We start from the raw sequence: 57,671 nt of genomic DNA, 5'->3' as shown, positions 1-57,671 counted from the left end.
GTTGGCGATGCCGTGCGTGTCGTTGCGCGCGACATAGCGGCCGACCTGCCGCTCCAGCGCGCGCTGCAGGCCGAGATCGAGCGTCGTGACGAGCCGCGCGTCGTCACTGTCGCCGTCGCCGTCGCCGTCGCCGCCGCGGTTGCGCCATGCGGCGCGCGCGGCGAGCGCCTGGTCGACCGCATGCGGCGCGTCGAACGGCAGCGCGGCGAGCGGGCGCATCGCGAGCGGCAGCGCGAACAGCGGCTTGAGCGCCGCATCGCGCGGGTGGCGTTCGAGCCAGCGCGCGTACAGCCGGTTGCGCGACACCGTGAGCGCGCGATTGATCTCGTCCTGCCCCGCGCCGCCGCGCACGCGCCGCGCAGGGTCCTGCGGAATCACCGCGAGCGCGAGCGCCTCGGGCAGCGTCAGCGCGTCGGGCTGGCGATCGAAATACGCGACGCTCGCCGTGCCCGCGCCTTCGACGTTGCGGCCATACGGCGCGTCGTTCAGGTAGGCCTCGAGGATCTGCCGCTTCGAATAGAACAGTTCGAGCTGCAGCGCGCGCCCGACCTGCTCGAGCTTGCCGAGCGGCGTGCGCGTGTTGAGCCGCCACAGCGAGCGCGCGAGCTGCATCGTCAGCGTCGAGCCGCCCTGCGGATTGCGGCCGCGCACGTAGGTGACCCACGCGCCGCGCGCCAGGCCGTACGGGTTGAAGCCGGGGTGCCACCAGAACCAGCGGTCCTCGTGCAGCATCACGGCCTCGACGAGCTGCGGCGACATCCGTTCGAGCGGCACCCACAGCCGGTAGCGGTCGTCCTTCGCGAGCGTGAGCCGCAGCAGCCGGCCGTTCGCGTCGAATACCGCGGTCGACGACGGCTTCCAGTCGCGCAGCGCCGGATGCGGCCACAACCGGAAGCCGGCCAGCACCGCCGCCGCCAGCAGCACGCCGGCGATCACGTTCTGCCAGCGGTGCAGCCAGCGCGCGGCGCCGTGCAGGCGCCGGCGGATTGCCGAGCCGTCAGCCATGCGCCGGGCCGCCTGCCGCAGACGCCGGCGCCGGCGTGCGCGCCGCCGCCGTCATCGCGCGCGCCCGACCGTCAGCGTCGCGCCGCCCGGCGACTGCGCCTGCACGCGCCGGTCGTACATCGATTCGCCGTACGCAGGCGGCACGACGAAGCGGCCCGCGTTGCTCGCCTTGATCCGGTATACGAACTCGCGCACGTCGGTGGTCGCGGTGCCGTAGATCACCACGCGATCCTCGCGCACGTCCGCGTACTCCGGTTTCCAGCTCGACCCCGCGACGCCGATCGGCGAACGCCACGGCGCATTCGCGGCGGCGGCCGCGTCCGCGTTCTCGCCGCCGTCCTGCGCGTCGGTTGCCGGCGGCGGCGCGATCACCGGATCGAAGCCGCCCGGCAGCAGGTCGACGATCGCAACGTTGCCGACGTTCGCGGCGCCCGTCGCGCGGATCTTCAGGTGCACGTCGATTTCCTGGCCGAGCGTCGCCTTGTCGAGCGGCTTGCCGTTCGTATCGGTGTACTCGCGCACGATCTCGAGGCCGTCCTTGATCGCCTTCGTCGACGTGCCGCGGTCGTAGCCCGACTGGCTCGCGATCCACCATGCGGGCAGTGCGCTGCCGTTCACGATGTCGACGCGCGTCGCACCGGCCCCCCATGTGCCGGAGCGCACGAGGTTCGCCTGGATCGACGACACGTCCTTCGGCGCGCCGCCCGCGCGCACCTCGTCGATCGCGAGCGTGTCGAGGCCGGTCGCGGTCGCCCCCGCATACGCATCGAGCGCGAGGATCGTCATCGACGACGACAGCGTGTTGTAGCGGTTGCGCGCGAGCGGCGCCGCGATGTTCTCCATCACGCGCGGCGACAGCTTGCGCACGCGCTCGGGGAAGTGCTTCGCGAGCAGATACAGCACGCTCGCGTCGCGCGTCAGCGGATCGATGTAGTAGCCGGCCTCGTACGGTTCGCTGCGCGCCGCCTTGCGTTCGAGCAGCGCCTGCGGGCCCGCGATCAGCGCGGCCGCCTCCTTGTCCTGCTTCAACAGCTGGTACGACGCGGCGAGCCACCCGGCCGCGAGATCGTTCTTCCAGTCGTTCGGATACGCGTCCTGCAGCCGCTTCTGCACGGCCGCGAGGCTGTTGGTCGTCACGTTGCCCTCGCGCGTCAGCAGGTACACCGCGTACGCGCGCTGCCGCAGCAGGTCGAGCGAGCCGAGCCGGTCGTTCGCCGCGAGCTGCTGCAGATACTGGTTGCCCGCGTCGAGCATGTCCTTCGGCACCGCCGCGCCGCGCTCGCGCGCGTCGATCAGCACGTGCATCGCATACGCGGACACGAACGGATCGGCATCGGGCGTCGCGCTCCACAGCCCGAAGCCGCCCTGCGCGTTCTGCCGCGTGCGCAGCGCGCCGAAGAACTGCGCGGCCGCGTCCACGGCGGCTTTCCCGGCCGATGCCGACGAATCGGCCTGCGGCTGGCGCGGGCTCGTCAGCGCGCGCACCGACAGCCACTTCGACGCGAACAGCCACGGCACGACCGCGCTCACCATCTGCTCGCTGCAGTAATGATCGAAGTTGACGAGATACGACGCGAGCCCCTCCGACAGCACGAGCGGCGCGGTCGAGACGCTCGCGTCGCGTGCCGCGTAGGCGTCGTACATCGCGCGCAGGTTCGGCACGCTCGCCTTCTTGCCCGCGTCGAGCCGCGCGAAGTCGAGCTGCGTGCGGAACGCGGCGGCCGGCCGCACCGCGACGTCGACGCTTTGCTGCGCGGCCTTCGCGCCGTAGCGCGCACCGAACGACAGCGTGCCGGAGCCGAGCGTGTCGGTCGCCTTCACGCGGAACAGCACGACGCCTTCGCGCATCGGCGCGAGCGCGACGTTCTGCGTCGCGGGGCCGACCACCTGCAGTTGCGGGCCCGTCTTCAGCGTGACCGCGACCGGCACCGGCGCGTTGCCGGCGCCGGTCAGGTTGTTCGCGACGCCGACGCTCACTTCCGCCTCGTCGCCCGGCGCGAGCGTGGTCGGCACGTTCGGCGACAGCACGAAATCGCCGCGCACCGTCGTCGCGCCTTCGTAGGTGCCGATCAGGTCCGGCGACACCGACACGGCCATCACGCGCAGCCGGCCGTTGAAGTAATCGGGCACGGTGTAGCTCACGCGCGTGTCGCCGTTCACGTCGACGATCCCCGACCAGTAGACCACCGGCTTGTCGCGCTTGCGCTTGAACGGGTTGAGCTGGCGGCCGGGCGCGTCGTCGGCGTCGCCGCCCGGCGCGGCCATCGACATCAGCTTCTCGAAGTCCGGCAGGATCAGGTCGAGAATCTGCGACGTGCCGACTTCCAGCATCCGCTTGCGGAAGAAGAACTTCAGCGGATCGCCGAGCTTGTAGCGCGCGACCTGCAGGATCCCCTCGTCGACGGCGAACACCACGACCTTCGCGGGCTTCGCCGAATGCACGGTGAAGGTGGCGGTGTCGCCCGGCTTCACGAGCGCGGGCGCGTCGACCGTGAGCGCGTTGCGGCGCGCGTCGAGGTTCACCGAGAACGGCACGACGCCGTAGCTCAGCGGGCTCATGAAAATCTCGTCCGACGACGGGTCGCGAATGTACTGCACGTTGATGTAGCCGTTGCCCTCGAAGCCGGCCGGCACCGTGATGTGCTGGATCGAGCTCGTCGTATCGGCATGGAACCACGCATGCGCGTACACCTTGTCGCGCTCGATCGTGATCAGGCCGCTGCCCGCGTACGGCGCGCGGATCGCGATCTCGACCTGCTCGCCCGGCTTGTAGTCGTGCTTGCCGAGGCTCACCTGCAGCTCCGCGTTGCGGTCGAGGGAGCGCGACACGTTCGCGTCGCCTGCGACCGCGTACTCGATGCGGTTCACCGCAGTGCCGTCCGCGCGGCGGATCACCAGCGCGTAGCTGCCCGGCTTGTCGGTGCGCAGCGCGTAGTCGAGGCCCGCGGCCGGAATCGTCAGCGGCTTCTCGTCGACCGGCACTTCCTTGAGCCGCGAGTCGTACTTGTAGGCACCGGAATCCTGCTTGGTCAGCACCGACACGTAGCGCTGCTCGACAAGCTGCGCGCGCAGGTCCTTCACGTCGAGCGCCTTCGCGCGCGGATCGATCGCGGCGAGCCGCACCGTGCGCGGGCTGCCGCGCTTCACGTAGCCGAGATCGTCGACCGACTTGTAGCCGACCAGCCAGTCGTTGTTCGACACGAGCGTCTGCGCGTTCGCGGCGACGCTGCGCCCGCCTTCCGCCTCGAACGCCTTCGCCTGGAAGTAGAGCTGGTAGGTCGCGTCCGCGTACTTGTTCAGGTCGAGGTCGAATTCCGCATGACCCTTGTCGTCGGTCTGGCCGTCCTGCAGCGTGGTCGTATAGCCCTCCTTCGCGCGCCGCGCGTCGAAGAACTGATAGCCCTGCCAGCTGCGGAACGACGGCCACACCGGGCGCAGCGTCAGCGTCGCGGCGACGCGGCGCTTCTCGGCCGGCGTGCCGAACAGGTTCTGCGCATCGACGAGCCCCTTCAGCCCGTCCGGCTTCACCCAGCCTTCGACGACCTGCTGCGACAGCTTCGCGTCGACCTTCATCCGGTCGGGCAGGAATTCCTTCACCTGCACCGTCGTGCTGCCGATCGGCTGGTCGCCCGGCTGGCCGTCCTTGACGATGTACAGGTTGACCGTCCATGCGCCGGTCGGCGCGGTCTCGGCCGTCGTGTAGCCGACTTCGGTGAAGCCGGTCGCGTCCACCGTCACCGGCTTGCGCTCGACCGTGATCCCGCGCGGGTCGACGATCTCCGCCTGCAGCGGCACGCCGGCCGGGCTGCGCGCCCAGCTCGCGGCGCGCACGATCAGGCCGATGTGGAACGGGTCGCCCGGCCGGTACAGCCCGCGATCCGAGAACAGGTACGCGGACAGCTGCCCCTGGCCGGTCGCGTTGCGCTCGCCGTCCACGTCGAAGCGCGAGAAATCGAGCTGGCGGTCGCGGCCGCCCACCGGCAGGAACGACAGGTCGCCGTCCTTCTTCACGACATAGAGCTGCGGACGCCTCTCGCGCTCGAGCCCCTTGAATGCCGGGAAATGCACGACACCGTCGGCGGCCGTGGTCTGCGTGAACAGCGCCTGGCCGTTGACCGCGAGCACCGACACCGTCGCGCCCGCCACCGGCCGGCCCGACCGGATCGACTGGATGAACACGTCCTGGCTGCCGTCGAGCGCGCGCTTGACGAGCATCCCGAGATCGGTGACGACGATCAGCCGCGTGTCGCCGAGCGCGCTGTCGCCGTCGCCGCTGTCACCGTCGCTCGATTCCGCGCTGTCCGACTGGCCCGCATCGCCGTCGCCGCCGGCCGAGCCGTCGTCGCCCTTCGCGGCGTCGGCCTTTTTCTTCTCCGCGGCCGGGTCGTATTTCGACAGGTGCAGCAGGAACACGCCGCGCTTGCCGCCCTTCAGGTACTGGCCGAGATCGACGCCCTCGTAGTGCGCCTTGCCCGGTTCGCCGGCCGGGAACGCGCGCGTCTGCACGAAGCGCTCGACGATGTGATCCTCGCTGAACGAATACGACAGCTCCGGGCGCGCGTACGAGCCGTGGTTGAAGCTGACGAGGTGCTGCAGCTGGTCGGGCACGACGCGGCCGATCTCGACCTTCATCCCAGGCAGGTTGCGCGACACGACCGACAGCCGCTTGCTGCCGCTCATCGACAGCAGCGAGCCGTCCGCCATGAAGCGCAGCAGCTTCGGATAGTCGGGCACCGTGAACGCGCGCGCGACGGGCTTGCCCAGCAGGTAGCCGCCGGCGGATTTCAGGCCGTCGTCGATCCGCACGACCACGCGATCGCCGGGGGTCGCGTGGTACTTGAAGCTCTGCAGCGTCGCGTAGTCGCCCTCGGTCGGCACCGGTTCGAGCGGCAGCGGCTTCGACTGCTTCAGCACCGCGTCGCCGATGTCCTCGACATTCCATTCGTACGGCGGCGCGTCGTCCGACTGCTCGACGCCCGGCTTGCGCTTGGGCAGCACCCACGCCTTCGCGCGCGCAGCGAGCTCCGCGCTGCGCACGCCGTCGGACGCTTCCGCGACGATCACCTGCTCGGGCTCGTAGCGGTCGTTGTCGACGAGCGTCGGCGACACGTCGCCGATCGACAGGCTGTACAGCCCCGGCACGCCGACCGATGCGTGCAGCGCGTCCTTGGTGCCGTCGCCGCCGCGCGCGCTCTTCACGCCCTTGTCGACGTCGAGCCGCACCGACAGCGGGTCGCGCGGGATCTCGAGCGGCTGCGAATGCACCCACGCACGCAGCTTGTGGTCGTCGTAGGACACCGAATAGCGCAGCGGCGTCGTGCTCTTGCCGTCGCGGCCGACCAGCACGAGCCCGATGCGCTTCTCGAATTCGGCCGGATCGACCGGGTAGTTGAACTGCAGCGCGAGGATCGCCTGCTTCTGCGCGGGGTTTTCCGGGTCCTGGTAGAACTGGTTCTCGCCGAACTGTGCGGCGAATGCCGCGACGTCGAACGCGAAGCGGTCGTCGGCCATCGTCACCTGCGGCGCGAACGCCTCGCGCACCGCGAACCGCCCCTCGACATGCGCGCCGACCGGCCAGTCGGTGAGCGGCGTGAAGCGCAGCGTCTTGTCGTCGACCCATTGCCACCCGCCCTTCAGCGCGGGCGTCAGCGCGATGCCGCGCTCGACCGGCTTGCCGACGAGCTCGAGCGGCGCGGCCGAATGCGAAAACACGATGTCGAGCGGATGGATGGTGACCTTCGGGCGGCCGTTCTCGTCGGTGTCGTAGGTCGTCGCGGCAGGCGGCTTCACGGTGAAGCTCACCGTCTCGGGCTCGGGCGGCTTCGGGCGATGCTGGTACCCGTGCCAGCCGCCGGCGAGCGCGGCGCCGAGCACGACCGCGCCGGCCGCGTGCCACGGGCGGCGGCGCACCGTCGCGACCGCGAAGCCGGCCCATGCGGGCGCAGTCCACGACACGTTGCCGACGATCGGCCGCAGCAGGCGGCCAAGCAGGCGCCCGACGAAGCCGATCGCGCGAATCGGCAGGAGCAGCAGGAAGCGCAGCAAGTCCATCTTGTTCTTTTCCTTGTCAGGGACGTGCTGCCGGCCGTGGCGACGTTCCCCGGAATAGTTGTCTGACGGCGCGGCCCGGTTGCGCCGTGGATGCTTCGTTCTGTGAAACAGTGCGACGAAAAAAACCGCCGTATTATCGGCCAGGCCGGAGTCGATGGAAACTGCGTCCGCGGTTTCGGGGCGATGCGTCGGATCGGCGCGACACGCTCGCGTGTCGCGCGATGGCCAGGCGGAGGAAAGGGCCGGCTGCATGCCGGGCAGGCCGGCCGTGCAAAGTGACGCGGTGCGTCAGCAGCTCACACGTCGAAGGCGGAACGCGCCGTCACGCACCAGCCGGCTCCCCGGATATTCTCGAATCGTTTCCGAATCGATGCGGGAGACGAACCTTCTGCGCGTCAACGGCGCGTGCGGGCCCGTTCCGTCCTTCGAACGCCGGCGCAACGCGCTTACGCTGGCGCCACGATCGACACTGTCTGCCGCAACGAATTCGTGCAGCGCTGCGCATCGTCGAGGAAGCGGCCGAACGCATCGCTGTTCAGGTCGTCGTGGCTCAACCAGCGCGCTTTCTGCACCACGCGCTGGCGGAACGCGATACCTGTCGCGCCCGGCTGCGGCGTCACGTCGACGTCGAACCACGGCGAATGCGCGGCGCAGGCGGCAAGCGGCCGGGCCGCCTCGACGCCGTCGAGCCGCACGTCGGTGAGCGTTTCCTCCTGGTCGCCCACGTACAGGTCGCCCACGTCGCCGTTGCGCCGGTAGTTCGCGAGCCGCTCCCACTTGTCGCGCCAGCCGGCGCCACCGTTGTACACGTAGCCGCTCGACGTGCGGTCGAGCGCGCGCCGGTCGACGCCCTGCGCGCGGATCCGGTAGCCGCCGAGCCCCGCCTCGCTCGAGGCCGGCCGCTCGATGCGGCATTCGACCGGCTCGTTGAGCCAGCCATTGCACAGGTGCTGGTCGACGGCGGTCGCGCCCTGTGCGTAGTCGGCGTCCATCAGCGACCACAGCAGGTTCCCGTTCTTGACGACGCTCACGTCGACGCGCGCGCTGCCGTCGGCCAGCACGCGCGCACGGTACCTGCCGTCGAAGGTCGCCAGCGGCGCTTCGGCCGCGACGCGGTCCTCGCTCACCGTGCCGTCGCGCTCGAACACGAACGCCCAGCGGTCCTGCAGATCGGACGGCGTGCGGCCCGGCAGGTGCACGTTGTTGGTCGGATCGAGCCACCAGGTCTTGCCGTCGACCACCGCCCGCACGATCGCATGGTTCGGCGCGCCGATGCCGGGCACCAGCAGCGGCCGCGCATCGGCGCCGCGGAACACGAGCGCGGGACGCGCGTCGATGCCGCTCGCGTCGAGCATCGCGGCGAGCAGCACCGCGAGATCCTTGCAATCGCCATAGCCGTTCGACTCGATCTGCGCGAGGTCGAACGGAATGAGGCCGCGCTCGCTCGCGCGCCAGTCGCCCATGTAGCGATAGTGCGCGCTGATGAATTTCATCAACGCGGCAACGCGCTCGGGCGCGGGCTTGCTGCGCGCCGCCGCGACGGCTGCCGCGGCGCCAGGCGGCAGCGGCGCCGCGAGAATCGCGTTGTAGCGCGCGGCGAACACGCCGAAATGCGCCTGCCGGTCGAGGCTGCTGGCGAGTTCGATGCGCGGCACCCGGCGCACGAGCGTGCCGTCCTCGTTGATCAGGTTGACGAAGCGCGGCGCCTTCAGCTCGACGACGAGCCGTTTGCCCTGCCGCGACGTATCGACCCGGAATGCATCGAGCTGCTCGCCGCGCCACAGGATCGGCCGGTCGGCCGTGAACGTGGCCCGATACGCGTCGAGCCGCACGGGCGTCGGATCGAACACCGCGCGCTCGTGGAATTCGGTGGCGTTCGGCGTGGCGGCGATGTGCTCGACGAGCGTGTACGTGATGGTGCTGCCCACCACCAGGCCCGGAAACGCGACGGACGTCTGCTTGTTGCGGTGAAAGCCGGCTTCCGGGTTCGGCGCGGTGCGCGTGTCGATCTGCCTGCCCGACAGGGCGACGCGCCGGCCGTCCGGCTGGATCACGGCGGCGTCCTTGATCTCGAGGCGGTCGTTGTCGCGGAAATCGAAGTCGAGCCGCGACAGTTGCGCACGCCCGGCCGCGCGCAGGATCGTCAGGTGCTCGACGGTCGTGCAGTCCTTGCTGGTGTCCGGATGGATCCGGCAGGCGAGCTCGGTGCGCCGCGCGACAGGCGCCTCGTCGATCGGCTGCAACGCGGCGTTCGTGCCGGCGGCGGCGACGCACAGCAGCGCCGCGATACCGGTGCGCGTGCGCATCGGGCGGGATCGGTAGGTCATCGGGAGGGCTCCTCGTTTGGGTGGTGGCGAGTTGGATACGGTCGTCGCATCGCATAGGCCTACTGATTTCGCTCGAGCGAAATGCGGACGCACGCGTGCGCAACGGATGGAGACGCGCCGGAATCGACGCTGACGACATGGCTAAAGAGAGGCGCGCCGCACGACGATGTGTGCGGGCTTCGTGGCGAGTGTCGCTGACCGATGGCGATTGCATCCGGGGCCGGCGCCTCGAACGCGCCAGTGCAGGCGCAGGTGGATGCAATCACGCTGAATCCCGATCGCCTGTCTGATGAAGGACGAGCGATCCGTTGATTCATTAGAACTGCTTTGGTATTCGCGCTATCGAATGATATGACGATTTAAACCGGGCCGATCGTATCAAAATCTTTCGAAGCCTGTCAAACCTGCCGGTTATTCATTTGACTTGAATTCACCTCGTTGCTTTGCAATTCGAATGAATAAACCCAATGCCGGCGGCGGCCGGATGTTCGCCTCTCATCCGGCCCGATCAAGATCGCCCAACCCGTCACGATCCACGCATTTCCATTGCCTAGAATCAAAGTTGTGTGCACGCCCATCGTGGCGTGCGGCACGGCCGGGTCGGTCATATCGCCCGCCCGCGAACCCGCCGCGCGTCAATCCTGCGTGGAATGCCGCGGGCACCCGGGCGTTGCGGCAAGTCTGACCGATCGAACCGCCCCTTTTTCCCTGGAGATCGTCATGAATACGGAAACCAGCGCCAACGTGCGCGCGTTCGTGCAGACCGCCGAGCAGGCCGGCTCGTATGTGTGGGTCATCGCGCTCGTCGACTTCGACGCGCAGACCGTCAAGCGCGCGCTCGTCTCCGAGGAGTCGTTCGGCACGGCAGCCGCCGCGAGGGATGCCGGCGAAGCTCGCCTGACAGGCATGCGGCAGGATCACTGACGCAACGCACTCGCCTGCGGACCCGTCCGGCTTTCGCGCGCGGACGGCCTGAAGTCGAACGATAGGAAGAAATGGCCGGAAGCGGAGAACGATCATGTCCAAGACGCAAGCGCCGCCCGGGCCGACGCCCGCGGTATCCGTCGACGCAGGCAGCTACCGCGTCGTGCGCCCCCAGAACGCGAGCGACGTCATCGCGCTGCTGCGCCGGCACGATATCCGGATCGTCGACCTGAAGTTCACCGACCTGCCCGGCCTCTGGCAGCACCTGTCGATTACGCGCCCCGAAGTGCACGAAGGCCTGTTCGACGCCGGCATCGGCTTCGACGGCTCGTCGATTCGCGGCTTCCAGGAGATCCACGAATCGGACATGCTGCTGCGGCCGGACCCCGCCAGCGCGTTCGTCGATCCGGTGTGCGGCACGCCGACGCTGTCGCTGATCTGCGACGTCATCGATCCGGTGCTGCGGCAACCGTACTCGCGCGACCCGCGCTACATCGCGCAAAAGGCCGAGGCCTACCTGAAGCAGACCGGCATCGCGACGGCGTGCTATTTCGGCCCCGAGCTCGAGTTCTTCATCTTCGATTCGATCCGCTTCGGCCAGGACCAGCACAGCGGCTACTACTACGTCGAATCGGCCGAAGGCGACTGGGCCACGGGCCGCGACGAAGGCGCATACGGCGGCGGCAATCTCGGCTACAAGGCGCGCTACAAGGAAGGCTATTTCCCGGTGCCGCCGCAGGACACGCTGCAGGAGATCCGTTCGGAAATCGCGCTGACGCTCGAGCAGGCCGGCGTGCAGGTCGAGGTGCATCACCACGAGGTCGCGACCGCCGGCCAGAACGAGATCGACATCCGCTTCGCGACGCTCACGCAGATGGCGGACAACGTGATGATCTACAAGTACATCTGCAAGAACGTCGCGCGCCGGCACGGCAAGGTCGCCACCTTCATGCCCAAGCCGCTGTTCGCCGACAACGCGAGCGGCATGCACTGCCACCAGAGCCTGTGGAACGACGATCGCAATCTCTTCTACGACGCGAACGGCTGGGCGCTGACCTCCGACCTGTGCCGCTGGTACATCGGCGGCCTGCTGCACCACGCGCCCGCGTTGATGGCGCTGTGCGCACCCACCACGAATTCGTACAAGCGGCTCGTGCCGGGCTACGAAGCGCCGGTGAATCTCGCGATGTCGCAGCGCAACCGCTCCGCCGCCGCGCGCATTCCGATGTACTCCGATTCGCCTGCTGCGCGCCGCGTCGAGTTTCGCTGCCCCGACCCGTCCGCGAACGCGTACCTCGCGTTTGCGGCGATGCTGATGGCCGGCCTCGACGGCATCGAGAACCGGATCGATCCCGGCGAGCCGCTCGACCGGAACATCTACGACCTGCCGCCCGAGGAAGCGTGCAACATCCGGCAGGTGCCGGGCTCGCTCGACGCGGCGCTGCTGGCGCTCGAAGCCGACCACGCATTCCTGCTCAAGGGCGGCGTGTTCAGCGACGACCTGATCCGCACGTGGATCGATTACAAGCGCAGGCGGGAAATCGACGCGATCCGCCTGCGCCCGCATCCTTGGGAGTTCTACCTGTACTTCGACATCTGAACGCACGCCATGCCGGCGAACGGCTCAACGTGCGCCGGCATGCGACCACGTCCCTTCGATATCGATCACCGTGCGCACGGAGTTCGCGAGGAAGCATGCGTCGTGCGCTTCGTGATGCAGCGCCGCCACCTCCGCGTCGGTCGGCGCGCGCTCGCCGGCGAACGTCACCGCCGGCTTCAGCACGACGCGCGTCACCACTTCCTTGCCCGCGTCGTTCTTCTCCATCGTGCCCTGCGCCGCATCGCGATAGCGCGTGACGACGAAGCGCTTCTGCGCGGCGATCGACAGGAACCACAGCATGTGGCAGCTCGACAGCGCCGCGACGTACGCCTCCTCCGGGTCGACCGCGGCCGGATCCGAGAACGGCGCGCGCACCACGTGCGGCGAGCTCGACGCGGGCACCGTGACGCCGCCGTCGAAGCGCCATTCGTGCCTGCGGCTGTAGCGGTTGTCGGTGAACTTCTCGTCCGGTGCGCCCTGCCATTCGACTTCAGCGGTATACGTCGACATCCTGGCTCCTTCGTTGACAAAAATCCTGTGTGCGCGCGCCGCGCCGGCTCAGATCGGCGTCAGCAGCGGCTCGCCCGCGAAATGCCGCGCGGCGTTGTCGAGGAACTGCTGCACCGAGCGGTCCAGCGCCTCGGGCGACCAGCCGCCCATGTGCGGCGTCAGCACGACGTTGTCGAGATCGAGCAGCGCGTGCGGCGGCGCCGGCTCGCCCTCGTACACGTCGAGCCCCGCGCCGCCGAGGCGGCCTTCGCGCAACGCGTCTGCCAACGCAGCGGTATCGACAACGCTGCCGCGCGCGATATTGACGAGAAATCCGTTCGGGCCGAGCGCATCGAGCACCGTGCGGTCGATCAGGTGACGGGTGCCCGCGCCGCCCGGCGTCGCGACGAGCAGGAAGTCGGCCCACTGCGCGAGCGCGTCGAGCCGGTCGAAATGGCGATAGGTAACGCCGGCCCTCGGCGTGCGGTTGTGATAGCCGATCTCGAGATCGAAGCCGGCCGCGCGGCGCGCGAATTTCTCGCCGATCTTGCCGAGACCGACGATGCCGAGCTTCTTGCCGGACACGTTCGGCGGCAGCGGCAACGCATCGCGCCAGATGCCCGCGCGGGTCTGGCCGTCCAGCCGCACGACGCCGCGCACCGTGGCAAGCAGCAGCGCGAATGCATGATCGGCGACGCAGTCGTCGTTGGTGCCCGTGCCGGCCGCGACGGCCACGCCGCGCGTGCGCGCATGCGCGACGTCGATGTGCTCGAAGCCCGCGCCGAGCGCGCTGACGAAGGTCAGGCGCGGCAGCCGATCGATCTCGGCGGCGGTGAGGCCCGTGCTGCCGTTGGTCAGCACCGCGCGGATCGTGCCGCCGTGCTCGGCGATGGCCTGTGCGCGTGCGTCGGGGGTGAGGGCGTAGCGCACGTCGAACGACGCGGCGATCTGGCGATGCGCGTCGTCGCGCATCGGGATGAGGACCAGCAGCTCGGGCTTCATGATGGAATTCGGCTTCGCGGCGATGCACGGCAGTGTATCGGAAGACGCCGGTTCGCGTACGGGAGAACCGGCCCAAAACGGCGCACGCGGTTTGCCAAAGCAGGCCCGCTCAAGTAAGTTTCGGCGTACGCTCCTTTTCTCACAATGCTGGAGGTCGGCCCGATGAAACTTGCCCTGCCCGCCCGGATGCTGGGCCTCGCGTTCGCCGCCGCCGTCGCGGCGCCCGGCGCGCATGCCGCCGACGCCGTCGTGGTGTCGTCGAAGATCGATACCGAAGGCAACCTGCTCGGCAACGTGATCGCGCAGGTGCTGAAGGCGCACGGCATTCCGGTCACCCAGAAGATCGCGCTCGGCACGACGCCGATCGTGCGCAAGGCGCTCGTCAGCGGCGAGATCGACATCTATCCCGAGTACACGGGCAACGCCGCCTTCTTCTTCAACAAGGCCGACGATCCCGTGTGGAAGGACGCGGCGCAAGGCTACGACACCGCGAAGAAGCTCGACTACGCGGCCAATCGCCTCGTGTGGCTCACGCCGTCGCCCGCGAACAATACGTGGGGCGTCGCGGTGCTCGCGCCGCTCGCACAGGCGCAGCGCCTGAAAAGCTTTTCCGATTTCGGCAAATGGGTGGCCGGCGGCGGCAAGCTGAAGCTCGCGGCGTCCGCCGAGTTCGTCAACAGCGCGTCCGCGCTGCCGTCGTTCGAGAAGGCGTATGGCTTCAAGCTGAAGCCCGACCAGCTCGTCGTGCTGTCCGGCGGCGACACGGCGGCCACCATCAAGGCCGCCGCGAACCAGACCGACGGCGTGAACGCGGCGATGGTCTACGGCACCGACGGCGGGATCGCGGCCAGCGGCCTCGCGGTGCTCGACGACGACAAGCACGTGCAGCCCGTCTATGCGCCGACGCCGGTGATTCGCGAAGCGGTGCTGAAAGCGCATCCGCAGATCGCCGACTACCTGAAGCCGGTGTTCGCGAGCCTCGACCTGAAGACGCTGCAGACGCTCAACAGCCGCATCCAGATCAACGGCGAGCCGGCCGCGGGCGTCGCCGCGCAGTACCTGAAGGCGAAGGGCTTCGTGAAATGACGGCGCGCGCGGCCGCCTCCGCGCGACGCCTCGCGGCCGACCGGGTCGGCATCCTGATCGGCGTGCTGACGATCGGCGCGGTGCTGTTCGCGCCGTTCGTCGTGCTGCGGCCGAACCGGATCGCGGCAGGCGCCCGGCTCCCGCTGCTCCATGCCTTGCCGGGCGCGCAAGCCAGCGCGCTCGCTGCGCTGTGGATCGCCGCCGCGCTGTGGACGATGACGGCGAGCCGGCCCGCGTGGCGCCTCGCCGTCGGTTGCGGGCTGCTCGCGACGCTCGGCTACGCGGCCGGCGCCGCCGCGACGCATCTCGTCGCGGCCGACGACGCGCTCGCGCGCGTGTCGCCCGCCGCCGGCGTCTGGCTGCTGCTGTTCGCGTGGGCCGTGCTGGTCGCCGATGCGCTCGCGCGGCTCGCGTTCGGCCCGTGGCGGCGGCTCGCCGCGCTCGCGCTCGCCGTCGCGGCGCTCGCCGTGCCGCTCGCGACCGGCTGGTGGGACGGGCTCTCCGTGATGCGCGAATACGCGGTGCGCGGCGACGACTTCTGGCGCGAGGCCGCGCGGCACGTCGCGCTCGCGGGCGGCTCGGTCGCGGCCGCGCTGGTCGCGGGCCTGCCGCTCGGCATCGCGTGCGCGCGCGTCGACGCGGTGCGCGCGGCGGTGATGCCGGTGCTCAATGTCGTGCAGACGATCCCGAGCATCGCGATGTACGGGCTGATGATGGCGCCGCTCGGCATGCTCGCCGCGCACGTGCCGCTCGCGGCCTCACTCGGCGTGCGCGGGATTGGCGTCGCGCCGGCCGTGCTCGCGCTGTTCCTGTATTCGCTGCTGCCGATCGCCTCGAGCGTCGCGGTTGGCCTGCAGCAGGTGCCGCCGCAAGTAACCGAAGCCGCGCGCGCGATGGGCATGACGGGCGCGCAGCGCCTGCTGCGGGTCGACCTCGTGCTCGCGCTGCCGGTGATCCTGAGCGGCGTGCGCATCGTGCTCGTGCAGAACATCGGCCTGACCGCGGTGGCCGCGCTGATCGGCGGCGGCGGTTTCGGCACCTTCATCTTCCAGGGGATCGGGCAATCCGCCGCCGATCTCGTGCTGCTCGGCGCGATCCCGACGATCGCGCTCGCGCTGATGGCCGCCGTCGTGTTCGAAGCCGCGACCGCACTCGCGAAAGGACCTTCCGCATGATCGAAATCGAACGGCTCGGCAAGCGCTTCGGCGATCTCGTCGCGGTCGACGACGTGTCGCTGACGATGCGGCGCGGCACGATCACCGCGCTGGTCGGCGCGTCGGGCAGCGGCAAGTCGACGCTGCTGCGGATGATCAACCGGCTGATCGCGCCGAGCGCGGGCACCGTGCGCATCGACGGCGCCGACACCGCGAGCGTGCCGCCCGAGCAGCTGCGGCGCGGCATCGGCTACGTGATCCAGGGCCACGGCCTGTTTCCGCACTGGAACGTCGCGCGCAACATCGCGACCGTGCCGCGCCTGCTCGGCTGGCCGGCGGCGCGCATCGACGCGCGCGTGCGCGAGCTGCTCGCGCTTTTCAATCTCGCGCCGGACGAGTTCGCGGGCAAGCTGCCGCACGAGCTGTCCGGCGGCCAGCAGCAGCGCGTCGGCGTCGCGCGCGCGCTCGCCGCGGAGCCCGCGATGCTGCTGATGGACGAGCCGTTCGGCGCGCTCGATCCGATCATCCGCGGCAAGGCGCAGGACGAGCTGCTCGCGCTGCAGCGGCGGCTCGGCATTACGGTCGTGCTCGTCACGCACGACATCGAGGAAGCGCTGAAGCTCGGCGACACGATCGCGGTGATGGACGGCGGCCGGCTGCTGCAGGTCGCGCCGCCCGCCGAGATCCTCGGCCAGCCGGCGGCGGGCGTCGTCGAGCAACTGGTGGCCGGCGTCGACCGGCCGCTGCGCCTGCTCGCGCTGACGCCGGTCGGCGACGTGGCCGAGCCCGGCCGCGCCGACGGCGAGCCGATCGCCGCGACGCGCACGCTGCGCGACGCGATCTCCGAGCTGCTGTGGCGCGGCGTCGACGTGCTGCCGGTCGAGGACGCCGATGGCCGCATCACGCGCCGCATCGCGCTCGACGCGATTCGCGCGCATGCGCGACGGCCCGCATGACGACGCGGCCCACCGCGCATCGCCGGCGCGGCTTCGCTTCGCTCGCCGCGCGCGTGGCCGCGCTGGCGCTGCTGCTCGTGCTGCTGCTGCGTCCGGCATGGCTGCAAGGGCTGTTCGCGCCGTTCGCGGACAACGGCGCGCCCGTCATCTACGACCGCGCGAGCCTGCTCGACCTCACGCTCGCGCATCTCGGCACGGTCGCGCTGTCGAGCCTGATCGGCACGCTGCTCGCGATCGCGGCCGGCATCGCGGTGACGCGGCCGTCCGGCGCGGATTTCCTGCCGGTGGCGCGCAGCATCGTCAATATCGGCCAGACGTTTCCGCCGGTGGCCGTGCTCGCGCTCGCGGTGCCGGCGGTCGGCTTCGGCCTGCAGCCGGTGCTGATCGCGCTGGTGCTGTACGGGCTGCTGCCGGTCTTCGAAAGCACGATCGCGGGCATCGAGGACGTGCCGCGCGACGTCGTCGACGCCGCGCGCGGGATGGGCATGAGCGGCTGGCAGCAACTGGCCACGGTGGAGCTGCCGCTCGCGCTTCCGGTGATCGTCAACGGCATCCGCCTCGCGGTCGTGATCAATCTCGGCACCGCGACGATCGGCTCGACGGTCGCCGCGCGCGGGCTCGGCGACGTGATCATCGCGGGCCTGCAGACCGCGAACACGGCATTCGTGCTGCAGGGCGGGATGATCGTCGGGTTGCTGGCGGTGCTGGTGAGCGATGCGATCGGGGCGCTTGCGCGGCTGGTCGAGAGGCGTGCATAGCGCTCTCCCTGCCAGCCCTTGTCATCCGGCCTGCGTTCCATATTCAGTCACCGCAGCCGGCCTGGACTTCGGTGGGTTTGGTACGCTCTGCAGCGGCGAACGGCGCCTGGGCTCATCCGCCGCCCCCACAACGTTCAACGTGTTGCCGCGCGCCTCGATCTTCACCGGATCGGTTTTCTTCCATTGCTGCTTCGGAATCGTCAGCTTCCACATCGAATTCCTGCCCGGATCGCGGAAAAACGCAACCACGCCAACATGTTCCGTATCGCTGTGCATGGGTTCACTTATGCTCGCACTCGCATCCGGACGCAGCACGACGTCCGTGGTCGCAAGCACATCGGCTTTCAACACGTCGCGATCGTCCGCCTGCATCTGCGCGTAATCGAGCTGACGGAACGTCTGCAATGCTTTCAGCTGATAAATCCGCACGACCGTAGACAACGATTGCTCGGCGTCATTCGGATTGAGCGACGCTCGGCTGACGAGATCGATGTTCATCGTCTTCACCTGCGTCGTGAACGCCCACTTCGCCGCGCCCACCGTGCCATCCTTCACCGCCTGCCCCACTCCGCATCCCGCGACGGCAAGCATGGTCAGCACGACTGTGCCGGTTCTAAACGGTCGCATCATTCAATCGGTCCCTTGTTGTGTTGCCATTTCGATTTCGTCGCGTAGCGCGCGTGCTCGCTGCCTCCGGTCCACTCGCCAAGCTGCACACGGGTCATCCCGGTTGCCGCGGCAGGCGAGCCGGGCGGCGGCAGCAAAGTCGTGTACCCCAGACTGACCTGATTCGAATTCAGTTGCTGAGCCGGCATCAGCTCCGGTGACACATGCATTTCCAGATGCGCGCTGGCTTCGTAACCCAGATAAAAGCGCAAGAGCGCCATGAGTTCCCGGTGGTGGCCGCGCCCCGGCAACAGATCGACAACCGCCTTGCGCGTGTATGGCGTGATGATCACGCGCACCGTGTTTGCCCGATCATGGAATCCGCGCCCAAGCAGACACCCTTCACCGAGCGCGCCGGGTGTGGCCGTGCCCACGTGTATCCATACCGGATGACACTCCTCGACCGTCACCCGCGCGTCGGCCACTGCATGCCAAAGCACGCCGGCCAGCCCTTCGGCCGTACGCGTCTTCTGCCCCGCGAGTCCGAGCATCGACAGCAATTTTCGGGCGCCGACGGCCTGCGCGATCTCCGATTCACCCATGCCAAGCCCTGCGAAGCTCAACAAGCAACGCGAAACGGTATCGGTGCCTCCACGCCTGAATCCGGCTGGATAGCGGTATTTGCGCCACACCCGGTAGTACTGCGTGACGATGCGATGATGGAACAGATCGAGAAACCCCGACATCGGCTCGGCGCCGTCGCGATTCTGTGCAATTTCGTCGACGAAATACGACGGCATGCGCGCGTCGACGCCATAGAGCCCGAGAAACGTCGTGCGAACCGCAGGTGGTGCCGCCGGATCATCGAGGTCATATTCGATCGCGTCGATTTCACGGCTCGGAAACCCGATCCGCGCCCTCGAACGGAAGCGGACCGGCTCGGCCGCCGCCGAATCAGTTGCACCGAGCGGCGCTCTGTCAGGTGCGGCCAGCTCGATCAATTCGCAGAAGCGAAAGAAATTCATCCTTACTGCGTTGTCGAGCAACTCCGGCAAGAGCGGACGATCTGCCCATGAAGGAGAGGTTCTTCGAGACGTACTCAAAACGGCGCTCCGTCACCCTTCGTATCGGGCCATGTGATGCGACGGCCAGTCGGCTGCGTCACGATCACGAGCTTCGTGAACAGGTTCAACGTCGCATAAAGTCCAAGAAAGCGATTGAGCATCCCCCCAAACAGTTCGATATCGCCTTCGCCGGCGAACGGGCTGCTGTCGAGCGTCACTTCGATCTCGACGCCCCGCTGCAGCCCCCCTTTCACGAGCTTCTGCAGCAGCCGATGCTTCACGTCGATGATCGCTTCGATGCGGCGCTTGTTCAGTTCGCCGTCGGTCCAGTCATACAGCGCCAGCGATCCGCGCAGGATCTCCGGGTTCAGCAGCGACAGGTAATTCGGCGAGAGATGCGACAGCACACGCCACTGAAAGCGGTCGCCGGTCGGCGGGTAGACGGGAAGCGTCGGCGCCGTCAGGTTGCGCACCGAGCCGACATTCGTGAAGCCGCTTCGCATCCGCGTAATGCTCGCTTCGCGCAGGGCTTTGCGGGGCAGCATCCCGTTCGTGCCGGTGACCGATAGCGACAACGTTTCCTTCGGGAGCGTCGCCTGCTGCTCCCACGCGTGGCCGCCGAGCACGACCCATGTATCGAACCGGCCTGACGGCCCGCGTCGCATGCGGCTGTGAAAGTACCGTTCGGGCATCTCGTGACGCAGCATGCCGCCACGGTGCCGGAACGATGCGAACGGTGCGTATTCGAAGCGCCGACCCGATCCCGCCTCGAAACCCTGCACGGTGTCGACCGAATACACGTCGACATGATCGCCTTGCTGCTCGATCGCATGGACGCGATACTCGGTTTCGAATTGCGTGGCGACGATCGGGTCGGCCTCCATCGGGAACAGGTTGATGATCGGCGTGCAGAAAAGGCGCACGTTCTCGGCGGAAAAGCGCATGTCGTCCGGATAGGGCCGGCTCGGCACGACCTCAACGTCGAAATACGGCGCGTCCTGTGGGATGGCCTGCATGTCCAGGCCAAGCAGGTCCACGAACATGAACTTTTCCGGGAACGTGAAGTACTCGAGCAGCAGTTGATACCCTCCGAATGCGTTGTCCGCCTTCGGCCACAGCCGTTCGCCGGCCGCGAACCCCGCGGGCTCGATGCGCAAGCCATGCATCGGCTGCGATGCGCCGGGACGGTCGGCGGGATAGCCCGGAACGCGTATGTGAATCGCGGCAGGCTCGTTCACGAGCGCCGCGTAGAGCGCCAGCGCGACAGGCCGGTCGGCGTTCAGGAACAGGCGCAGGCGCGGCACGGTCAGTTGCGCGCGCTGGACCTGAGGCTGCGTCTCGAACCGGAACCGCAGAACCGAGCGGCCATCGTCGCGTGTGTACGCATTCGCCTCGGAAAGCCGCAGTGGATACAAATCCACTTCCTGCGTGGTTCGATAGACGCATCGGACGCCATTGCCGCCCGCGCTGGACGGCGTTTCGACCGGAATCGGATCGGACATGACCTCCAGCCCCGCCGCAAGCGTTTCGTGCTTCTGCAACGCGCCGTTGGCCGGGCTCAGTTCGAGAATCGACAGCGACGGGATCATCCGCAAATAATGTGGCCACAGCATGCTGACGAGCCCCTCGGTCAATTCCGGCAGTTCGTCGTCGAGTTTGTGGCGCAGGCGTCCCATCAGAAAAGCGAAGCCTTCGAACAATCGTTCGACGTGCGGATCCCTGTCGCCGATGCGATCGATGTTCAGCATGCGTGCGCGGTCGGGGAACGCGTGTGCAAACTCCTTGCCCGCATCACGCAGGTAGCGCATCTCGGCTTCGTAGTAGCGGAGAATTTCGTTGTCTTTGGTCGCGTCGCTCATGGGTTCAGTCTCTCGTGGTTTGGCCCAGCCGGACGTCGACAGCCGCTCACGCCGGTATCGCGACGCGATTGCCGCGCCGGCCCGTCGAGGTCACGCACAAGCGAACGCCGCGTCGATGTTCGGTGGATGGCGTTCATAGCGGCCTCAGGTCTCCAGGCAACGGCGTATCCGCATGCTTCGCCGCGTCGAGCATTGCCCTCGGCAATGGCGGCGGACCATCGGTCCGCGCGGATTTTCTGACGGATTTGCCCGCATACGGCGCATTGACGGCGAAGATGCGTGGCGGTAATACGAATTGCCGCAACGCCAGCAATTCCAGCGGCCCCTTGCCCACTTCCGTGCGCAACATGAAGCTCAGCGGGTACGTGAGAGTCATCGAAGCAGGCGTAAGCGGGCCTTGCGCCGTCAGACTATCGGCAGGATCGGCAGCGGCCGTCGCCTCGTCGCCTTCTTCGTCATCGGCGTTCGAGACCTTCGTTGCGCTCGCTGCGGAAACCGCCGACGCGGGTCGCACTGCCCCGGGCGCGCGCGTATCGGGCGCCGCTTGCCATGTCAGCAGAAACGTGGCGCTGTCGACCGGTTGCACACGGGCCCGTTCGAGCATGCGCACCAGTCCCCAGCGACCTCCGAACTCGAATTGCTTGTTCGTCCCCGCCGTATCCGTCTGCCATTGCAGACGCGTGCCGAGCCCCTGCGTCCGGTTGGACGGCCATGTCAGCGGCTGCCACGTTTCCTGCTGGTTGTAGTAGTGCAGACTCTGACCGTCGAGCGTGAAGATCGTGTCGGTCACGCCCGCCGTGGGCACGGGCCGGAGATCGAACCGGTATTGCGGTTCGCCCTGCGCAAGGAGATGGCCCGCAATGCGCTGCAGCAGGTTCATTGCCCTCAGGAAATCGGGATCGAAAGTGACCGCGGTGCTGCCGGCCGCCGCCGGTTCCCACTGGTCACCTTGCAGTTCAAGCACGCCGGCAAGCTGCGAGCCGAGAAACGCGCCGATCAGTCCGCCTTGCGGCCGCAGAAAGCGTGCGAGTTCGGGAATCGACGCATCGTTGCCCGTATCGGCGAACGGATAGCGACCGGCGAACGATCGATTCCACGTTGCAACGATCGTCCGGCGCCACGCGGCGTTCAGGCTGGCCTGGGCCGGCTGCAGCACCGTTTGCGTCGCCTGGGCGACGGGCCGCACGAAGAGTGCGTCGCCCAGGCCGGCCCACTGCGCGCCGAGACTGGCGGCGATCAGCTGTGCATATGCCTGCGTATCGGCCAGTTCCGAGCCTTTGCCCTGAAACAAGGCCTGCGCGACCTGGCGAGCCCGGGCGTCGGCATCGGGGCTGTCGCTGATCTGCTGCAACTTCAGGCGCAACGTGGTGACGCGCTCCATGAATCGCTGCAAACTCAGGTCGCTGCTTCCACCACGGTTGACATCCCCCTGCGCGACAATGCGCAGCACGGGCCCGAACGACGCGCCGAGCGGCCCGGCAGGGTCGGGTTTCGCCGCTTGCGGCCCGTCGGCCTTGCCGCCGAATACCTGCTGCGCTTTGTCCACCAGCGTGTCGGACAACGACGTCTTCAGCGCCCCCGCCCCCCCTTGGTATTCGATCGATTTCATCAGCGCGATCACCGGCGACTGCCGCGCGTCGGCCATCAGCTTGAGCTGCTGGATCGCGGACGGCAGCGTGGGCGCCGGCTCCCATTGCAACGCGTTCATGAAACCCTGCCAGTGATCCGCGTAGTCGGCGAAATATCGGCTCGTGAGCGATGCCTTCATGCTCGCGGCCGAATGTTCCGGCGCCTGCCGCTGCGAACTGCCGCCCAGCACCCAATCGTTCGCGATTCCGTTGCGTTTGGCGGCTTCGTCGATCGCCGCCTCGATGGCGCCTTCGTAGGCTTGCCGCGTGAACACACCCGGCACCGATGCCGATGCCTTCAGCAGTCCACGCGCGTCGGTTCCGGCCGCGAGGGACGCGAGCGTCTGATCCGGGTAGCGATTGCCCACCGCGTCGATGACACCCTTGTAGACCGTATCTTCGGAGTTCTTCACGCCGATCACCGAGAGCAAGGTCTGACGTGCGGCATTGACCAGATCCTGACGCGGCTGGATGCGCCAGTCGGGGTGCGACTTCAGGTGACGGGCATAAAATCCGAGCAAGCGTTCGGACAGGTCAAGTTTCTCCCCGGCTCGCAGGTTCGCGCTCGTGCTCCAGTAATGGCCGAGCTGCGGCGTCATGAACGCCGCGTCGGCCCGATCCGGCTCGGCCAGCATCAGGTAGGTCTTGAGCGCCTCGTGACCGGCAAGCGCGATCCGGCTGGTCTGGTCATCGACCTGTTCGGTCTGCATCTGGCCGAGATCGACCAGGGTGGCTTCGAGGTTCTGCCGGATCGGCGTGACGAGGGCACCCAGGCTGGTCCGGGAATACGGATGCCACAGCGCCGCAAGCGTCTCCCGGTCGCGATTCATGCCGAAGCGGCTCAGCAGCGGCGAGTGTTGCCGCGCGCGGCTCTCGTAGAAGTCGATGCGCTGCTGCAGCGCCAGCAGCGCGCGCAGGCGCGCCGCCGAATCGGGAGCCGCATCCAGCGTGTGGAGCGCCTGCTTCGTGCGCTGCACTTCGCTCGCGTTCGACAACGCGGAGATCAGCATGCCGGCGGTCCAAAGCCCCAATGCGATAAAGGCGACGACCGAGCAGACGGTGGCCGGATGCCAGCCGACACGACGACCGGCGACGGTTCGCGCAACGCCGCCCAGATGCCGCCACAACGACAGCTCCGCCCCGCTCGGGGTGTCTTTTTCGCGTCCCTCGACCGGCGCTGGATAAGGGGCGAAAAACGCGCCGCCGACATGCTGCCTGCGATACCGTTTCCCGAATGCCGGATCAGCATCTCCGCCGAACATGCCGGCAATCCAGCCGGCAAGCGGCGCGGTGCGCGTGTCGAGTCGCGACGACAATTTTGCCGCGTAGAGATTGCGAGCATTCCGGCTCAGTTGCGCGATGCCGCGATTCGCAAGCTGAAGGCGCACGGCATGAAGGGCGGCCTCGATCGTCTCCCTCTCTGCATGGCGCGGAAACTCGCACCCCGTCAGCGGCGTCTCGACGCCTTCGACAGGATCGCTATCCGCCACGTCGAGCACGAACACCGGAGCGGCCCAGCGCAACGTGTCGGTGATACGTGCGAGGCGCACGTCAAGCGCGCCGATGCCACGTCGTGGCGCCGGCAGTTCGGCCGTGCCATCGACGGTCAATACGACTGCATCCACCGGCCTGCGGCGACGCAACCGGTACAGACGTTTCAGCCATGCTTCGTCGGGCAGATCGCCGTCGCCGGCCTTGCTCCAGAGCAGGACAGCGTCGTCGGTCACCAGCCAGCCGGTTTCCGTCAGCTCGGGCAGCAATCGTGCAATCGCCGAATCATGCCCCGTCAGCAGCAACCACGGCTGGCGATAACGCCAGCGCATGCCGTATCGGCCGCGCAGAATATGACGCAGTCCGGCAAAAGGATCGGATGGCGCGGCCGGCTGGCTTGTCGGCGCGACATCGACGATTTCAGCCGAGCCGACCTCGTGCGCCGCCGCCTTCCGGTCGGCACGTCGCACCAGCAGCGCGTAGACGATGACGACGACGAGGAACAGCATGACCACCGCGCACACGGCGAGCAGCCGTTCTCTCATCGCGGGCAACCCGATCAAATCGCCCTTGCCGAGTACGAAGAGCGCGGCGCCGATCAGCGCCATGAAAAAAGCGGCCAGTTTGAAATTCAAACGCATCGTGGCATCCAGGTCAGTGTTGCGGCGCGACTGCCGCCACCGTCAGCCGTTCCGCCTCGGAAATGCTGATCAGCTGCGTTCGCGCTGAAATCTTCGCGTGCTCCAGCGCAAGGGCCAGACATAGCCATGGCGCGGCGATGCCGGACACGCCGAGCCGCAAGTCGATGTCGTGTTGGCCAGCAAGGTTCGGTGTCTTCATCGCGCCCACGCCGACGGCGTCGAGATGACCGGCCAGCGCCCGGTTCAGCGGCGATTCCGCGCCGCCGGTCATCCAGTGATCGGTCAGTTCCGGGCCCTGCACGCGGCCCCATAGCAGCGCCTGCGTCACGCCCTGCCCAAGCCCCTTTTCATCACGTTGTTCAGGGCGAAAGATCAGCGCCTGGCTGGCAAGCCGCTTGCGCGCGGTCAGCGAAGCAGGCGCCAGCATCAGGATGACACCCGCCTCGGCCGCGCCGTCCGCCGGGGGCGTGTTCAGCAACGCGTTGAGTTGCACGACGCAAAGCAGGACCACAGCATCCGCGATTTCGGCTTCCTTTCCGTCGATCCAGCGGTCCGCCGAGATCAGTTCGGGGGCCGTCGTCGCGATTTCCGGCTTGAGCGCCGGGCCCAATTGACAGGCGGACCAGCACGCGCTCCAGATCGTTTCGATCTCAGGCGCAGAAAGCTGCGTGGCGATGCTCAACCGGACCACCAGCTTCGTCCGTTCGGGTATCGCGCGCAGTGCCGGCGCAACCTGACGCAGCAGTGCGTCGAACAGGAATTTCAAGAGCGCTCGGTGTCGTTCGTCATCCGTGTTGTCGCCGGCGGGCAACCAGACACCGCCCTCCGGCTCGATCCAGCGCGCGCTGACGACTTCCTGGTCGCCAGGAAAGCGGCTTCGCGGCGCCAACGCCAGCCGCTTTTGCACGACGGCATCGGCTGTGTTGTCGATCGGCTCTACGGAAAAGACGAAACCTGAACCGAGCACATGCAGCGGAACGCGGGCCCGGCGGTGGACGCGTTCGAGATAGTCGCGCCGCGCGGTGTTGTAGTCGATCGCACGTTGCCGAGGAACCTGCAATACGCCGAGATAGGCGAGGAACGGAATCAGCCAGCCGAGGATCGGAAAGACGACGGCACAGGTCCAGAACCAGGGCGTATTCGTCGGTTCGCCGGCTGGCCAGAAGCGAACGACGCACAATGCGCCGCCACCGGTCAGGATGACGAACAAGAACGCCCATGCCAGCCACGCCGGCTTGATCGTCGGAACGTCCCGGGCAGGGCCGATCCGGAGCAGGTCGTAAGCCATCACGTGCTGCTCGTCACCTTGCTGGACGCGATCAGGACGGCTCCGCAGCGGGTCTTGTAGCCGTGGAATGCAAGCGGCAGATTGCCGTCGAGCATCCTGTCGTTGCCCTCGGCGATTTCGTTGTCGCCGCACATCGGACACGACACCTTGTCGGTCTTGCGTGCTGCGCCGCGGCCGTTCAGCTTCACGCGTGACGAACCCGTCAGTACCTTGCCGCCGTGGCTCGTTTCGTCGCCGATGTAAATGACGTTTGGCATAGATATGCTTCTTGAAGTTTGAATGGGAAAGCGACTGTTGAAGGTCATGGCTCGGCACGAGCCATTAGTCGCTCGATTTCTCGCATACGATGCGTTGCTCGTCCTCGGTTTTGCAAACGATGGAAACGCCGTAATACGTGATCGGAAGGCCTTCTTGCTCGAGCGAAGCAGTCGTTGAAAAACCAGCACCATCTATTTTCAGATTCGCCAGACCTTTGCACTCACTCCGCGACGCGGCCATCCCAAACCAAAGCTCATAATTCGTGTTTTTATTAAAATATTTCTTATTGATTTCGTCGATAAGAATAAGCATGGACTCCTTCGCCATGCGATCACCTGTGCTTTTAGACGCACATTCGGTGAGATCCCAACTTGCCATAAGGGCTGCCTGGTCGCTGACTTCCGCGCCCGCCTTCAGCAACAGATCACGCGCCTCCGGGGTGGCCTTCACCAATGCCGACCGACCTTCGTGATCCTTGAGATTGACGTTTGCACGAGCCGACAGCAGTACCTTCATCAATTCGAGCTTGCCCTTGTTGGCAGCGAGCGCCAGTATCGCGCTACCATCCAGATCGACCGCATCGACGCTCGCTCCGGCAGCCAGCAATTCCTTCGCTATCCCTACATCCAGGGCGGGCCCATCGATGTTGTAGCCGACGTATTCCAATGCTGCCGAGCCGAAACGATTACGCGCATTGACGTCGAGCCCTTTTTTCAAAAGGAAACGCACCACATCGATATCGTTCGCCCGGACGGCACGCATCAGCAACGAGTCACGATCATGGTTCAAAACCCGCAGATCCGCGCCGGCGTCGGCCAGTGTCGTGAGAAGGGACAAACGTGTCGCGACTACACGATCGACGGTCGACAGGTCCTCGCGCGGCCTCGGAAGATGGCGATGTCTCAGCCTTTCATCCTCGCGAAAATACAACTCGGGAGCGCTGATTTCGCCGTCTGGCGCATGTGGTGGACGGATTTCCCGAATCAGATCGTCATCGTCGTCTGATTCGTACGGTTGCCACAGCGCATACCAGGCTACGGAATTGCCTTCGCTGTCCGTCGCGTTGACATCCGCGCCGGCGCGCATGAGCGCATTGACCACATCCAGGCTCCTCGCCTGCCGCAGTGCGAACATCAGTGCCGTGCTGCCCTTCCCTGCCACGCTGGCGGGCTTGGCTCCCGCAGCGATCAGCCTCTCGACAATATCGGCCCGCCCACGGGCGGCCGCGACCATCAAGCCGTCAATGCCGTCCGCGTTGGCGCGATTCACACCCTTGTACCGGCTGCTGATTTTCTTTATCGCGGCGTCGACCTGTGGGAGTTCGTCGTACTTCACCGCGGACAGGAATGCGTCCGTGTCGCTTGCCGAGCCGCAACCGACGAGAAGGCTCGACAGAAGCAGGATCAATCCGCACGAGTACCGATTGCTGACTTGCCTGACACCGCGCCAATCCAAAAACATTGTGCTTGCCCTCGTTGATTCATTTGTGTCGCGCTGGTAAGCGGTGCGTGAAGCTTTTCGGATGACTGGATGCCGATGCCTCATATCGCGCTGTGGCTTACCGCAGCGACTGTCGATCGGCGAAGTACCGCAGCAGCGTTCTTCTGTCGGCTGGAAATGTCGGCTCGTGGAACGGTCCAATCTCATGCCAATCACAGCGGTTCCGCCTACCGATAGCCCGGGGGATTCAGACTGGAATCCCGCAAATATGGGTCGCCCGGCTCGATTCGGCACGCCGCTTCCACATCCGCCGGCCACATCGGCACCTTGCTCGTTACTCGGTTCACCAGACGACCGATGAAGAACGCCACGTGAAACGGAAACATCAGCCATTTGAAGACCGGATTCCATGCGTCGTTCGACACGAGCGCGATCCAGCCCTGGTACAGCGTTTCGCGTTTGTCCGCGATCGGCAGATACAAGCCAAGCCCGGGCGCGTTGAGCACCGCGCGCGGGCCCGCTTCCATGTATCGGCGGATGAACTCCCAGTGGCGCAGGCAGTTTTCCCGGCTGGTTGATGCGTAACCGAAGACGAACATCTCTTCGACTGTCTTCGGATCCTTGAGCACAAGGCCGCATATGCCGAGCGTGTGGACGCCCGCCGCCTGCATGTTGACCCGCAAGGCGAAGTACACGTCATCCCATGACGCCTTCAACACCGTGCCGTCACCACGAAAGACGTAAACCATGCGTGTTCGGCGGTTAAGGCGAATGGGGTAGTGCGTGTATCCGAACCATTCGCCAATTTTTCGATAAAACATCACGAAACCCGTTAAAACGAATACCTGAATTACCGTTAGCCCAATAGACGTGGCCAACATTTCAAATTCATCAGATCTATCCCAATTTGGATCAAAATATGACCCGCATACCACCAGACTCCATATTGTCATGGTGAACCACGCAATTATCGAAAACACAAATACTCCAATAAAACTCATCAATCCGCGATTTGAGTAATAGCCATCCACAAGTTCGAGGTACGTTGAATTCATCCTGATCACCATTGCGGAAGCATGGGGATCTCCAGCTCGCCGATTGATCGGAAGACGCCATTCACGGTCCTGCTCAGTCAGCGGTCGTTGTTTTTTGCTTGTCGTAAACATCATGCTCCTGCCATCGCCTTGCTGAAGTCCGACTGTTCGACTTTTGGTTCACCGTAGCGACTCGGCACAGGCAAGACACCCCAATAGGTTCTCTCCAACCATTGAGAAAAAATGTCGCCTTTGACGTAATCAATTGCTAGGCCTATCGCCACCAGGACAATTGCAAGCACCACCCCCCATCCAGTCAGAGTCAAGCCGAATAGCATCGTGGCTCCGCCAGCAGTACTAAAAGCAGCCCAGCCAGCAAGCCCAGCCGCAATCAAACCAGTTATTCCCGACAGCCCTTGCAGAGCAATCAATCCCCACTTCTTCTGCGGCCACGTTTCGATGGCGTCAACAAGGTCCATTACCGCCGACACCCCCCACACCACCGCATTCACCACCCCCACCACCCGCAACGCGATATCCGCTCGCGCTGCCAACCGCTCGCCTGCCGCCCGCTCCGCCATCCCCGTCGCATACAGGTTCCGCCACGTCCCATACGCCTTCACCACCGTACCGACCCCCACCGCAATCGAACCCAAGAACATCGCGCCCCCCAGCGTCTCCCGCAAATCCTGCTGCTCCGTCTTCTGGAACGACAGCGCCTTCTTCTCGCTTTCCAGCAGCGCCTTCCACCCCGCGAACTTGAACATCCCGTCGATCATCGCCAGCGCCCCCGCCGACACCGTCCCAACCATCGGCGCACTCAGCCTCGCCCTCATCAACCTGTACTCCCGTACGCTCCCCGGCGACGTCACCTTCTCCGCCAGCAACTTCACCTTCTTCGTCGGATCGCTGATCGCCTTCAGTTCGTTCTCGAGGTCATCGGTGATGAACACCACCATCCTCGACTTCGCCTGCCCCGCCGCCGCCACCCTCTTCTCGAACGACGCAAGATTCCCGCTCGCAAAGCTCCCCACCACCTGACGCTCCGCGTGCGTCGTCAACTGCCTCACCTGCTGCGCCGACAGCGGCTTGCCCTCCGCCTTGCCGGCATCCGCGACGTTGTCCACGAACATCTGCGACAGCGTCTTGATCGTCTCCCGCGCCGAACCACTGATTTCCACCGTTCCCGCCGGCATCTTCAATGCCACACCCACCACCGCCATCCACCGCGAGAGCGTCTTCTCCATCGCATTGCCGTTGTATTCACGCAAGGCTGTCGACACCTGCGCCCCGATCTGCGTCAGCACGTTCGCCACCGAATCCGGCACCAGCTTCGGACCGACCAGGTAGTTGTCGGGGATTTGCCCAGTCGCGAGGTTCATCAGCGAAGCTCGGTTCTTCAATTCACCGATATCCCGGCGGATTCAGGCTGGAATCCCGCACATACGGATCGCCCGGCTCGATTCGGCATGCTGCTTCTACATCTGCCGGCCACATCGGCACCTTGCTCGTTACTCGGTTCACCAGACGACCGATGAAGAACGCCACATGAAACGGCAACATCAGCCATTTGAAGACCGGGTTCCACGCATCGTTCGATACGAGCTCGATCCAGCCCTGGTACAGCGTTTCGCGTTTGTCCGCGATCGGCAGATACAACCCAAGCCCGGGCGCGTTGAGCACTGCGCGCGGCCCCTCCTCCATGTATCGGCGGATGAACTCCCAGTGACGCAGGCAGTTTTCCCGGCTGCTCGATGCGTAACCGAAGACGAACATCTCTTCGACTGTCTTCGGATCCTTGAGAACAAGGCCACATATGCCGAGCGTGCGGACGCCCGCCGCCTGCATGTTGACCCGCAAGGCGAAGTACACGTCATCCCAGGGTGCCTTCAGTACCGTTCCATCACCTCGAAACACGTAAACCATGCGCGTCCGACGGTCGAGACGAATTGGATAATGTGTATAGCCAAACCACTCGCCAGTCCATCTATGCAGCGCAACAAAAGCCCATATACTTAACGCCGCAACAATAGTGATAAACATCACAGCCGACATCATTTCAAATTCACCATTACGATCCCAAGTTTCCATTAAATAATAATCAAATATCACGGAGCACCAGATCCAAACTGCCATCCCAAACATTCCACAAACAGCCGATGCTCCAATAAACCCCATCAGACCTCTATTCGAGTAATATCCATCCACCAACTCCAGATACGTCGAGTTCATCCGAATCACCCTCATCGACGCATGCGGATCGGCAACGCGTTGCTTAATAGATAAGTGCCATTCACGATCTTGCTCGGTAAGCGACCGTTGTTTCTTGCTTGTCGTAAACATCGCGTGGCCGCCCTTCAATTCACCGATATCCCGGGGGATTCAGGCTGGAGTCCCGCACATAGGGATCGCCCGGCTCGATTCGGCACGCAGCTTCCACATCCGCCGGCCACATCGGCACCTTGCTCGTTACTCGGTTCACCAAACGACCGATGAAGAACAGAACATGGAACGGGAACATCAGCCATTTGAAGACCGGATTCCATGCGTCGTTCGACACGAGCTCGATCCAGCCCTCGTACAGGGTTTCGCGTTTGTCCGCGATCGGCAGATACAACCCAAGCCCGGGCACGTTGAGCACTGCGCGCGGCCCCTCTTCCATGTATCGGCGAATAAACTCCCAGTGACGCAAGCAATTTTCCCGACTGGTTGATGCGTAACCGAAGACGAACATTTCTTCGACCGTTTTCGAGTCCTTGAGCACAAGGCCACATATGCCCACCGTGCAAAATCCTGCTGCCCGACTGTTGACCCGTAACGCAAAATACAGATCATCCCACCGCGCACTTAGAATCGTTCCATCCCTGCGGAATACGTAAACCGTGCGATTTATACGATTTAATCTGATTGGATAGTGAGTAAACCCAAACCATTCTCCAATTTTCCACATGCAGAACAACGCAAATGAAACCATCAAACCAGAAAATACAGCGGAAATTAAAAGATTCCACCAAGGCGAATTCCCCGCAAAATCAGACACCAGCATCGACAACATAGCAAATATAAAAATCAATCCGATCTGACTCATTGCCCCGCGGTTTGAATAGACCCCATCAACCAACTCAAGATAAGTTGAATTTAGCCTAATCACCATTGCAGATGCATGTGGCTCCGCGACCCGCTTTGATATCGATAGATGCCACTCAATATCCTGCGCAGAAATTGGACGCTCCTTCTTGAGGGTGGTAACCATCACGAGGTCGCCATGATCATTTCGAAATCAGCCTGCTCCGCCCTCGATTCCGTATAACGACTCGCCGCCGGCAATCCCCCCCAATATGTTCTCTCCAGCCAACCTGAAATTTGATCACCTTTTATTTTTTCAACCAGCATATTAAGCGCCATCAGCATGACTGCGATTATCAAACCCCATCCAGTCAAGCTAAGTCCTGCAAATATTGTTGTGCCACCATAAATAGCAGCCCAAATCCCAAGTCCCGCTCCAATAAGACCAAGCGTACCGGAAATGCGTTGGAGCCATTGCAGTTGATACTTCCCTTGCCGTTCGCTCTCATGTGCATCCGCAAAATCCATCGCCGCCGACACCCCCCACACCACCGCATTCACCACCCCCACCGCCCGCAACGCAATATCCGCTCGCGCTGCCAGCTTTTCACCTGCCCGCCGCTCCGCCATCCCCGTCGCATACAGGTTCCGCCACGTCCCATACGCCTTCACCACCGTACCGACCCCCACCGCAATCGAACCCACGAACATCGCGCCACCCAGCGTCTCCCGCAAATCCTGCTGCCCCGTCTTCTGGAACGACAACGCCTTCTCCTCGCTTTCCAGCAGCGCCTTCCACCCCGCGAACTTGCACATCCCGTCGATCATCGCCAGCGCCCCCGCCGACACCGTCCCAACCATCGGCGCACTCAGCCTCGCCCTCATCAACCTGTACTCCCGTACGCTCCCCGGCGACGTCACCTTCTCCGCCAGCAACTTCACCTTCTTCGTCGGATCGCTGATCGCCTTCAGTTCGTTCTCGAGGTCATCGGTGATGAACACCACCATCCTCGACTTCGCCTGCCCCGCCGCCGCCACCCTCTTCTCGAACGACGCAAGATTCCCGCTCGCAAAGCTCCCCACCACCTGACGCTCCGCGTGCGTCGTCAACTGCCTCACCTGCTGCGCCGACAGCGGCTTGCCCTCCGCCTTGCCGGCATCCGCGACGTTGTCCACGAACATCTGCGATAGCGTCTTGATCGTCTCCCGCGCCCCACCACTGATTTCAACCGTTCCCGCCGGCATCTTCAATGCCACACCCACCACCGCCATCCACCGCGAGAGCGTCTTCTCCATCGCATTGCCGTTGTATTCGCGCAAGGCCGTCGACACCTGCGCCCCGATCTGCGTCAGCACGTTCGCCACCGAATCCGGCAACAGCTTCGGCCGCGCATCCTGCTTCGCCTGCGCGGCCTCGGCCTGACTGGCCTTCGCCGCCGCCTCGGCCTGCTCGGCCGCTCGCTTCAGCGGGTTATCGAAGAGCGCCACGCCCGCCGACATCGCAGCCCCCAGCGCGAACTCCCGGGACGCGGCTTCCGCTTTCGCCTTGGCCCGCTCCGCCGCCGCCTGTGCTTGTCGAGCCTTTGCCTGAGTCGCCGGATCCACCTTGAGCAGCGCCTGAACGTGGCGCGTGTACTGATCCATGAGCGCCTTCCACGGCACCGCATCCGGCTCCAGCGGCGCGGCCGCTATCGCCTTGATCAGGTCGTCCTGACGCAACATCAGCGCACGCAGCAGCAGATTGGTTTTCTCGGTGATGTCGCCCTTGAGCCAGCGCAGGTAAATCTCGCCGCAGCCACCGATCTGCTGGGTGGCCGCCATGCAGCGCTGCAGCGTCTCCGCGTAGACATCGCCGGACAACGGATCCGAGCCGTCATGCGTGCAATCGAGCTTGTTGGCGAGCAGATTGCTTTGCATCCATGCGGCATGCGCCTTTGCAAGCGACTCGATGTGCTGCCTCTGCAACGCATCGGATGCCTTCTTGTATTCCTCGACCCATCCGTCGTAGGCGGCGACGTTCAGCTTGGCGCGGTACGCTTGCCAGGATTTCTCCTGCGCCTCCTTCCACTTCGTGGGCGACGGATTCCGGATCAGCGCATCCAACTCGTTTTGCCTGGCGAGTGCCTCTGCCGTCGTCCCAACTGCCGGTCGACCCGACGCCGGACGATTGGCCGTCGATGGCGTGGTCGCCATCGCCTCGCTATGTTCACGCGCCACTTCGTAGCTCAGCTTCAGATAGTCCGCGAGGTCGTTTGCCTTGCGAAACACTTCGAGCTTGACCTTCTCGTCGTTGGTCGCGCGCAGCGTCTTGATCGCCCCGTCGAGCGCGACCAGGTTCCGGTAGGTCGTCGGATACGGCCCATACCCTGCGCCATACTTTTCCTTCTCGACGCGCGTATCGAGCAGTCGTTCCGAATGCCAGTTGATCAGCGCCACCAGGTCCTGCGTCACGCCCGCCGGGTCGTCCACCGCGACGATCGCGCCCGCCAGCTCCGGGCTGCGTCGGCGGCACGCGGCCTGCACGCCGTCCGCCTTGCCCGCATGCAAATGGAATCGAGGCGCCGACGACGGCGCGAAACCATTGGGTACCGGCTTGGCCGGCGCGTATTCAGCGACCGTCTTCGCCAGTTCACTCATCGGCACGGCGTGCGGGACGCTGCCACGCCCGTGGGCCGTGGCCGCTTTCGCCGAAGCCTGATGCGATTGCGCCCACGCACCCGCATCGAACGCGCGCATGTGCAACTCGCGCAGCCGCTTTCCGCGTGGCCCGCGATGCGCGTCGATGACCGCCGACGTCCATTGCACGTCCGAATACCCGAGCCAGACGATGCCGGCGTTGCGCGCGTCTGCGATCGAAATGCATCCCGCCAATTCCTGATGTCCGGTGTAGTTGCAGGGCTTCGCCGATTTCGCTTCGGCCGGCACCGCCGCTTCCGGCGCGAATCGCATGTAGTAGCCGTCTTCCGTGATCCAGTACGCGTCCATCCGGTCGCGTTTCTCGTCGTAGACGTACAGGTAGCCGCTTCGCAGCAACCGCGCCGTGTACTGCGCGCTGCCGCCCTCCATGGTCAGATTCTGCTTCTTCCCTTTGCCGACGCTGTGCGCTGCATCCTCGACCTTCAACGGCTCGTTCACCGCCGGCAGCCCAATGCTGGCGGGCGCGATCGCATAGCGCACCGGCATCAGCAGCAAACCATGCTTGTTGCAAAGATCGCACTTCGGTTCTGTACCAGCAGCCATCGATGTCATGTCCTACGGGTTGGGGGTTTGATTCGGAACGGGTCGGCCGCCTTGGGTGCAGTCTTGGTCAACTGCGTGCGACGCGAGCGCCTGATGCTCTTCCGGCGTGAGCAACGCGATCAGTTCGGCCCAGTTCATGGAGACGGTTCGCGCGTCGAGTTGCGCCCAGCTGTCGCTCAATTTCGGGTGCGCCAGGAACGCCGGCCCATAGCGCACTGCGTATTCCGCGTACCGCACGCGGTCTTCGCGCTGATCCCAGTGCAACCGATGTTCGGCCGCCACCAGCGCCGATTCGACGCGTGCCGCCAGAGCGGCTTGCTGCTCCCAGGACAGCTCCGCCGGCAAATCGATGCGGGCAAGCACCTGATTGATGCTCGAGATTCGCTGCGCGCGGTCCCATACATCGATGTCGATCCGCGTGAACTCGTCGAAACGCTCCTGTAGCAGCGCAAGCGGTTCCATGTCGGCCACGGACGAATGCCCGGTAACCGCGTCGAATCGGAACCAGCCGTTCAGCCACGGAAACGACCAGCCGGACACGTGCTCCGTCAGCGCGGTCAACATGCCGGGGGCGAGCATCCAGCACAGATTGGCGAACACGCGCGGATCGAAGAAGCGCCACAACGCGCCGCCTGGAGAACGGTTGCCGCTTTTATGGATCGGCAACACCAGCAGACGGTTCGCAAGATGCCCGGCCAGCTCATCGAGCGAAACAGGCGCTTCGATATACGCCCCGATACTGGTGCGCGTCAGCGGCTTGCTTTGCCGAATCACATGCTCCGCATCCAGCACGGATGCCAACCATTCCTTCTGCCACGCGTCGCACCGGGCAAGATCGACGAGCGCCGGCAGACCGGCAAGATCCTTGCCCCAATTGGTCGGGCTGCACCAAGTCAGGTTCAGCGTGGCCACCAGGCCGCCGTCATCGAACGCAGCGGGATCGAGCAACAGATAGCCTCCGCCCGTCAGCGTTGGCGGCAGACAACGCGAAATCGGAGCGGCAGGTTGCAGGTTCGCCGTCATCCCAGCGCCACGCTGTTTTCGCCCGACATCGAAGCGAGCCCCTGCGATCCTTTGCACGCGGCGAACGCCGGCAGCTTGCCTGCCGCGCTATCCGGGTCTTCCCACGCGAAGTTCGCCATCCGGATCGCCACCTTGTTCGGCGACGCGATCGTCACGTTTCCGTTTTCAAGCTTGATGTATGCGCCGCCGCCATCCGTGAGCATGACGGACTTGCCCGCCTGAACGACCACATGCCCCCCGCTGCTGGTCACGGTCATGTTCTGCTGCGACGTCAGCTCCATCTCGTCGTTCTGCGCCTGGATCCGCACTTTCCCGTGGCTGGCGAACAGCTTGATGCCCATTTTTTGCGCGAACAGGCTGATTGCCTCGCCCGCCGCCACCGTGAACCTGCGCAACACGCCGATATCCGCGCTGGCCCCCGCGGTCATCGTCAGATTGCTGCCGGCGCTGTGGACGAGCGCATCGGGCGTCACGACGGCGACGGACGCGTTCGACGACAGCAGCATGACCGCCTGTTGCAGATCCCGAATCTGCTCCTGGAGCACCTGCTGCATTGCTTTCGCATCGGCCGCGTCGGCCCGTGCGATGCTCGCGGCCTGCGCCAGCCCCTCCATGCGGGCCTGCGCGTCGCCGAGCCGCGTCATCGCCTCCTGCATGTCGAGTTGCTCACCGGCCGCATTCGGCCTGTCGTCCGTGGAAACGAACAGCCCCTTTCCGCCTCGGACCGCACCATGACCCGACGTGCGCAGCTCGAAGCCCTCGCCGCGCCGCTGCTTTTTTGAATCGACCAGATAGCCGAGATTCAGCTGACTCTTGCCCGAATGATCGGTCGACAGCTTGATGCCTTCGCAGCCTCGCCAATCCTCCATCCGCAGCTTGTTGTTGCTCTGCGTGCGAATCACGTTGCGCGACAGCCACCGGTCCTGATTCGTGATCAGGTCGACCGCCTGGCTGTGGTGGTGAAACTGGGAGATGTACGGCTTGTCCGGGTTGCCGTCGCGAAATTCCACCACGGCTTCGTCGCCGTGCAGCGCAGGAAAATGAAAGCCGGTCTGGAGGCCGCCTGCAAACGGCTTCGCGAGGCGCAGCGGCACACTCTCGCCGCCCGGATTCCATTCGTCGAAATCCAGGTCGAAGCGCACGGTGTAATAGCCCTGCTGCGTCAGATATGCGTATTCGTAGTCGCGTGGAGACGTCACGCGCGCACTCAGGGTGCCGCTGATCTTCGCCCAGCTTTCCACGTCAAGTTTCAGGCGGAAGCGGCGGTCTGCGGGAATGGCCTTGTAGCTGTTGCGGTACGCCTGGTCCCGTGCTCCCGAGTGAATCGTCTCGATGATCACCTGGCCATTCGGCGCGTCCGGCAGTTCCTCGTCGACACGGAGCACGCGCGCCGGACGCAGCTCGAGGACGTTGCTTTCGCCCTCGTAGAGCACCTGCCATGCAATCTCCGCTTCGTGACGCAGTTGCGCCTCCCAGCGCGCGCCATCCTGATCCAGATGATGCGTACCGTAGACATAGGACTGCCCGTATGTCGTGGTGTCCTTCTTTGCGACGTTGGCGTCAGCTTTGAACCGCTCCCAGGCCTGATCGGGGTTGTAGTCCGCCACCAGGATCGATTGCGGGACCGTTTCCGCATGCATCTCGAGCGCGAACACCGCCTCGACGCCCGCCTCCAGCCCGGCAGTCTCCCGGTATGCCGCCTTCAGTTCCGGCGTATAGACGTAATGGTCGATGTCGTCGGCAAACACGATCACATCGCCGTGCTTGCCCTGCGTGAAGTAACTGTAGATCCCTTCCTTCTGCATCAGCATCCGGATATAGGCCAAGTCCGAAACCTGATACTGGAAACGAAACGCATGTTGCGGGTACTGGCGGCGCAGGTCGAATGTGAACTGGTGGCCCTTGAAACCATGGCGGCGCAGGATCGCCTCGATAATCTGCGGTGCGCTCTGCTGCTGATAGATACGGCTCGTGCGCGTCAACCGCAGGCGCGCGATATGCGCCTCGACGACGATCCGGTAGCGGCTGAAGTCCCTCGTCGTCTTCGTTTTCGCGAAACGCGTGATGCAGCCGGCGAACACCCGGGGCCGAGCGCCGTTTGCCGGCTCGATCGTGAAGCTTGCGTCGCGTCCGAGATAGTCGCCGCGTGCAAGATGATTCGGGTGCGTCACTTCGATGACGATCCGGTATGGATCGCCCATGCGCTCGGTTGCCGTGAACGACACCACCGACAATTCCCGGCTTGTGGATTCTCCCAACACTTCCAGGAAATACGATTGCCGGCCCGTCATCGCCCCCGGGTTCGTCGCATACTCGTCCAACCTCTCAAGCAGATCCGTCATCGTCCCTCTTCCCTCAATTGCAGAACGGCTGCCTCCAATGTTGCGTGTACTGCCATTGCAACCCGGCATGAATTTTTGCGGGCCATGGTAAACACATTGTCATCTCATGTGAATGGACGTTTGCGTATTTTTCGCAGTCCACGAAATATTTCATGCACACATATTTCAAGATGGAATTTGTGTGCTATTTATTCGCGCCATCAATTTTCATCCCTATCTTTATCTTGAAATTGTTGTGAGCGCGACGTGGATTGGCCGCTTCCTGAATTCGATGCCCCAAGCAGCATTCGGTCTCGATTCAGAATCACGTATCGGCCATGCGCCCAACGGACTCATGTACCGGGCGTCGACCGCACGGCATCGAAAAATATTGCGAAATGTCAGAACGCGAAACGAGACCACATCATTCTGCGGGGGAGAGCACGGCGGTCATCACCCCACATGTGAAAGGTGCCTATGAAACACTGTGCGAAAGCATCAACCTGAAGCCAGTCGGGTTTCTGCGGCCTCTTCGCGCCTTCGAGCGTGCGGATAGGCTGCTGGAAGCGCCGCTCGCCGAACGCATGACGCATGCAATCGCCGTGCTCCTCGCCATGATTGACGACGGGTCATGCGAGGTCGACGAGCTCGACAAGAGCCTGCTCGATTTCCATATCGCCCGACTCGATCTCCAGATCGGCGATCAGATCGACGAGATCCTGCACAACGCAGCATTCCAGCAAATCGAGTCGACATGGCGCGGCCTGAAATATCTCGTCGATCACACTGACTTTCGTCGCAACGTGCGCATTGAAGTGCTCGACGTGTCGAAGGAGCAGTTGCGCCAGGATTTCGAGGATGCGCCCGAGATCATTCAAAGCGGCCTCTATCTGCACACATACGCCCACGAATACGACACGCCCGGCGGCGAGCCGATCGGGGCCATCATCTCCAACTACGCTTTCGATCGCAGCGCGCAGGACATTGCACTGCTGCGCGATATTTCGAAGGTGTCGGCGGCGGCACACATGCCGTTCATCGGATCGGTGTCGCCGATGTTCTTCGGCAAGGAATCGATGGAGGAAGTCGTCGGCATCCGCGACATCGGCAACTATTTCGATCGCTCCGAATATCAGAAATGGAAGAGCTTCCGGGAGACCGACGATGCCCGCTACATCGGTCTCACGCTTCCGCGCTTTCTGGCCCGCCTGCCATATGGCCCGAACACCTTTCCCGTGCGCGCATTCAACTACCGGGAGGCGGTCAGCGCGCCCGGCTCGGCGCGTTATCTCTGGGCAAATGCATCGTTCGCGTTCGGCGCGAACATGGTGAAAAGCTTCATCAGGAATGGCTGGTGCGTGCAGATTCGCGGGCCGCAGGCGGGCGGCCTGGTTGAAGACCTGCCCACTCACCTGTATGACCTGGGCACCGGCAACCCGGCGAAAATTCCAACCGAGGCGCTCATTCCGGAGGCGCGCGAATTCGAGTTCGCCAATCTCGGCCTCATTCCATTGTCGTTCTACCGGAACCACGACTTTGCCTGCTTCTTCTCGGCCAACTCGGCACAACGGCCGGCGCAGTACGAGACGAGGGAGGCGGCCGCAAACAGCCGCATCAACGCGCGCCTGCCATATATCTTCCTGCTGTCCCGCATCGCCCACTATCTGAAGCTGATCCAGCGCGAGAACATCGGGACGACGAAAGACAGACGCCTGCTCGAGCTTGAATTGAACGCATGGATCAAATCGCTCGTCACGGAGATGACCGATCCCAGTGACGATCTCCAGACGTCGCACCCGCTGCGAGAAGCGCGCGTGAGCGTAGAGGACATCGAGGACAACCCAGGGTTTTTCCGCGTCAAGCTCTTCATCGTTCCGCACTTCCAGATCGAAGGGATGGATATCAACCTGTCACTGGTCTCGCAAATGCCGAAGGCGAAGAATTGATGCCGCTTGCCGGCACCCGACCCTGAACCCTATTTCCAATACCGAACACTATCGATGAAAATAACGAGACCACTTTGGGCAAAAGGCATTTTCATGACGCCCCAGCACTTCCAGCAACAGGCGTTGTGGGAACGAACATGCGACGAACGTATTGCACGCATTGCCAGCCCCGACCCTTGGGGAGTGCGCCGGGTTGCGTTCGATATTCAGGCGCTGGCCATCGATCGTCTGCAGCTGTCTGCCCTCGATATGCGCCTGCCCGACGGAACCTTGATCGACACCGAGTCGGCCGACTGCCTGCCTCCGGCGCGCGATCTGAACGACGTGCCGGCTCGAACCGAGTCGGTCGTCGTGCTCGTCGGGCTGCCGCTGATCGACCCTCAGGGTGGAAACTGCATTGAAGCGGATGACAAGCCGGCTCGTCCGCGACGCTTCCGGCGGGAATACCTTCAGGTTGCCGACATGAACGGTGACGAAAAAGAGGAAATCAGCGTCGAACGCCATGCGCTGGCGCTGATGTTCGATTTCGAGGAGGCGGGCGACTACGTGACCTGCCCGATCGGAAAATTCGTACGCAGCGCACAGGGACGCTTCGAGATGGACGTCGCCTTCGTACCTCCGTGCCTCGTTCTGTCTGCCAGCGACCAATTGGTCGGCCGCATGAACCGCTTGTCGGAGATCCTTGTCGCCAAAAGCGCCAGCCTCGCGGTTCGTCGTCGCGAGCGCTCCGACCAGATTGCCGACTATGCGGTTGCCGATGTGTCGCTCTTCTGGTTGCTGCACAGCGTGAACAGCGCGTGGCCGGATCTTGCCCGCCTGTGTCAGGCGCCCGGCCAGCATCCCGAACGATTGTACGGCGTGCTGGCGCGCCTGGCCGGATCGCTGTTGACATTCTCGACAGTGGAGACGCTGCAGGCCATTCCGCCTTACGACCACCGCGCCCCCGAACCGGTATTTGCCGAACTGGAATCGCTGATTCGCACGCTCCTCGATACCGTCATTCCTTCGCGCGTCGTGCCGATCGCCCTGGATAAGGTACGAGAAACGGTATGGGCCGGAAAGATCAACGACGAACGGCTCGTCGACGGTGCCGACTACTACCTGTCGGTCCAGTCCGGACTCTCTCCTCATGCGCTGCTCGATCAGCTGCCGCGCTTGTGCAAGGCCGGCGCCCCCGACGAGGTCGAGCAGATCGTCAACTCGGCCTTGCCCGGTATTCCGCTGCGCGCGATGGCACGCCTGCCCGCGGCCATTCCCATTCGCATCGAGAACCAGTACTTTGCCCTCGACAACACTCACCCGGCATTCAAACGAATGCTGGATGCACGCGCATGCCAGTTCTACGTCCCGGCGTCGGTACCGGATGTCTCGCTCGAACTTTATGCGGTGTTGCCGACATGACGCCTGATTCGCGAACCGACACCAAGGTGTTGCTGCCGGTCGCGCTACGCGATACGGCATTGACCGTCGCGAGTCTTCGCTGTGGTCTCGCGCCTCAGTCGTTCGATTCCCTTCGGAAAACATGCAGCCAGCAGATCGCTCGACTGCGCGAGGAAATGATATCGACCGGTCATCCGCACGACGTCGTGGAAGACGCCGTGTATGCCCAGTGCGCATTGCTCGATGAATCAGCACTTCGCAACTTGACGGGGGACGACCGCGACGCCTGGGAGCGCGAACCTTTGCAGATCGGTGAATTCCAGCGGCATGACGCCGGCGACGAAGTGATTTCGCGTATCGAGCGTCGTCTCGCCGAGCCCCGGCCCGTACTGCCATTGCTGGCAATCTTCCGTGCCGTACTGAGTCTTGGATTCACCGGCAAGCTCGCGCTGAGTGGCCAGGATGCTCACGCAATGCTCTTGCGAACGATCGACGAGCGCCTCGGCGGCAGCCTCGGCGCGTCCGGTCCCATCATTGTCAAATCCGATGCCACGCACCGCCACCGTCGTCTCTCCGCGCCCATCTGGCTCGTGCTCTCCGTCGTCGCGACAGGCGCCCTGTACCTTGCGCTCGATGGATGGCTGAGCGGTTCGATCGCCAGGATCGCGCAGCACCGCTCGTTTCAAGCGACGCCGCAGTATAGGTTCGGCGACTCGGTTCGGAACGATGGCGGCTTGAACGTTGAGCGCGATATTGCAAGTGTCGCGGCGGTCGAATTCGACGCTGCTGTGGAGGTGAGGGCATGACGCGCGGGCCAGGCCTCTTCGAAGCGATAACGGGACATTTCGCAAACGGTTCGCGAATCGATGATTTCGACGCCGCGACACAAACCTTTCTCTCGGTGCAAGACAACATTCAGCGCATCCTGAACAGTCGACGCAACGGCCTCGCGCACCTGCCGGATTACGGACTGGACGATCTGTCGGAAATCTACCGGCACCTGCCGTCGTCCGCACACAAGCTCAGGCATGCGATCGAAGCAACGATACTCAAGTATGAGCCGCGCGTGAAGGCCATCGACATCCAGGTCAGTGAGACGGAACCTGGCATGCTGCTGAGTTTCACGATGAGTTGCCATTTGCATCAGGAAGGGCTGGTGCGCTTCGGCACGCATTTCACGCCCGACGGCCGGACTCGGCTTCGGATTCTGAAGGCCAATCTCGATCGGGACTGATTCCGACGGCTGTTACATGTACCTTTCAATTCAGTCTTGATTCCAGCCGGCTGTGACGAATGGTGGATATACTGTGCGCCTCCCAATTCCCTCCCCCGGACCATGCGACGGTTTCCCTGGCTGACCGTGTTGTTGCTTTGCACCGCGAATCAAGCGTCGGCGCAGCAAGCGCCCGCACCGCTTGCGCCCGCATCGATCGCGGTGGCCGCCTCCGCGGCATCGGCCGCGTCCGCGCCGCAGGCCGACACCCAGCCGAACGAGGAAAACCGCCGCATCACCGCCTACCTGACGAAGAAATTCGGCGTCGCGAAAGAGAAGGCCGCCAAACTCGCCGACATCGTGAGCGCTAATGCAACGAAATATTCGCTGCCGCCGGCACTGGTTTACGCGATCATCTCGATCGAATCGCGCTTCCAGGAAAAGGCGCGCGGCGCGGGCGGCGCAACCGGGCTGATGCAGGTGGTGCCCAGCGCGCACCGCGGGCTGCTGCGGAACGTGAAGGACCTCACCGAGCCGACCGCCAACGTCAACGCCGGCTCGGCGATCCTGTCCGGCTACGTGAAGGCCGCCGGCGGCGACGTGGGCGCCGCGCTGAAGAGCTACGGCGGCTCGCACGCGTATGCGGCGAAAGTGATGCAGCGGGTCGAGTCGTTCCGCTTCGTGCTCGACCCGCGCGACGATGCAAACGCGGGCATGATGCCGGTCAGCGTGCCGGCGTCCGACCTCCCGAAGACGCCGAACACGCACTGACGCCCCCCGTCACCCGTTCGACGCGCCGCCGACCGTGCGGATGCTGCGCCACTGCCCCTGCTCGACCCGGAACAGCGTATAAGGCGGCTTGATCAGGTCGCCGCGTTCGTCGAACGAGATCTTCCCCGTCACGCCCGTGACCGACACCTTCGGCATGCTCTGCACGACCTTGCCGCGATCGGCCGAATCGGCATTGTGGATCGCCGCGATCATCGCGAGCGCCGCGTCGTACGCAAACGGCGCATACAGTTCGACATCCTGGTTGAAGCGCGCCTTGTAGCGCTGCGCGAACGCCTGCGCGGCCGGCAGCTTGTCGAGCGCGGGGCCCGGCTCGAGATCCTGCGTGCCTTCGCCGGAGCTGCCGGCGATCTTCAGGAATGCGTTGCTTTTCAGCGCGCCCGCGCCGAACAGCTGCGCGCGGATGCCGAGCGAGCGCATCTGCTTGACCAGCATCGCGCCCTGCTCGTCGAGCCCGCCGAAGAACAGCAGGTCGATGTTGTTGCTCTTCAGCGTCGTCAGGATGCCGCGGAAATCGACCGCCTTGTCGTTCGTGTATTCGCGGCTGACGACCGTGCCGTGCGCCTCCTTCACGCCCTTCTCGAACGCATCCGCGAGCCCCTGGCCGAATGCGGTGCGATCGTCGATGATGCCGATCCGCTTCGCCTTCAGCTGCTCGACCGCGAAACGCCCCGCGACCACGCCGCCGATCCCGTCGTGCCCCATCGTGCGGAACACGTTCTTGAAGCCCTGCATCGTGAGCTGCGGATTGGTCGACCCGGGCGTGATCATCGTCACGTTCGCCTGCCGGTACACGGCCGACGCCGGAATGCTGCAGCCCGAGTTGTAATGCCCGATCACGCCCACCACGCCGTCGTCGACGAGCTTCTGCGCGACCTGGATCGCGGTGCGCGGATCGGCCTGATCGTCCTGCACGTCGAGCACGTAGCGCACCGGCTTGCCGCCGATCGTCGGGTGCTTCGCGTTCTCCTCGTCGAGCGCGAGCTGCGCGCCGTATTGCAGATCCTTGCCGACGCGGGCGACCGGCCCCGTCAGCGGGCCGGCGAAGCCGATCTTCACGGTTTCCACGTCCGCCCCCTGCGCGGACGTGACGGCCGTGCCGATCGAGCAGACCGCCAGCCATACCAGCCAGTTACGACGATTCATGATGCCTCCTTGCTGCGGTTGAAGTCGCGGTTCGTGTCTACCGTTCCGGCCGCTTCGATACGCGACGACTCGAAGCCGTATCCGGGGTCGCGCGCCGTCCGATCGCGGCGCGTCAAAGTCAAAAACGCGTGGCCCGATAGCCGGCCAGGTCGAGCGGCGGCGCGCGCATCGCAACCAGGTCCGCCACGATCCGGCCGGTGATGCCCGCCAGCGTCACGCCGAGATGCTGGTGGCCGAACGCGTAGATCACGCGTTCGCTGCGCCGCGCGCGGCCGAGCACCGGCACGCCGTCCGGCAGCGTCGGGCGAAAGCCGAGCCAGCTGCGCACGGGCGCACCGAGCGCCGGCAGCGCCTCGCGCGCCGAGCGCGTCAGCAGGTCGACGAGCGCGCGGTTCTCACCGGCATCGAGGCCGCCGAGCTCGACCGTGCCGGCCGCGCGCAGCCCTTCGTCGAGCGGCGTCATGTAGAAGCCGCGCTCGGCCCAGCCGACCGGCCGCGACACGACGTGCTCGCGCTGCGCGAACTGCACGTGGTAACCGCGCTCCGTATCGAGCGGCACGCGATCGCCGCACGCGGCCGCGAACGCGCGCGAGCGTGCGCCCGCCGCAATCACGACGTGGTCGAAGGTGCGCGTCGCGCCGTCGGCGATCAGCGTCACGCCGTCGGCGGCCGGCTCGATCCGCTCGACGTGCGCGCGTTCGAGCGCCGCGCCGCCCGTGGCCAGATGGTCGAACAGCGCGCCGAGAAAGCCGTGCGGATCGGAAAAATGCCAGCTGCCGTCGAACAGCACGCCGTGCGAGAAGATCGGCGCGAGCGCGGGCTCAAGGCGGCGGATGCCGGCCGCGTCGAGCGTCTCGAACGCGACGCCGAACCGGCGGCGCAGCGCGAGCGACGGCTGCGCGGCCTCGAACGACGCCTGCCGCGCGTACAGGTACAGGCACTCGCGCGGCCGCACGAACGCCGCAAGCCGCGGCGTGCCGAGCAACGGCGCGTAGCCTTCGGCGGCGCGCGACAGCAGCGCGGCCAGCGCCTGCACGCTGCGCAGGTGCCGGGCCGGCGTCGACGCGACCAGGAACCTCGCCAGCCAGGGCGCGCCGCGCAGCAGGTACGGCCAGCGGATGCGCAGCGGGCTGTCGGCGGCGAACAGGTAGTGCGGGATGTCGCGGAACACCGACGGGCTGTTCACCGGCACGCAGCCGTACGGCGCGAACGTCGCGGCGTTGCCGAACGACGCGCCGTGCCCGACGCCCGCCGGGTCGAACAGCGTCACGCGGTGCCCGTCGCGCTGCAGCCAGGCGGCCGCGCCGAGCCCGATGAAACCTGCCCCCACGATGGCGACGTTCGCCATGATGCATCCCCTCCGGCGCACTGCACTCACACAAAGATGGAATCAAGAATCACACAAGAATTTTTTGTGTGCAATCAAAATGAGATTGTGTGGCGTCGGTGTTTACCCGCTTTCAACTGACTGATTCAGCGGGATTTTGCGGGACTGTTTGACGCACGGGGCGGCTCATATACAATCGCGAGGCAGGGCAAAACGACAGACAAACGCTTTTTGTGTGGCGACAGGCGACAAATGGCATCAGACAAACTTTCCGACGCGCGCGACAGCGGCGCGCCGGCGCAGGCGAAGCGCCCGACCTACGTCGAGGTGTCGAGCTCGATCGAGACGGAAATCCGCAACGGCACGTACCCGCCGGGCAGCCGCCTGCCGCCGCAGCGCCAGCTCGCGACCGAGCTCGGCATCAACGTGTCGACCGTGTCGCGGGCGTACAAGGAGCTGCAGCTGCGCGGCCTCGTGATCGGCAGCAAGCGCCGCGGGTCGCTCGTCACCGGCGGCGCGATGCCGAGCATCGAGCCGGCGCGCGCGTCGCTCGCGGCCGGCGACGGCGTGGTCGACCTGACCGTGAACCGGCCGGCCACCGGCGATTTCCTCGCGAGCCTCGCGCAGACGCTCGGCACGCTGCCGAACGACCCGCGCTTCGCGACGCTGCAGGAATACCAGCCGCCGCAGGGGCCCGACTGGGCGCGCGCGGCCGGCGCGCAATGGCTCGCCGCGCCGGGCTTCGCGCCGTCGCGCGACCAGGTGGTCGTGACGAGCGGCGCACAGCATGGCCTGTATGCGGTGCTGAACAGCCTGATCGGCACCGACGGCGTGATCGTCGCGGATCGCCTCACCTATTACGGCCTCAAGGCGCTCGCGCCGGTGTTCCAGTTCGAGATCGTCAGCGCGCCGGCCGACGACGACGGCCTGTTGCCCGACGAGATCGAGCGGATCTGCCAGCGCATGCCCGTGAAGGCGATCTTCGTCGTGCCGAACCTGCAGAATCCGACCGTGACGACGATGAGCCTCGCGCGGCGCATGGCGCTCGTCGACGTCGCGCGGCGCCATCACGTGACGATCATCGAGGACGACGTGTACGGCCCGCTCGTGCGCGACCGGCTGCCGACGATCGCGGGGCTGTGCCCGGAGCTGACGTTCCATATCGGCGCGACGTCGAAGATCCTCGCGCCGGGGCTGCGGCTCGGCTACCTGTGCTGCCCGAAGGACAGCGTCGCGCTGTGTGCGGAAGCGGTGCGCACGACCGCGTGGATGCCCGCGCCGATGTCGATGCTGATCGCGACCGCCTGGATCGAGAACGGCACCGCCGGGCGGATCATGAATGCGCAACTGGCGGAAATCCGCGCGCGGGTGGATCTCGCGCGGGAGCTGCTGCCGGCCGGGCAGCTGAAATCCGACCCGGCGTGCATGTTCGTGTGGCTGCGGCTGCCGCCGCCGTGGCGCGCGGATGACTTCGCGGCGAATGCGAAGGCGCGCGGCGTGGTGGTGATGCCGTCGTCGACGTTCGCGGTCGATCGCGCGGAGCTCGAGCACGGCGTGCGCATCAACCTCGCGTGCGCGTCGACGCGCGACGAGCTCGTCAACGGGCTGCGGATTCTGGCGGGGACGTTGAAGGATCGGCCGCGGGCGTTGTTCGGGTCGATTTGAGGGGGTGGAAGCAACGGCACTTCTGTCGTGAGCGCGACAGGTTGCGCTCGACATGCGAGCGATTCCATCCGGCGCGCAATCAGCCCGCCGTCACCCCCTCCCCACCTCCCCCGTCCACCGCAGGTAATCCCCCCGCGTCCAGTCGAGCCCCACCCCGACGCGCTTCGTCCCCGGCCGGATCTTCGGCTTGTGGACCGACAGCGTCAGCGTCTCCAGCGCCGGCCATTCGCGAAACGACATCACCGCGAGATCGGCCACCAGCGTTTCGAGCAGCCGCGTATGCGGCTTGTGCGCGAGAAACGCGGCCACCCGCGCGCAATACCCGTCATAGTCGATCCACTCGCCCGCCTCGTTCGGCTCGCAGCGATACCCGAGCTGCGCATCGATCACGATCGGCTGCGGCGCCTCGTGCTCGTGCGCATGGATGCCGATCCGCGCGGGCACCATCAGTTCGTCGACGAACACGCTCCAGCCGCGCCCCCTGACGCGCGGCACGTCGATCGACACGAACGGTTCGTCGGCCGGCTTCATGACGCGAGCGGCGCGGCGGCGTCGAGCATGATGCGCACGAAATAGTCGGCGAAGCTGCGGCGCACGACGATCTCGAACGTGTCGTCGCCGGTCGGCACCAGCACGACACCCGCCTTGAAGTAATGCGTCTGCGCGCACTGGCCCGGCTTGAACAGCCGCGGATGCAGGTCGAGCGGGCAGCCGCGCGCCAGCACGTCGCGCACGCGCTCGCCGCTGATCTCCACGACCGTGTAGCCGCTGCCGATGTCGACCGCCGCCGCATACGTGCCCTGCACGGCCTCGGCGAGCTGCGCCTCGAGCACGCCGGCCTGCACCGCGCCGTTCGAGCGCACGAGCCACTCGTCGGGGCCGAGCCACAGCACGTCGTACTCCGCGCTGCGCGCGACCGTGTTCGGCGCGGCCGGCGGCCGGCAGCCCACCACGCGCTCGAACGCGGCGACGAACGCGGGGTCGCTCAACTCGCCGCGCACGTTGACGAGATCGAGGAACGGCCGCTCGCGGAACGTGAACTTCTGCGACGCGCGCGCCTGCTGCGTCTTCAGCAGGTCGGCCGCGCCGACGAACGGCGATTCGAGGCGCACGCCGCCCGTGCCCGCCACCTGCGCCTGGTCTCTGGTTTCATTCCACATGCTGACGCACCCCTTCGGTATCGTAGAAAACCGGGCTCGAGATCTTCGCGGTGATGCGCTTGCCGTTGGCCAGCGGAATCACGACGCTCTCGCCCATCTTGTTCAGGCCGCCCTTCACCACCGCCAGCGCGATCGAGCGCTGCAGGATCGGGCTGTAGTAGCTCGACGTCACGTGGCCGAGCATCGGCGTCGGCTCGGTGGCCGACACCTGCGTGTCCTTCGCGATGATCTGCGCGCCTTCCGGCAGCACCGTCTGCGCGTCGTCGGTCAGCAGGCCGACGAACTGCTTGCGGCCCTCCTTCGCGGTATCCGAGCGCGTGAGCGAACGCTTGCCAAGGAAGTCCTTCGACTTCGCGACGAGCCCGCCCATCCCCAAGTCGTACGGCGTGACCGAACCGTCGGTGTCCTGGCCGACGATGATGTAGCCCTTCTCCGCGCGCAGCACGTGCATCGTCTCGGTGCCGTACGGCGTGATGTCGAACTCGGCGCCCGCGGCCATCAGCGCTTCCCACACCGCGCGGCCCGCGTTCGCCGGCACGTTCACTTCGTAGGCCAGTTCGCCCGAGAAGCTGATCCGCATCACGCGCGCCTTCGCGCCGGCCACCGTGCCGTTGCGGTAGCTCATGAACGGGAACGCCTCGTTGCCGAAGTCGATGTCCTGGCACACCTTCTGCACGACCTTGCGGCTCTTCGGGCCGACGACCGCGAAGGTCGCCCAGTGGTCCGTCACCGACGACAGCCGCACCTTCATGTCCGGCCATTCCGTCTGCAGCCAGCGCTCCAGCCACGTCAGCACGCGCGCCGCGCCGCCCGTCGTGGTGGTCATCATGAAGTGCTGGTCGGCGAGGCGCACCGTCACGCCGTCGTCGAACACCATGCCGTTCTCGTCGAGCATCAGCCCGTAGCGGCACTTGCCCACCTCGAGCTTGTTCCACGGGTTCGTGTACATCCAGTTCAGCAGCTTCACCGCGTCCGGACCCTGGATGTCGATCTTGCCGAGCGTCGACGCGTCGAGGATGCCGACGCTGTTGCGCACCGCGAGGCATTCGCGCTTCACGGCCGCATGCAGATCCTCGCCGTTCTTCGGGAAATACCACGGCCGCTTCCAGTTGCCGACGTCCTCGAACATCGCGCCGTGCTCGACGTGCCATTCGTGCACGCAGGTCTTGCGGATCGGGTCGAGGAAATCGCCGAGCTCGCGGCCCGCGAACGTGCCGAACGTCACCGGCGTGTAGTTCGGGCGGAACGTCGTGGTGCCGGTTTCCGGAATCGACTTGCCGAGCGCCTGCGCGAGGATCGCCATCCCGTTGATGTTGCCGAGCTTGCCCTGGTCGGTGCCGAAGCCCATCGCCGTGTAGCGCTTCACGTGCTCGACCGACTCGAAGCCTTCGCGCGCGGCGAGCAGGATGTCGGCGGCCGACACGTCGTTCTGGAAGTCGACGAACTGCTTCGGCCCGCGCGCGGCGGCCTCGCGGCTGCCGACGAGCCACAACGGCTGCAGCGCGCCTTCCGCGGCTTCCGCGACCTTCGGTGCGACCGGGCGCTGTGCGGCGCTCAGGCCGGCCGCCTTGGCCGCTTCCGCGCCCGCGTCCACCGCGAGCCGCAGCGCGCGCGCCAGGCCGAACTCGCCCGCCGCCCCGCCGACGCTCGCCTCGGGCTGCACGGCCTTGCCGGGCAGGAAGCAGGCCTTCTCGTCGCTCCAGCACGCCTTGCCGCCCGACTGCGCGAACAGGTGCAGCACCGGGCTGAAGCCGCCCGACATCGCGACGAGGTCGCACGGCAGCGTCTTCAGCTTGCCGCCCGTCTGGCCGTTCGAGTAGGACGCGACGTCGACCGACGATACGCGCCACTTGCCCGACGCAGCCGTCACGACCGCGCCGCTCATCACCGTCACGCCCTGGCGCTTCGCCGCCGCCGGCAGCGCGCCGTTCGACGATGCGCGCGAATCGACGATCGTCACCTTCGCGCCGCATGCCTTCAGGTCGAGCGCCGCCTGGTAGCCGCGGTCGTTGTTCGTGAACACTACCGCGTCGCGGCCCGGCAGCACGCCGAAGCGATGGATGTACGCCGACACCGCGCCGGCCAGCATCACGCCCGGCAGGTCGTTGTTGCCGAACACGATCGGCCGCTCGTGCGCGCCGGTCGCGAGGATCACGCGCTTCGCGCGGACCTTCCACAGCAGCTCGCGGGTGCCCTTGCGCATCGACACCGGCAGGTGGTCGGTCAGGCGCTGCGTGACCGTCACGAGGTTGTGGTCCTGGTAGCCGAACGCGGTGCTGCGCGTGAGGATCGTCACGTCGGGCAGCTTGCGCAGCTCGGCCTCGATCTTCTCGACCCATTGCACCGCGGGCTTGCCGTCGATCTCCGCGCGGCACGACAGCAGGCTGCCGCCGAGCTCGCGCTGGTCGTCGACGAGGATCACGCGCGCGCCGGCCGTCGCCGCCGCATGCGCGGCCGCGAGCCCCGACGGGCCACCGCCGACGACAAGCACGTCGCAATGCGCGTAGCACTTGTCGTAGCGATCGGCGTCGAGCGTGTCCGGCGCCTTGCCGAGGCCGGCCGCTTCACGGATCTTCTCTTCATACTTCGGCCACATGTTGCGCGGCCACATGAAGGTCTTGTAATAGAACCCGGCGGGCAGGAAGCGCGACAGCTTCTGGTTGATCGCGTACTTGTCGTTCTCGAGCGACGGTTCCGCGTTCACGCTGGTCGCGACGAGGCCCTGGTACAGCTCGATCTCGGTCGAGCGCGCGTTCGGCACGCTGTACGGGCCCGACTCGAGCTGCACGACCGCGTTCGGTTCCTCGACGCCTGCGGCGACGATGCCGCGCGGGCGGTGGTACTTGAAGCTGCGCGCGACGAAGTGCACGCCGTTCGCGAGCAGCGCGGACGCGAGCGTGTCGCCCTGGAAGCCCTGGTAGGTGCGGCCGTTGAACGTGAAGGTCAGCGGAATCGCGCGATTGATGCGGCCACCGGTGCCGAGACGGTCTTTCTGGCTCATTTGCTGGTGCCCTCTTCGTGTGCGTTGCCGGCGGCTGCGCCGCCGAATTTTTCATAGCTCTTGATGTCGTAGGTCACCGTATCGCGCGTGGCCTTGAACCAGCGGCGGCAACCCTGCGTATGCAGCCATTGCTCCTTGTGCAGCCCGCGCTTGTTCTCGCGCATGAACACGTACTCGCCCCATTCGCGGTCGGTCATGTTCTCGTTGTTGACGGGGCGCACGATGTCGGCTTCGCCTCCGCACGAGAACTCGGATTCGGCGCGCGGCCCGCACCACGGACATTCGATCAGCAACATGGTTTGTTCTCCTCGTGGTGGGTGGGGTTCAGTGCGCGACGGCGGCAGCGCCGTGCTCGTCGATCAGGTGGCCCGTGTAGAAGCGGTCGAGCGCGAACGGCGCGTTCAGCGGATGCGGCTCGTCGCGCGCGATCGTGTGCGCGAACACCCAGCCCGAGCCCGGCGTGGCCTTGAAGCCGCCCGTGCCCCAGCCGCAGTTGAAATACAGGCCCTTCACGTCGGTCTTGCTGATGATCGGGCACGCGTCCGGCGACACGTCGACGATGCCGCCCCACTGGCGGTTCATCCGTACGCGCGAGAACACCGGGAACATCTCGACGATCGCCTGCAGCGTGCCTTCGATGATGTGGAAGCTGCCGCGCTGGCCGAAGCCCGTGTACTGGTCGATGCCCGCGCCGATCACGAGGTCGCCCTTGTCGGACTGGCTGATGTACGCGTGCACCGCGTTCGACATGATCACCGAGTTGACCACCGGCTTGATCGGCTCCGACACCAGCGCCTGCAGCGGATGGCTCTCGATCGGCAGGCGCACGCCGGCCATGTCGGCGAGCGTCGTCGTGTTGCCGGCCGCGACCACCGCGACCTTCTTCGCCTTGATGAAGCCCTTCACCGTGTCGACGCCCACCACCGCGCCGCCTTCGCGGCGAATGCCCGTCACCTGGCAGTTCTGGATGATGTCGACGCCCGCGCGGTCCGCGCCGCGCGCGAAGCCCCAGGCCACCGCGTCGTGGCGCGCGACGCCCGCGCGCCGCTGGATCGACGCGCCGAGCACCGGGTAGCGGCTGTTCAGGTTGATGGTCGGCTCGATTTCCTTGATCTGCGCGGGCGTCAGGAACTCGGCATCGACGCCGTTCAGCCGGTTCGCGTTCACGCGGCGCTCGGTGTCGCGCACGTCCTGCAGCGTATGCGCGAGGTTCATCACGCCGCGCTGGCTGAACATCACGTTGTAGTTCAGGTCCTGCGACAGCCCTTCCCACAGCTTCATCGCCTTCTCGTACAGCGCGGCCGATTCGTCCCACAGGTAGTTCGAGCGGACGATCGTCGTGTTGCGCGCGGTGTTGCCGCCGCCGATCCAGCCCTTCTCGAGGATCGCGACATTGGTGATGCCGTGCTCCTTCGCGAGGTAGTACGCGGTCGCGAGGCCGTGCCCGCCGCCGCCGACGATCACGACGTCGTATTCCTTCTTCGGCTCCGGGCTCTTCCACTGCTTTTCCCAGTTCTCGTGATACGACAGGCCGTTGCGAAACAGGCTGAATATCGAGTAGCGGCTCATGTTAGTGATCCTTCGTTAGCATTCGATGACGTTCACGGCGAGGCCGCCGCGCGACGTTTCCTTGTATTTCGTCTTCATGTCGGCGCCCGTCTCGCGCATCGTCTTGATGACCGAATCGAGCGACACGTAGTGCTGGCCGTTGCCCTTCAGCGCCATGCGCGACGCGTTCAGCGCCTTGATCGCGCCCATCGCGTTGCGCTCGATGCACGGGATCTGCACGAGGCCGCCCACCGGGTCGCAGGTCATGCCGAGGTTGTGCTCCATGCCGATCTCGGCGGCGTTCTCGACCTGGTCGGGCGTGCCGCCCATCACGGCGGCGAGCGCGGCCGCGGCCATCGAGCACGCGACGCCCACCTCGCCCTGGCAGCCCACTTCCGCGCCGGAGATCGACGCGGTTTCCTTGTAGATGATCCCGATGGCGGCGGCCGTCAGCAGGAATTCGACGATGCCGTTCTCGTTCGAACCCGGCACGAACTTCACGTAGTAGTGCAGCACCGCGGGAATCACGCCGGCCGCGCCGTTGGTCGGCGCGGTGACGACGCGGCCGCCCGCCGCGTTCTCCTCGTTGACGGCCATCGCGTACAGGTTGACCCAGTCGAGCATCGACAGCGGGTCGCGCAGCGATTCCTCCGAACGCGCGCGCAGGCGGGCGTTCAGCTCGGCCGCGCGGCGCTTCACGCGCATCGGGCCCGGCAGGTCGCCTTCGACCTTGCAGCCGCGCTCGACGCACGCAGCCATCGTGCGCCAGATCGCGAGCAGGCCCGCGCGCACTTCGTCCTCGGGGCGCAGCGCGCATTCGTTGCGCAGCATCAACTCGGCGATCGACAGGCCGCTCGCACGGCACTGGCGCATCAGGTCGTCGCCGGTGCGGAACGGATACGGCACCTCGGCCGCCGCGCGCACGCCGTTCACGCGATCGCCGTCGCGGTTCACGACGAAGCCGCCGCCGATCGAGTAATACTCCTTCTCCACCAGCAGCTGGCCGTGCTCGTCGAACGCCTGGAAGCGCATGCCGTTCGGATGCACGATGCCGGTGCCGCTCATCAGCTTGCGATAGAAGCCGATGTGCTCCTTCTCGTCGAAGCGGATCGCCTGCTTGCCGAGCAGCGACAGCGACTTGGCCGCGCGGATCTCGGCGAGACGCGGCTCGATCAGGTCGGGGTCGATCGAATCGGGCAGGTGCCCTTCGAGGCCGAGCAGCACCGCCTTGTCGGTGCCGTGGCCCTTGCCGGTCGCGCCGAGCGAGCCGTACAGCTCGACCCGCACGCGGCGCACGAAACCGAGCAGGTTCGCATCCTCGACGTGCGACGCGAAGCGGCACGCGGCGATCATCGGGCCGACCGTATGCGAGCTGGACGGGCCGATGCCGATCTTGAACAGGTCGAAGACGCTGACGTTCATCTGGCTTCCTCTGGGTGGACACACGTGAAGTGACATTGGACGCCAGTACACCAAAGCGTAAAATTGGCCGATAGAACAAAAACGGCATCGGCGTGGGATGCCGCCGCCAAGCGGCCCGCCGCTCGGCCGGAAAGTGCGTTTTGACGATGGTTCGCGACGGAAAAACGCAAGTCCGCGCGCGGGCGATCGGCGACGCTGGGGCATCCGCGCCGCCCGTGCCGACCTTGTAATCAGAGAGTGAGACCTGCCCGCCCTGGCGAGCCGTGACGAGATTTGCCGCAATGACACCCGACGTACCCGCCTCCCCCGTTGCCGACCCGGCCCCGAAACGCATCCGCTTCGGCATCGTGCTGTTGCCGAACTTCACGCTGACGGCGTTCTCCGGTTTCGTCGACATGCTCCGGCTGTCCGCCGACGACGGCGACTACAGCAAGCCCGTGCGCTGCGCCTGGAGCGTGATCGGGGAAACCCTCGCCCCGGTGCGCGCGAGCTGCGGGATCCAGATCACGCCGTGGGAAACCTTCGACGACGCCGAACCGTTCGACTACGTGGTGGTGGTCGGCGGGCTGCTGCATTCGGGGCCGCAGGCGGGGCCGGAGACGCTCGCGTTCGTCCGCCGCGCGGCGGCCGACGGCGCGACCGTCGTCGGCATCTGCACCGGCGTGTTCACGCTGATGCGCGCGGGCGTGCTCGACGGGCACCGCACCTGCGTGAGCTGGTTCCACTACTGGGATTTCATCGAGCGCTTCCCGGCGGCCGACCCCGAACTGCTGATTGCCGACCGGCTGTTCGTGATCGACCGGCGGCGGATCACCTGTTCGGGCGGGCGCGCGTCGATCGACGTGGCCGCCGCGATCCTGCTGCGCCACTTCGACCACGCGACCGTGCAGAAGGCGCTGCGCATCCTGCTGGTCGGCGAGATGCAGAAGGGCAACGCGCCGCAGCCGCACCCGCCGGGCCTCGAGCCCGCGACGCACCCGAAGGTGAAGCGCGCGATCCTGCTGATGGAACAGCACGTCGGCCGCGCGCTGCCGCTCGAGGAGCTCGCGTGCAAGCTCGACCTGTCGGCGCGGCAGCTGGAACGGCTGTTCAAGGCCGAAACCGGCAAGAGCCCGCAGGCGTTCGCGAAGCAGGTGCGGCTGCGCACCGCCGCATGGCTGCTGACGAGCTCGGATCGCACCGTCGCCGATATCGCGTCGAGCTGCGGGTTCGCCGACGCGTCGCATCTCGGGCGCGAGTTCCGCAAGCAGTTCGGCGTGCCGCCGGCGGCCTATCGCGAACGCGGCGGGGAAGCGGCGGCCGCTGCGCCGGACGATGTCGCCGAGGAAGAAGTGGAGTGAGCCGTGCGCCGCGTCAGGCTTCGCTCACCTTTACGACCTTTTTACTTGCGGCCGCTCCGCCGTTCACTAGAATGTCATCGCAATCCAACCGAGAGCACGTGACATGACCATCCGATGTCCCCGCCCACCAAGTCGTTTCGCTGCCTGACAGGCAGGACGTCTGCGCCTCTCTTTCTTGAGCCACCGTCTTGCCGCCCAGGCGAGCGGTGCGCGTCGTAGTTCCATCCCCGTGCACCTTTTCACACAACCCGGCTACCGCGCGTGACGCGACCCGGGCGGCACCGTGCTGTTCGGCCGGCTGCGCGAGCGCGTGCGGCCGTGCCCGATGCAATAAGGATGACAGATGAAAAACCGAACCGTGGTGTGCGCGCCGTCGGCAACGCCGAGACTGAGCGCGCATGAAATCGCGGCGCTGATGCTGCTCGACCAGGCGCCCGTCGCGGCCGAATCCGGCACGCTCGACCTCACCGCGCTGCGCGAGGCCGGGCTGGCCGAATTGATCGAGTCGAAAGCGGGCGGCCCCGAATTTTCCATTACGCGTACCGGCCAGGCCGTGCTGCGGATCCTGAGCGCGTGGCGCAGCCCGGACGACGAGGCCCCACCGGTTCGCCGCAGCCTGCGGCGGCGAACGGCGGACGCGTCGAGCGCGGGCTTGCACCGCCCCGGCTGATCACGTGCGCTTTCACGACGCGTGGCGCAGGCCAATTGATTCGCATCCCTTATCGAGCACATTGTGTTCGGCAACCCAGGAGCATCGTCATGTTCGACATCAACAAGAACTACACCCGTGAATTCATCCACACCGTGTGTGGCGGCAGCAAGCAGGCGTTTCTCCCGACGAAGAACGGCCGGGTGGTGGCCGCGTGCCTGCGCACGGACCTCAACCCGCACGCGCCCGACGTGATCATCTGCGACGGCAGCGCGTCCGCGCGCGCCGCCGGCCGCACGCTCGCCATGCAGGGCGACGCGATTCCGGTGTTCCTCAAGATGGAGACGGACGCGTTTCGCTTCGTCGGCCGGTTCGTGGTCAGCGCATCCCTCACCGCGCCGCTCGACTACGCGCCCTATGTGCGCAACAGCGGGCTGACGATCGGCCAGGTCTCGCGCGTGCTCAAGATGGAACGTTGCTGACGCGCTGCCGGGGCGCCGCGACCCGCGGCGCCCCATCCATCGTCGCCACTCTCACCTAGGGAACCCATCATGCTTGGCTTGACGTTCTGGAAATCCGCGCTCGGCGCACGAGCCGGCGCAATGCATGAAGACACTTCGGGCACACGCCACCGCCGTCCGCCAAAGCCGAAACTCCTGCTCGTCGCGAGCGCCGCGGTGGCGTTCGCGGTCATCGCGAGCGGCGCGCCGGATGTCGGCATCGCGATCTATCTGCTGGCGATGCTGCTGTTCATGCTGCGCGCTTCGTGACCGC

The 57,671-nt window shown here is 65.7% G+C and carries 44 protein-coding genes (1 of these 44 running past the window's edge); 16 read left to right on the top strand and 28 right to left on the bottom strand.

Going from position 1 to position 57,671, the window contains the following annotated elements; translation table 11 throughout:
* The 4 genes from pbpC to ABFO07_RS17840 all read right to left on the bottom strand — a co-directional run.
* A protein-coding gene (pbpC, locus tag ABFO07_RS17855) for a penicillin-binding protein 1C (protein ID WP_347469363.1) crosses the window boundary here: on the bottom strand, positions 1-1,005 show its 5' end (the start). The gene continues 1,416 nt to the left of window position 1, outside the view; only the first 1,005 of its 2,421 coding nucleotides appear in the window; it begins with the start codon at positions 1,003-1,005; its stop codon lies off the left edge, out of view.
* A 51-nt stretch (positions 1,006-1,056) separates the two neighbouring features.
* Positions 1,057-7,056, bottom strand: a complete 6,000-nt coding sequence (locus tag ABFO07_RS17850) for an MG2 domain-containing protein (RefSeq protein WP_347469362.1) — start codon at positions 7,054-7,056, stop codon at positions 1,057-1,059.
* A 446-nt stretch (positions 7,057-7,502) separates the two neighbouring features.
* Positions 7,503-9,383 (bottom strand): DUF3857 domain-containing transglutaminase family protein, encoded by a 1,881-nt coding sequence (locus tag ABFO07_RS17845; protein ID WP_347469361.1) that lies wholly within the window; start codon positions 9,381-9,383, stop codon positions 7,503-7,505.
* Between the two features lie 398 nt (positions 9,384-9,781).
* Positions 9,782-9,991, bottom strand: coding sequence for a hypothetical protein (locus ABFO07_RS17840; RefSeq protein ID WP_347469360.1), 210 nt, complete (start codon positions 9,989-9,991; stop codon positions 9,782-9,784).
* A gap of 112 nt (positions 9,992-10,103) precedes the next feature.
* Here ABFO07_RS17840 and ABFO07_RS17835 point away from each other — a divergent pair, with 112 nt between their 5' ends.
* A complete protein-coding gene (locus tag ABFO07_RS17835) occupies positions 10,104-10,307 on the top strand; it encodes a hypothetical protein (RefSeq protein ID WP_059562127.1) in 204 nt (67 codons plus the stop codon).
* Between the two features lie 94 nt (positions 10,308-10,401).
* On the top strand, positions 10,402-11,907 hold the full coding sequence (glnA, locus tag ABFO07_RS17830; protein WP_059801555.1) for a type I glutamate--ammonia ligase: 1,506 nt from the start codon (positions 10,402-10,404) through the stop codon (positions 11,905-11,907).
* A 24-nt stretch (positions 11,908-11,931) separates the two neighbouring features.
* On the opposite strand, the gene ABFO07_RS17825 is transcribed toward glnA, so the two are convergent.
* On the bottom strand, positions 11,932-12,417 hold the full coding sequence (locus tag ABFO07_RS17825; protein ID WP_060014191.1) for an OsmC family protein: 486 nt from the start codon (positions 12,415-12,417) through the stop codon (positions 11,932-11,934).
* Positions 12,418-12,465: 48 nt separating this feature from the next.
* A complete protein-coding gene (locus tag ABFO07_RS17820) occupies positions 12,466-13,398 on the bottom strand; it encodes a 2-hydroxyacid dehydrogenase (protein ID WP_060161516.1) in 933 nt (310 codons plus the stop codon).
* Positions 13,399-13,560: 162 nt separating this feature from the next.
* On the opposite strand from ABFO07_RS17820, the gene osmF reads away from it, so the two are divergent.
* Genes osmF through ABFO07_RS17800 form a run of 4 tightly spaced genes read left to right on the top strand, consistent with a single transcriptional unit; the run spans position 13,561 to position 17,352 of the window.
* Positions 13,561-14,484, top strand: a complete 924-nt coding sequence (gene osmF / locus ABFO07_RS17815; RefSeq protein WP_059562608.1) for a glycine betaine ABC transporter substrate-binding protein OsmF — start codon at positions 13,561-13,563, stop codon at positions 14,482-14,484.
* On the top strand, positions 14,481-15,659 hold the full coding sequence (locus ABFO07_RS17810) for an ABC transporter permease (protein ID WP_347469359.1): 1,179 nt from the start codon (positions 14,481-14,483) through the stop codon (positions 15,657-15,659). Before osmF ends, ABFO07_RS17810 begins: the two co-directional genes overlap by 4 nt.
* Positions 15,656-16,594, top strand: coding sequence for an ABC transporter ATP-binding protein (locus ABFO07_RS17805; RefSeq protein WP_060028124.1), 939 nt, complete (start codon positions 15,656-15,658; stop codon positions 16,592-16,594). The genes ABFO07_RS17810 and ABFO07_RS17805 overlap by 4 nt, the downstream gene beginning before the upstream one ends.
* Positions 16,591-17,352: an ABC transporter permease gene (locus ABFO07_RS17800; protein WP_059562106.1), complete on the top strand. Its 762-nt coding sequence runs from the start codon at positions 16,591-16,593 to the stop codon at positions 17,350-17,352. Before ABFO07_RS17805 ends, ABFO07_RS17800 begins: the two co-directional genes overlap by 4 nt.
* Positions 17,353-17,373: 21 nt before the next feature.
* Here the strand turns inward: ABFO07_RS17800 and tssJ are convergent, their stop codons facing one another.
* The 14 genes from tssJ to ABFO07_RS17730 form a co-directional block, all read right to left on the bottom strand.
* Positions 17,374-17,943, bottom strand: coding sequence for a type VI secretion system lipoprotein TssJ (gene tssJ / locus ABFO07_RS17795; RefSeq protein WP_347469659.1), 570 nt, complete (start codon positions 17,941-17,943; stop codon positions 17,374-17,376).
* A 35-nt stretch (positions 17,944-17,978) separates the two neighbouring features.
* Complete coding sequence (gene tssG, locus ABFO07_RS17790; RefSeq protein WP_347469358.1) at positions 17,979-18,983, bottom strand: type VI secretion system baseplate subunit TssG; 1,005 nt, start codon at positions 18,981-18,983, stop codon at positions 17,979-17,981.
* Between the two features lie 74 nt (positions 18,984-19,057).
* On the bottom strand, positions 19,058-20,881 hold the full coding sequence (tssF, locus tag ABFO07_RS17785; protein ID WP_059958778.1) for a type VI secretion system baseplate subunit TssF: 1,824 nt from the start codon (positions 20,879-20,881) through the stop codon (positions 19,058-19,060).
* A gap of 133 nt (positions 20,882-21,014) precedes the next feature.
* Complete coding sequence (locus ABFO07_RS17780; protein ID WP_347469357.1) at positions 21,015-24,641, bottom strand: ImcF-related family protein; 3,627 nt, start codon at positions 24,639-24,641, stop codon at positions 21,015-21,017.
* Positions 24,642-24,654: 13 nt separating this feature from the next.
* A complete protein-coding gene (locus ABFO07_RS17775) occupies positions 24,655-25,929 on the bottom strand; it encodes a hypothetical protein (RefSeq protein ID WP_347469356.1) in 1,275 nt (424 codons plus the stop codon).
* Complete coding sequence (locus tag ABFO07_RS17770; protein ID WP_059884572.1) at positions 25,929-26,186, bottom strand: PAAR domain-containing protein; 258 nt, start codon at positions 26,184-26,186, stop codon at positions 25,929-25,931. Before ABFO07_RS17770 ends, ABFO07_RS17775 begins: the two co-directional genes overlap by 1 nt.
* A 64-nt stretch (positions 26,187-26,250) precedes the next feature.
* Complete coding sequence (locus ABFO07_RS17765) at positions 26,251-27,594, bottom strand: ankyrin repeat domain-containing protein (RefSeq protein WP_347469355.1); 1,344 nt, start codon at positions 27,592-27,594, stop codon at positions 26,251-26,253.
* A gap of 260 nt (positions 27,595-27,854) precedes the next feature.
* The gene (locus ABFO07_RS17760) at positions 27,855-28,796 is read right to left on the bottom strand and encodes a DUF6708 domain-containing protein (protein ID WP_347469354.1); all 942 of its coding nucleotides are present in this window, start codon (positions 28,794-28,796) and stop codon (positions 27,855-27,857) included.
* Positions 28,793-30,043 carry a hypothetical protein gene (locus ABFO07_RS17755; protein ID WP_347469353.1) on the bottom strand — a complete coding sequence of 417 codons (1,251 nt, stop codon included), beginning with the start codon at positions 30,041-30,043 and terminating at the stop codon, positions 28,793-28,795. The genes ABFO07_RS17760 and ABFO07_RS17755 overlap by 4 nt, the downstream gene beginning before the upstream one ends.
* Before the next feature lie 22 nt (positions 30,044-30,065).
* Positions 30,066-31,022 carry a DUF6708 domain-containing protein gene (locus ABFO07_RS17750; protein WP_347469352.1) on the bottom strand — a complete coding sequence of 319 codons (957 nt, stop codon included), beginning with the start codon at positions 31,020-31,022 and terminating at the stop codon, positions 30,066-30,068.
* 1 nt (position 31,023) lies between these two features.
* On the bottom strand, positions 31,024-31,914 hold the full coding sequence (locus ABFO07_RS17745; RefSeq protein WP_155696732.1) for a DUF6708 domain-containing protein: 891 nt from the start codon (positions 31,912-31,914) through the stop codon (positions 31,024-31,026).
* Positions 31,914-34,967, bottom strand: a complete 3,054-nt coding sequence (locus ABFO07_RS17740; protein ID WP_347469351.1) for a T6SS effector BTH_I2691 family protein — start codon at positions 34,965-34,967, stop codon at positions 31,914-31,916. Before ABFO07_RS17740 ends, ABFO07_RS17745 begins: the two co-directional genes overlap by 1 nt.
* Positions 34,968-34,979: 12 nt before the next feature.
* Positions 34,980-35,990, bottom strand: coding sequence for a hypothetical protein (locus ABFO07_RS17735; RefSeq protein ID WP_347469350.1), 1,011 nt, complete (start codon positions 35,988-35,990; stop codon positions 34,980-34,982).
* Complete coding sequence (locus ABFO07_RS17730) at positions 35,987-38,332, bottom strand: type VI secretion system Vgr family protein (RefSeq protein ID WP_347469349.1); 2,346 nt, start codon at positions 38,330-38,332, stop codon at positions 35,987-35,989. The genes ABFO07_RS17735 and ABFO07_RS17730 overlap by 4 nt, the downstream gene beginning before the upstream one ends.
* 377 nt (positions 38,333-38,709) lie before the next feature.
* On the opposite strand from ABFO07_RS17730, the gene tssC reads away from it, so the two are divergent.
* The 5 genes from tssC to ABFO07_RS17705 all read left to right on the top strand — a co-directional run bounded on the left by tssC (position 38,710) and on the right by ABFO07_RS17705 (position 43,621).
* A complete protein-coding gene (tssC, locus tag ABFO07_RS17725) occupies positions 38,710-40,257 on the top strand; it encodes a type VI secretion system contractile sheath large subunit (protein WP_347469348.1) in 1,548 nt (515 codons plus the stop codon).
* 54 nt (positions 40,258-40,311) lie between these two features.
* A complete protein-coding gene (tssK, locus tag ABFO07_RS17720; protein WP_347469347.1) occupies positions 40,312-41,658 on the top strand; it encodes a type VI secretion system baseplate subunit TssK in 1,347 nt (448 codons plus the stop codon).
* A complete protein-coding gene (locus tag ABFO07_RS17715; protein ID WP_081068243.1) occupies positions 41,655-42,443 on the top strand; it encodes a DotU/TssL family secretion system protein in 789 nt (262 codons plus the stop codon). Before tssK ends, ABFO07_RS17715 begins: the two co-directional genes overlap by 4 nt.
* Positions 42,440-42,871, top strand: coding sequence for a type VI secretion system baseplate subunit TssE (tssE, locus tag ABFO07_RS17710; protein ID WP_059565869.1), 432 nt, complete (start codon positions 42,440-42,442; stop codon positions 42,869-42,871). Before ABFO07_RS17715 ends, tssE begins: the two co-directional genes overlap by 4 nt.
* A gap of 102 nt (positions 42,872-42,973) precedes the next feature.
* Entirely contained in the window at positions 42,974-43,621 is a 648-nt protein-coding gene (locus ABFO07_RS17705; protein ID WP_059884556.1) for a transglycosylase SLT domain-containing protein, read from the top strand.
* Between the two features lie 9 nt (positions 43,622-43,630).
* Here the strand turns inward: ABFO07_RS17705 and ABFO07_RS17700 are convergent, their stop codons facing one another.
* Both ABFO07_RS17700 and ABFO07_RS17695 read right to left on the bottom strand, forming a co-directional pair.
* Positions 43,631-44,785, bottom strand: coding sequence for a branched-chain amino acid ABC transporter substrate-binding protein (locus ABFO07_RS17700; protein ID WP_059801560.1), 1,155 nt, complete (start codon positions 44,783-44,785; stop codon positions 43,631-43,633).
* Between the two features lie 118 nt (positions 44,786-44,903).
* Positions 44,904-46,133: an NAD(P)/FAD-dependent oxidoreductase gene (locus tag ABFO07_RS17695; RefSeq protein WP_059992649.1), complete on the bottom strand. Its 1,230-nt coding sequence runs from the start codon at positions 46,131-46,133 to the stop codon at positions 44,904-44,906.
* A 231-nt stretch (positions 46,134-46,364) separates the two neighbouring features.
* On the opposite strand from ABFO07_RS17695, the gene ABFO07_RS17690 reads away from it, so the two are divergent.
* Entirely contained in the window at positions 46,365-47,777 is a 1,413-nt protein-coding gene (locus tag ABFO07_RS17690; protein ID WP_347469346.1) for a PLP-dependent aminotransferase family protein, read from the top strand.
* A 90-nt stretch (positions 47,778-47,867) separates the two neighbouring features.
* On the opposite strand, the gene ABFO07_RS17685 is transcribed toward ABFO07_RS17690, so the two are convergent.
* Genes ABFO07_RS17685 through ABFO07_RS17660 form a run of 6 tightly spaced genes read right to left on the bottom strand, consistent with a single transcriptional unit; the run spans position 47,868 to position 54,908 of the window.
* Entirely contained in the window at positions 47,868-48,308 is a 441-nt protein-coding gene (locus tag ABFO07_RS17685; RefSeq protein WP_059801565.1) for a dihydroneopterin aldolase, read from the bottom strand.
* The gene (locus ABFO07_RS17680) at positions 48,305-48,937 is read right to left on the bottom strand and encodes a sarcosine oxidase subunit gamma (protein WP_059907496.1); all 633 of its coding nucleotides are present in this window, start codon (positions 48,935-48,937) and stop codon (positions 48,305-48,307) included. Before ABFO07_RS17680 ends, ABFO07_RS17685 begins: the two co-directional genes overlap by 4 nt.
* On the bottom strand, positions 48,927-51,938 hold the full coding sequence (locus tag ABFO07_RS17675; protein WP_059907495.1) for a sarcosine oxidase subunit alpha family protein: 3,012 nt from the start codon (positions 51,936-51,938) through the stop codon (positions 48,927-48,929). Before ABFO07_RS17675 ends, ABFO07_RS17680 begins: the two co-directional genes overlap by 11 nt.
* Positions 51,935-52,234, bottom strand: coding sequence for a sarcosine oxidase subunit delta (locus ABFO07_RS17670; protein WP_059565877.1), 300 nt, complete (start codon positions 52,232-52,234; stop codon positions 51,935-51,937). Before ABFO07_RS17670 ends, ABFO07_RS17675 begins: the two co-directional genes overlap by 4 nt.
* A 28-nt stretch (positions 52,235-52,262) precedes the next feature.
* Entirely contained in the window at positions 52,263-53,507 is a 1,245-nt protein-coding gene (locus tag ABFO07_RS17665; RefSeq protein ID WP_010089369.1) for a sarcosine oxidase subunit beta family protein, read from the bottom strand.
* A 15-nt stretch (positions 53,508-53,522) separates the two neighbouring features.
* Positions 53,523-54,908 (bottom strand): L-serine ammonia-lyase, encoded by a 1,386-nt coding sequence (locus ABFO07_RS17660; RefSeq protein WP_059801571.1) that lies wholly within the window; start codon positions 54,906-54,908, stop codon positions 53,523-53,525.
* A gap of 281 nt (positions 54,909-55,189) precedes the next feature.
* On the opposite strand from ABFO07_RS17660, the gene ABFO07_RS17655 reads away from it, so the two are divergent.
* The 4 genes from ABFO07_RS17655 (at position 55,190) to ABFO07_RS17640 (ending at position 57,667) form a co-directional block, all read left to right on the top strand.
* Positions 55,190-56,248, top strand: coding sequence for a GlxA family transcriptional regulator (locus tag ABFO07_RS17655; RefSeq protein WP_059565879.1), 1,059 nt, complete (start codon positions 55,190-55,192; stop codon positions 56,246-56,248).
* Between the two features lie 343 nt (positions 56,249-56,591).
* Positions 56,592-56,918 (top strand): hypothetical protein, encoded by a 327-nt coding sequence (locus ABFO07_RS17650; RefSeq protein ID WP_063895626.1) that lies wholly within the window; start codon positions 56,592-56,594, stop codon positions 56,916-56,918.
* 89 nt (positions 56,919-57,007) lie between these two features.
* A complete protein-coding gene (locus ABFO07_RS17645) occupies positions 57,008-57,379 on the top strand; it encodes a hypothetical protein (RefSeq protein WP_059565880.1) in 372 nt (123 codons plus the stop codon).
* Positions 57,380-57,499: 120 nt separating this feature from the next.
* Complete coding sequence (locus ABFO07_RS17640; RefSeq protein ID WP_230948517.1) at positions 57,500-57,667, top strand: hypothetical protein; 168 nt, start codon at positions 57,500-57,502, stop codon at positions 57,665-57,667.
* The last annotated feature ends 4 nt before the right edge of the window (positions 57,668-57,671 follow it).

Source organism: Burkholderia stagnalis, from assembly GCF_039848545.1.
In the GTDB taxonomy this organism is placed as follows: Bacteria; Pseudomonadota; Gammaproteobacteria; order Burkholderiales; family Burkholderiaceae; genus Burkholderia; species Burkholderia stagnalis.
This window is presented reverse-complemented; position numbering and strand designations above follow the sequence as displayed.

What these genes read in the sequence shown, in the direction of transcription:
- ABFO07_RS17800 (WP_059562106.1), top strand. Translation starts at nt 16,591, where the DNA reads ATGACGACGCGGCCCACCGCGCATCGCCGGCGCGGCTTCGCTTCGCTC.
- glnA (WP_059801555.1), top strand. Translation starts at nt 10,402, where the DNA reads ATGTCCAAGACGCAAGCGCCGCCCGGGCCGACGCCCGCGGTATCCGTC.
- ABFO07_RS17680 (WP_059907496.1), bottom strand. Translation starts at nt 48,937, where the DNA reads ATGTGGAATGAAACCAGAGACCAGGCGCAGGTGGCGGGCACGGGCGGC.
- ABFO07_RS17835 (WP_059562127.1), top strand. Translation starts at nt 10,104, where the DNA reads ATGAATACGGAAACCAGCGCCAACGTGCGCGCGTTCGTGCAGACCGCC.
- ABFO07_RS17645 (WP_059565880.1), top strand. Translation starts at nt 57,008, where the DNA reads ATGTTCGACATCAACAAGAACTACACCCGTGAATTCATCCACACCGTG.
- ABFO07_RS17660 (WP_059801571.1), bottom strand. Translation starts at nt 54,908, where the DNA reads ATGAACGTCAGCGTCTTCGACCTGTTCAAGATCGGCATCGGCCCGTCC.
- tssF (WP_059958778.1), bottom strand. Translation starts at nt 20,881, where the DNA reads ATGAGCGACGCGACCAAAGACAACGAAATTCTCCGCTACTACGAAGCC.
- ABFO07_RS17685 (WP_059801565.1), bottom strand. Translation starts at nt 48,308, where the DNA reads ATGAAGCCGGCCGACGAACCGTTCGTGTCGATCGACGTGCCGCGCGTC.
- ABFO07_RS17650 (WP_063895626.1), top strand. Translation starts at nt 56,592, where the DNA reads ATGAAAAACCGAACCGTGGTGTGCGCGCCGTCGGCAACGCCGAGACTG.
- ABFO07_RS17745 (WP_155696732.1), bottom strand. Translation starts at nt 31,914, where the DNA reads ATGGTTACCACCCTCAAGAAGGAGCGTCCAATTTCTGCGCAGGATATT.
- ABFO07_RS17735 (WP_347469350.1), bottom strand. Translation starts at nt 35,990, where the DNA reads ATGACGGCGAACCTGCAACCTGCCGCTCCGATTTCGCGTTGTCTGCCG.
- ABFO07_RS17770 (WP_059884572.1), bottom strand. Translation starts at nt 26,186, where the DNA reads ATGCCAAACGTCATTTACATCGGCGACGAAACGAGCCACGGCGGCAAG.
- ABFO07_RS17665 (WP_010089369.1), bottom strand. Translation starts at nt 53,507, where the DNA reads ATGAGCCGCTACTCGATATTCAGCCTGTTTCGCAACGGCCTGTCGTAT.
- tssJ (WP_347469659.1), bottom strand. Translation starts at nt 17,943, where the DNA reads ATGCTTGCCGTCGCGGGATGCGGAGTGGGGCAGGCGGTGAAGGATGGC.
- tssG (WP_347469358.1), bottom strand. Translation starts at nt 18,983, where the DNA reads ATGAATTTCTTTCGCTTCTGCGAATTGATCGAGCTGGCCGCACCTGAC.
- ABFO07_RS17730 (WP_347469349.1), bottom strand. Translation starts at nt 38,332, where the DNA reads ATGACGGATCTGCTTGAGAGGTTGGACGAGTATGCGACGAACCCGGGG.
- osmF (WP_059562608.1), top strand. Translation starts at nt 13,561, where the DNA reads ATGAAACTTGCCCTGCCCGCCCGGATGCTGGGCCTCGCGTTCGCCGCC.
- ABFO07_RS17695 (WP_059992649.1), bottom strand. Translation starts at nt 46,133, where the DNA reads ATGGCGAACGTCGCCATCGTGGGGGCAGGTTTCATCGGGCTCGGCGCG.
- ABFO07_RS17670 (WP_059565877.1), bottom strand. Translation starts at nt 52,234, where the DNA reads ATGTTGCTGATCGAATGTCCGTGGTGCGGGCCGCGCGCCGAATCCGAG.
- ABFO07_RS17755 (WP_347469353.1), bottom strand. Translation starts at nt 30,043, where the DNA reads ATGAACCTCGCGACTGGGCAAATCCCCGACAACTACCTGGTCGGTCCG.
- ABFO07_RS17810 (WP_347469359.1), top strand. Translation starts at nt 14,481, where the DNA reads ATGACGGCGCGCGCGGCCGCCTCCGCGCGACGCCTCGCGGCCGACCGG.
- ABFO07_RS17760 (WP_347469354.1), bottom strand. Translation starts at nt 28,796, where the DNA reads ATGATGTTTACGACAAGCAAAAAACAACGACCGCTGACTGAGCAGGAC.
- ABFO07_RS17700 (WP_059801560.1), bottom strand. Translation starts at nt 44,785, where the DNA reads ATGAATCGTCGTAACTGGCTGGTATGGCTGGCGGTCTGCTCGATCGGC.
- ABFO07_RS17705 (WP_059884556.1), top strand. Translation starts at nt 42,974, where the DNA reads ATGCGACGGTTTCCCTGGCTGACCGTGTTGTTGCTTTGCACCGCGAAT.
- ABFO07_RS17690 (WP_347469346.1), top strand. Translation starts at nt 46,365, where the DNA reads ATGGCATCAGACAAACTTTCCGACGCGCGCGACAGCGGCGCGCCGGCG.
- ABFO07_RS17715 (WP_081068243.1), top strand. Translation starts at nt 41,655, where the DNA reads ATGACGCCTGATTCGCGAACCGACACCAAGGTGTTGCTGCCGGTCGCG.
- ABFO07_RS17825 (WP_060014191.1), bottom strand. Translation starts at nt 12,417, where the DNA reads ATGTCGACGTATACCGCTGAAGTCGAATGGCAGGGCGCACCGGACGAG.
- ABFO07_RS17820 (WP_060161516.1), bottom strand. Translation starts at nt 13,398, where the DNA reads ATGAAGCCCGAGCTGCTGGTCCTCATCCCGATGCGCGACGACGCGCAT.
- ABFO07_RS17640 (WP_230948517.1), top strand. Translation starts at nt 57,500, where the DNA reads ATGCATGAAGACACTTCGGGCACACGCCACCGCCGTCCGCCAAAGCCG.
- ABFO07_RS17805 (WP_060028124.1), top strand. Translation starts at nt 15,656, where the DNA reads ATGATCGAAATCGAACGGCTCGGCAAGCGCTTCGGCGATCTCGTCGCG.
- ABFO07_RS17840 (WP_347469360.1), bottom strand. Translation starts at nt 9,991, where the DNA reads ATGACCGACCCGGCCGTGCCGCACGCCACGATGGGCGTGCACACAACT.
- ABFO07_RS17655 (WP_059565879.1), top strand. Translation starts at nt 55,190, where the DNA reads ATGACACCCGACGTACCCGCCTCCCCCGTTGCCGACCCGGCCCCGAAA.
- ABFO07_RS17740 (WP_347469351.1), bottom strand. Translation starts at nt 34,967, where the DNA reads ATGGCTGCTGGTACAGAACCGAAGTGCGATCTTTGCAACAAGCATGGT.
- ABFO07_RS17675 (WP_059907495.1), bottom strand. Translation starts at nt 51,938, where the DNA reads ATGAGCCAGAAAGACCGTCTCGGCACCGGTGGCCGCATCAATCGCGCG.
- ABFO07_RS17850 (WP_347469362.1), bottom strand. Translation starts at nt 7,056, where the DNA reads ATGGACTTGCTGCGCTTCCTGCTGCTCCTGCCGATTCGCGCGATCGGC.
- tssC (WP_347469348.1), top strand. Translation starts at nt 38,710, where the DNA reads ATGTCAGAACGCGAAACGAGACCACATCATTCTGCGGGGGAGAGCACG.
- ABFO07_RS17780 (WP_347469357.1), bottom strand. Translation starts at nt 24,641, where the DNA reads ATGCGTTTGAATTTCAAACTGGCCGCTTTTTTCATGGCGCTGATCGGC.
- ABFO07_RS17845 (WP_347469361.1), bottom strand. Translation starts at nt 9,383, where the DNA reads ATGACCTACCGATCCCGCCCGATGCGCACGCGCACCGGTATCGCGGCG.
- ABFO07_RS17775 (WP_347469356.1), bottom strand. Translation starts at nt 25,929, where the DNA reads ATGGCTTACGACCTGCTCCGGATCGGCCCTGCCCGGGACGTTCCGACG.
- tssE (WP_059565869.1), top strand. Translation starts at nt 42,440, where the DNA reads ATGACGCGCGGGCCAGGCCTCTTCGAAGCGATAACGGGACATTTCGCA.
- tssK (WP_347469347.1), top strand. Translation starts at nt 40,312, where the DNA reads ATGAAAATAACGAGACCACTTTGGGCAAAAGGCATTTTCATGACGCCC.